General features: G+C 70.9%; 26 protein-coding genes and 1 riboswitch (1 of these 27 cut by a window edge). Of the genes, 10 read left to right on the forward strand and 16 right to left on the reverse strand.

Annotated elements, in window-relative coordinates; translation table 11 throughout:
* Positions 1-367, reverse strand: the start of a protein-coding gene (locus tag ACZ55A_RS31500; RefSeq protein ID WP_468847268.1) for a DUF2332 family protein. It extends 911 nt beyond the left edge of the window; the window shows 367 of its 1,278 coding nt (coding positions 1-367); the start codon lies at positions 365-367; the stop codon falls past the left edge of the window.
* Positions 368-657: 290 nt separating this feature from the next.
* Positions 658-803, forward strand: a riboswitch (cyclic di-AMP (ydaO/yuaA leader).
* An 11-nt stretch (positions 804-814) separates the two neighbouring features.
* Here ACZ55A_RS31500 and ACZ55A_RS31505 point away from each other — a divergent pair.
* On the forward strand, positions 815-1,957 hold the full coding sequence (locus tag ACZ55A_RS31505) for a M23 family metallopeptidase (protein WP_468847270.1): 1,143 nt from the start codon (positions 815-817) through the stop codon (positions 1,955-1,957).
* A gap of 210 nt (positions 1,958-2,167) precedes the next feature.
* Complete coding sequence (locus tag ACZ55A_RS31510) at positions 2,168-3,133, forward strand: aldo/keto reductase (RefSeq protein WP_468847273.1); 966 nt, start codon at positions 2,168-2,170, stop codon at positions 3,131-3,133.
* Positions 3,134-3,197: 64 nt separating this feature from the next.
* Here the strand turns inward: ACZ55A_RS31510 and ACZ55A_RS31515 are convergent, their stop codons facing one another.
* From ACZ55A_RS31515 to ACZ55A_RS31540, 6 genes are read right to left on the reverse strand one after another with little or no spacing between them, the layout of a single operon-like run.
* Complete coding sequence (locus tag ACZ55A_RS31515; RefSeq protein WP_468847276.1) at positions 3,198-3,500, reverse strand: hypothetical protein; 303 nt, start codon at positions 3,498-3,500, stop codon at positions 3,198-3,200.
* Positions 3,501-3,524: 24 nt separating this feature from the next.
* Positions 3,525-4,055 (reverse strand): very short patch repair endonuclease, encoded by a 531-nt coding sequence (locus tag ACZ55A_RS31520; protein WP_468847279.1) that lies wholly within the window; start codon positions 4,053-4,055, stop codon positions 3,525-3,527.
* Between the two features lie 24 nt (positions 4,056-4,079).
* Positions 4,080-5,942, reverse strand: a complete 1,863-nt coding sequence (drmB, locus tag ACZ55A_RS31525) for a DrmB family protein (protein ID WP_468847281.1) — start codon at positions 5,940-5,942, stop codon at positions 4,080-4,082.
* Position 5,943: 1 nt separating this feature from the next.
* Positions 5,944-9,201, reverse strand: coding sequence for a helicase-related protein (locus ACZ55A_RS31530; protein ID WP_468847284.1), 3,258 nt, complete (start codon positions 9,199-9,201; stop codon positions 5,944-5,946).
* Positions 9,202-9,203: 2 nt separating this feature from the next.
* Positions 9,204-11,108, reverse strand: a complete 1,905-nt coding sequence (locus tag ACZ55A_RS31535; RefSeq protein WP_468847286.1) for a UvrD-helicase domain-containing protein — start codon at positions 11,106-11,108, stop codon at positions 9,204-9,206.
* Positions 11,105-15,850, reverse strand: a complete 4,746-nt coding sequence (locus ACZ55A_RS31540) for a sacsin N-terminal ATP-binding-like domain-containing protein (RefSeq protein WP_468847288.1) — start codon at positions 15,848-15,850, stop codon at positions 11,105-11,107. The genes ACZ55A_RS31535 and ACZ55A_RS31540 overlap by 4 nt, the downstream gene beginning before the upstream one ends.
* Before the next feature lie 515 nt (positions 15,851-16,365).
* On the opposite strand from ACZ55A_RS31540, the gene ACZ55A_RS31545 reads away from it, so the two are divergent.
* The 3 genes from ACZ55A_RS31545 to ACZ55A_RS31555 are packed head-to-tail and all read left to right on the forward strand — an operon-like array spanning position 16,366 to position 20,263.
* Positions 16,366-18,396, forward strand: a complete 2,031-nt coding sequence (locus tag ACZ55A_RS31545; RefSeq protein WP_468847329.1) for a helix-turn-helix domain-containing protein — start codon at positions 16,366-16,368, stop codon at positions 18,394-18,396.
* A complete protein-coding gene (locus ACZ55A_RS31550) occupies positions 18,393-19,367 on the forward strand; it encodes a hypothetical protein (protein ID WP_468847291.1) in 975 nt (324 codons plus the stop codon). The genes ACZ55A_RS31545 and ACZ55A_RS31550 overlap by 4 nt, the downstream gene beginning before the upstream one ends.
* Complete coding sequence (locus tag ACZ55A_RS31555) at positions 19,364-20,263, forward strand: DUF6339 family protein (RefSeq protein ID WP_468847294.1); 900 nt, start codon at positions 19,364-19,366, stop codon at positions 20,261-20,263. Before ACZ55A_RS31550 ends, ACZ55A_RS31555 begins: the two co-directional genes overlap by 4 nt.
* Positions 20,264-20,266: 3 nt before the next feature.
* Here ACZ55A_RS31555 and ACZ55A_RS31560 read toward each other — a convergent pair whose 3' ends face one another.
* The 6 genes from ACZ55A_RS31560 to ACZ55A_RS31585 form a co-directional block, all read right to left on the reverse strand.
* A complete protein-coding gene (locus ACZ55A_RS31560) occupies positions 20,267-21,316 on the reverse strand; it encodes a DNA cytosine methyltransferase (protein ID WP_468847296.1) in 1,050 nt (349 codons plus the stop codon).
* 125 nt (positions 21,317-21,441) lie between these two features.
* Positions 21,442-22,437, reverse strand: coding sequence for a DNA cytosine methyltransferase (locus tag ACZ55A_RS31565; protein ID WP_468847332.1), 996 nt, complete (start codon positions 22,435-22,437; stop codon positions 21,442-21,444).
* A 101-nt stretch (positions 22,438-22,538) separates the two neighbouring features.
* The gene (locus tag ACZ55A_RS31570) at positions 22,539-23,864 is read right to left on the reverse strand and encodes a PrsW family intramembrane metalloprotease (protein WP_468847299.1); all 1,326 of its coding nucleotides are present in this window, start codon (positions 23,862-23,864) and stop codon (positions 22,539-22,541) included.
* A 158-nt stretch (positions 23,865-24,022) separates the two neighbouring features.
* Positions 24,023-24,925 carry a tRNA (guanosine(46)-N7)-methyltransferase TrmB gene (trmB, locus tag ACZ55A_RS31575; RefSeq protein WP_468847301.1) on the reverse strand — a complete coding sequence of 301 codons (903 nt, stop codon included), beginning with the start codon at positions 24,923-24,925 and terminating at the stop codon, positions 24,023-24,025.
* 410 nt (positions 24,926-25,335) lie between these two features.
* The gene (gene lhgO / locus ACZ55A_RS31580; protein WP_468847304.1) at positions 25,336-26,556 is read right to left on the reverse strand and encodes an L-2-hydroxyglutarate oxidase; all 1,221 of its coding nucleotides are present in this window, start codon (positions 26,554-26,556) and stop codon (positions 25,336-25,338) included.
* 288 nt (positions 26,557-26,844) lie between these two features.
* Entirely contained in the window at positions 26,845-28,293 is a 1,449-nt protein-coding gene (locus tag ACZ55A_RS31585) for a hypothetical protein (RefSeq protein WP_018092687.1), read from the reverse strand.
* 753 nt (positions 28,294-29,046) lie between these two features.
* Here ACZ55A_RS31585 and ACZ55A_RS31590 point away from each other — a divergent pair.
* Both ACZ55A_RS31590 and ACZ55A_RS31595 read left to right on the forward strand, forming a co-directional pair.
* Positions 29,047-31,191, forward strand: a complete 2,145-nt coding sequence (locus ACZ55A_RS31590) for an asparagine synthase-related protein (RefSeq protein WP_468847306.1) — start codon at positions 29,047-29,049, stop codon at positions 31,189-31,191.
* 502 nt (positions 31,192-31,693) lie between these two features.
* A complete protein-coding gene (locus tag ACZ55A_RS31595) occupies positions 31,694-35,101 on the forward strand; it encodes an AfsR/SARP family transcriptional regulator (RefSeq protein WP_468847308.1) in 3,408 nt (1,135 codons plus the stop codon).
* A 61-nt stretch (positions 35,102-35,162) separates the two neighbouring features.
* On the opposite strand, the gene ACZ55A_RS31600 is transcribed toward ACZ55A_RS31595, so the two are convergent.
* Both ACZ55A_RS31600 and ACZ55A_RS31605 read right to left on the reverse strand, forming a co-directional pair.
* Positions 35,163-37,118 carry a sigma-70 family RNA polymerase sigma factor gene (locus ACZ55A_RS31600; protein WP_468847311.1) on the reverse strand — a complete coding sequence of 652 codons (1,956 nt, stop codon included), beginning with the start codon at positions 37,116-37,118 and terminating at the stop codon, positions 35,163-35,165.
* 289 nt (positions 37,119-37,407) lie between these two features.
* Positions 37,408-38,316, reverse strand: a complete 909-nt coding sequence (locus ACZ55A_RS31605) for a TetR/AcrR family transcriptional regulator (protein WP_468847314.1) — start codon at positions 38,314-38,316, stop codon at positions 37,408-37,410.
* A 445-nt stretch (positions 38,317-38,761) separates the two neighbouring features.
* On the opposite strand from ACZ55A_RS31605, the gene ACZ55A_RS31610 reads away from it, so the two are divergent.
* Complete coding sequence (locus ACZ55A_RS31610) at positions 38,762-40,141, forward strand: NAD(P)/FAD-dependent oxidoreductase (protein ID WP_468847335.1); 1,380 nt, start codon at positions 38,762-38,764, stop codon at positions 40,139-40,141.
* A gap of 312 nt (positions 40,142-40,453) precedes the next feature.
* Positions 40,454-42,271 (forward strand): SpoIIE family protein phosphatase, encoded by a 1,818-nt coding sequence (locus tag ACZ55A_RS31615; RefSeq protein WP_468847317.1) that lies wholly within the window; start codon positions 40,454-40,456, stop codon positions 42,269-42,271.
* Between the two features lie 78 nt (positions 42,272-42,349).
* On the opposite strand, the gene ACZ55A_RS31620 is transcribed toward ACZ55A_RS31615, so the two are convergent.
* Positions 42,350-43,648, reverse strand: a complete 1,299-nt coding sequence (locus tag ACZ55A_RS31620) for an MFS transporter (protein WP_468847338.1) — start codon at positions 43,646-43,648, stop codon at positions 42,350-42,352.
* A gap of 199 nt (positions 43,649-43,847) precedes the next feature.
* Here ACZ55A_RS31620 and ACZ55A_RS31625 point away from each other — a divergent pair, with 199 nt between their 5' ends.
* Positions 43,848-44,408 carry a MarR family winged helix-turn-helix transcriptional regulator gene (locus ACZ55A_RS31625; RefSeq protein WP_468847320.1) on the forward strand — a complete coding sequence of 187 codons (561 nt, stop codon included), beginning with the start codon at positions 43,848-43,850 and terminating at the stop codon, positions 44,406-44,408.
* The last annotated feature ends 182 nt before the right edge of the window (positions 44,409-44,590 follow it).

The raw sequence follows: 44,590 nt of genomic DNA on the forward strand, positions 1-44,590 counted from the left end.
CCGTGCGCACCTCGTCCCAGTGCCGGATCGTCCACTCGCGCCAGCGGCCGTACGCCGCCTCGCCGCGCGGGCCCTGTTCCGCGTGCGGGCCGTCGAGATGGCGGACGGCGGCGAGCAGGAGGTTCGGCTGCTGCTTGTTGCCGGCCGGCAGGGACCCGGACAACAGGTCGCAGAGTTCCGGGTCGTGACCGATCCGTGCGCTCAACTCCTCATGGGCGTCGGACCGTCCGCGGGCTTCCTGCCACGAGAACTCGCGGTACCGCAGTGCCACCTCCTGTGCACTGCTGCGAGGGACGCCGCGTGCGGTGCGGTGCCCGGCGTTCGCGAGGCTCTCGACATTTCCGGTGCGCTCGACGTTGACGGCCATGATCCGACGTTACGCTCTCACGTTCCGTAATCGGCGGGCACCCCTCCGCATAACAACTGACGCACAATCAAGCCGAGATCGTTTAGCGTTGAGCGGTCAACTCGCCCGTTTTGTGGTCATGGTGGCGGAAAAATTCCACACCCTTGTTGTGCGCGGCGCATAAGGATTCCCGGGAAGGCTTGGAAAATGGCCACGACCTCTATTACTGTCCGATAACGCAGCGCGGTCGTCCCAGCCGTCGCAAGTGGCGGCACCGCGCGCCGACGCCGAATCCCGTACGCGCTTTTCACGCACCTCCAGCACCTCGAACTGCACCAAGGGAACCGGGGAACCACCACCTTGGGGTGAATCGGACGCCTCCGCCAGAGGGTGCCCGTAGGAGACCTTCCTGCTCCGAACCCGTCAGCTAACCCGGTAGGCGAGAAGGAAGGAAAGGAGTGCGCCCCCGTGGCGTCCAACAGGCCTGCCCCCGAGGCTCCGTCCGCGTACGAACTCGACGACCGAGGAGCCTTCCAGGGCCACGGTTACGCGGGCGGTGGTGCGGACATCGACAGCGACGGCCCGTGGGAGGAGTGGAACCCCACCGAGGACTCCGTCCGGCCCGTACGCGGTAAGCACCGGGTGGCCAGGCAGCGCGGCGGCGGCTTCGCCCGCGGCGGCACGGTGCTGGGCGTCGGCGTCATCGCGGCGGTCGGCGCGGGCGGTATGGCCACCGCCGAGGATCGCCCGCCGGTCCCCATCTCGATGCCGGACATCGGCGGGATGGCCCACGACCTCTCCGAGAACCTGCCGGACGCCTCCTCGCTGCCCGGCGTCGGCGATCTCATATCCGACGGCGGTTCCGACGCGCAGGCGGGCGCGGACTCCGCCGTCGAGGCCTCGGGCGCCGGCGGGTCCGGACCGCTCACCCAGGCCGTCCAGACGGGCGGCTCCGGTACGGGTACGAACGCCGGCGAGGCGCTGCGCAGCCGCATCCTCCAGCAGGCCGACGCCCAGCAGGGCGCCGCCGAGGAGGAGGCCCGCGAGGCCGCGGAGAGCGCCGCCCTCAAGCGGGCCGCCACGGACGCGTCCGAAGCCCAGAAGACCGCCGAGCAGGCCGCGGCCGCCAAGAAGGCGGCGGAGCTGGAGGCCAAGCGGAAGGCCGAGGAGGAGGCCCGCCGGAAGGCGGAGGCCGAACGCCTCGCCCAACTGGCGAAGAGCTTCATCACCCCGGTGTCCTCCTACACGCTCACCGCCAGCTTCGGCCAGGCCGGCGACCGCTGGGCCGCCGACCACACCGGACAGGACTTCGCCGCACCGACCGGCACGCCCGTCAAGGCGGTGCACTCCGGCACCATCACCCAGGCCGGCTGGGCCGGTTCGTACGGCTACCGCATCGTCCTCACCCTCGACGACGGCACCGAACTCTGGTTCTGCCATCTGTCCTCGATGGTGAAGACCTCCGGCAAGGTCAACACCGGCGACGTCATCGGCCGCGTCGGCGCCACCGGCAACGTCACCGGCCCGCACCTCCACCTGGAGGTCCGCCCGGACGCCGGCGACCCGATCGACCCGATGCCGTGGCTGCGCGAGCACGGCGTCAACGTCTGAGGCGTCCGAGGACGACGGCGGCGGTCGTCGGGGGAGCCGGGTTGTTCCCAGGGGCATGAACGCCCTTGGGAACAACGGGAATCCCGCCGGAGGCGCTGGAGGGCCCGGAGGCCTTGGCGGCCCTGGAGGCCCGGGGAATCCCTACCGATGCACCGGACACCTCCGGAACCACCGGGAATAACTCCCCTCCCCCCAACGCTGCACCTACGCATGACCGCGACACACTCCTCCCACCCCCCTCGTCACCGCCGGCCCCTCGGCTCGCTCTCCGTCTCGCCGCTCTGCCTCGGGGGCAACGTCTTCGGCTGGACGGCCGACGAAGCCGAGTCCTTCGCCGTGCTCGATGCGTACGTGGCGGGCGGCGGCAACTTCATCGACACCGCCGACGTCTACTCGGCCTGGGTGCCGGGCAACGAGGGCGGCGAATCCGAGACCCTCATCGGCAACTGGCTGGCCGCCCGCGGCAATCGCTCCGACGTCGTCATCGCCACCAAGGTCGGCGCCCACCCCGACCACAAGGGCCTGCGCGCCGCCACCATCAAGTCCGCGGTCGACGCCTCCCTCACCCGCCTCCGCACGGACTACATCGACCTCTACTACACCCACTACGACGACGAATCGGTCGAGATCGCGGAGTTTCTGACCGCCCTCGACGACCTCGTCAAGGCCGGCAAGGTCCGCGAGATCGCCGCCTCCAACATCTCCGCGCGGCGCCTGGAGGAGTCCCTGGCCTTCTCCGACCGCGAGGGCCTGGCCCGCTACGTCGCCCTCCAGCCGCACTACAACCTGGTCTCCCGCGACACCTACGAGGGCGAACTCGCCGATGTCGCCGCCCGCCACGGCGTCGCCGCGGTCCCGTACTACGCACTCGCCTCCGGCTTCCTGACCGGCAAGTACCGCCCGGACAGCACGGTCGACAGCGCCCGCTCGGAGAAGGCCGCCAAGCACCTGGCCACCGACCGCGGACGCCGCGTCCTCCAGGCGCTCGACACGGTCGCCACCGCCCACGAGGCCGAGCCCGCCACCGTCGCCCTCGCCTGGCTGGCCGCGCAGCCCACCGTCGCCGCCCCCATCGCCAGCGCCCGCACACTGGACCAGCTCCCGGCCCTCCTGGCCCTCACCGAGCTGACCCTCACGGAGCCCGAACTCAACCTCCTGACCGAGGCGTCGGCCTGACACAGCAGAGGGCGGTCGCGCACACCACTCCGCGACCGCCCTCCGCAACTCACCGCCCGACCCGCTACGCCTTCCGGTCGGCCAGGGCCCACGACGCCAGCGCCACCCCACCCGCCACCGCGAACACCGAAGGCCAGGCCCCGATCTTCTTCGCCAACGGGTGCGACCCCACAAACGCCGCCACATACGCCCCGCTCAAGGCCGCCGCCGTCTTCGCCCCTGCCTTCTCCTGCCACCCCTTGGCCGCCACGGCCCCCGCCGCCGCAAGCGCCACCCCACCCAACGGCCTCTTCTTGGTCCAGCGAGCTACGCCGTAACCGCCGAGCAGCCCACTCGCCGCCACCACACTTGTCGGTACGCCGGCCATCACGGGAACCTCCTCCTGCCGCACTTATCGTTCGGTCTTTTCGACCCTACTTGCGGGCTTGGGCTTCTCGGCCGCCGCTCCTGATCTCCGTGCCAGGTCACGGTGACGCGGACCGAGAGTGACGGTGGGCCGTTGCCGGGCCGTTCGTACCGCTCGGGCCACTTGCTCGGCCACATTCTCCGGGGCCTCGTGCTCCCAGAAACGCAGGACCGTCCAGCCCGCCGATTCGAGGTGGGCGTTGGTTTCGGCATCGCGGGCGACGTTGCCGTCGAGTTTCGCGCGCCACCACTGCGCATTGGCTCTGGGGCTGGTGGCGTGCTGAGGGCATCCGTGCCAGAAACAGCCGTCGACGAACACGGCGATCCGTGGGCCGGGGAAGGCGATGTCGATCGTACGCCGAGCCATCCCCGGCACGCGGTGTTGCAGGCGGTAGCGCAGGCCGTCGGCGTACAGCAGCCGTCGAACAGCCAGCTCCGGCTCGGTGTCCCGTCTGCCCTGTCGACTCATGCGCGAGGAGACGCCGGCCGAGGACGGGAAGACAGGTGGGCGTGTCATGAGCCCAGGATGGCCCATCAGCGATCAGGAGAAGAAGCCGATCACTTTCTCGTTGGGGGTACCCACGAGGAGGGCTCGGTCGAGGAACGTGTTGTTCATCTCGCAACTTGTTTCCGGGAGGAGTATGCACGCGTGACAAGCGGCAAGGTTGAGACCGTGCGCGCCGGAGGATTCGGATTCCATGCACAGCGGGTCCGCCGAGCACCACGAGATCCGGTTGAGTGCCGACTGCAAGGACTCCGCCAGGCGGCTCGGATCGCCCTGGGCGACGATGCCGCCGAGACTGCCCGCCGAATCGCTGGTGGCTGTGTAGAGGAGGACACCTGCCATCTCGTCGTTGACGTAGAGACGCTCACGGAGGGCGGAGGCGGGGTAGCCGCAATCCAGGCTCCACTCATTGATCAAGGCGTGGGCGAGGGTGTGGAGGAGGACGAAGCGAGCCGTCACGGGCGACCGGGTCGGAGCCGCCCCACCCTCGGCTCGTTCACGCAGCCGGCGCTCGTGGTTGCGGCGCAGGACGTCTGTACGTGCGGCGGGGGTATCGGTGCCGTCGAGAGCTTCCCAGGCGGCCAGCTTCTCGTGGTCGAGGGTGAGGAAGACGCCCTCGCCCATGACCTCGATCGCGGGCAGCCAGTCGATGTCCTCGCTCAAGGCGGGTGCGACCGCCCGCTGCCGATCGGCCTCCGTGGGCATGAGTGGTTCGATGCGGGTGAAACTCTGCAGAGCCCGGACCTCGCGCAGACGCTTCACGAGCATGGTGCGCTCGACACCGGGCACCTCCGTTCCCACCGATGTTCCGCCGCGCGGCTCGACGCAGACGAAGTGCTCGTTCTCCGGTGCCTCCTCCGTGACCGTGCACAGCTGCCGGTACTCCTCACGGCGGAGGGCGGAGGCTGCCTCGAAGCCTGTGGTCCCCTCGGCGTCCTCGATGCCTTCCGTTGCTGCGTCCTCCAACGCCCGCACGGCCTTGACCACCTCCTCGACGGTGTAGCGCCCCCCGTCCAGCCATCCCTCGTCCTCGGCGAACTCGCGGATCCGCTCCTCGCTCTTGCCGACCAAGTGGCGCTGTTTGCGCTCCACGAGCTGGATCAGCTTGTTGTGCCACGGAGGGATGGAGAGCGCAGATGCCACTGTGGGGAACCAGGCGGCGGAGGAGCCACGCTGTAGCACCCGCAATAGGCTGCTGCAGTTGTCCTCACGGGCATCCCGGCCGAACCAGGGCCGCCCTCCGCCGCAGGCGATCCCCAAGGCAGCCATGGCATCCCGGCTGAACGCCCCTTCCAGCGAACCGCTCTCGCCGCAGCCGCATTCGATCACGATGCCCTGCAGGCTCGCCGTGCGCCCCTCGCTGCGCAGCTTCAGCTCGGCGGCGCGCGGGTCGCACCGATGGCGCGACCTGCGCTCCTCGCTGCGGCGGGAGTGCAGCCAGCGCCAGTACGGAAACTCGTCCAGGTGCCCGTGAGGGCAGGCGACGATGAAGCGGGAGGGCGTGAGAGGGGCCTTGCAGTCGCCGCAGGTGTTGTCGGTGCGGCTGTTACCGAAGTCGCGGAAGGGCTTCAGCGCATGGCAGGCCGGACAGACGTACGTCTCCGGGAAGCGACGCACCTTTACACCGTTGCCCGTGGGGGCAGGGGCGGCGGGGGGCAGGCGGAAGCCGTTCACGCCGAGGCGCTGCTGGAGGCGCGGCTCGTAGATCGCGTCCTCGTCCCGTACCCCCCAAGTGTCAAGGCCGCTGACGACGTACGACTGATCGCCGATGGCAATCAGCGAGCCCACGCCGTACGTGGTGATCTGTTGGGCGCGGCGGACCGAGCCGAGCGGGGTGCTGCGCGCGTTGCCGCGACGGGCAGCGGTACCGGTGTTGCCGGCCGAGGAGCGGCGTGCCATGTCACTTCTCCAGGTAGAGGTCGGACTCGACATCGACGTCACGGAGGCTCCACAGCGTGTCGTGGGCGTCCAGCAGGTCGAGGTCGGAGTGGGTGCGAAGCAGTGCGGTGTCGGGGTCGCGGTCCGGGTTCGGGCTGAAGGTGAAGGGCGCTTCGTAGACGAGCTTGTTGTTGTCGTCGGCAAGCCGGAGCCAGTGGTCGATGAAGGCCTGCAGTTGCGCGTCGGTGGCCTCGGCCTCGTCCTTCGCAATGGCCCGGACGCGGATCACCAGCTCCTCACGGAGACGGTGCAGTTCCCCGACGAAGGTCGCGACCTGTGCGGCGGCGGAGTTGGGGCGGGCGAGAGGCAACGTCAGTCGGGCCAGACCCACGAAGACCGCGTGCAGCGCGCGGTCGCGGGCGCGCGCGGAGTACGGCGTGACGCTGGACGACTCCACCTGCTTGTAGAGGGCCGAGTGATAGGCGACGAAGTCCTCGTAGTGGGAGAGGTCGCGGGAACGGGTGGCGTTGAAGAGGGTGACCACCAGACCCGGGTGCTTGCGGCCGACGCGGCTGGTCGCCTGGATGTATTCGGCGGTGGTCTGGGGCTGCCCCATCACGGCCATCAGCCCCAGACGGTCGACGTCGACGCCGACCGAGATCATGTTGGTGGCGAGCACGACGTCCTGTGCGGATCCGGAGGCGAGGGTCCGTTCGAGGGCGTCGAGCCGGCCCCTGATCTCGCTGGAAGGCACCCGGCTCGTCAGCTCGCCCGGTAGCACGTTGCGAGGCGTCTCACAGGTGTCCCGTTCGGCATGAGTCTTAAGCCGCTCGTTGACGTCGGCGTGTACCTGCAGATCGGCGGCGGCGAGCAGCCGAAGGCTGTTGAAGTATCCGATCAGCGTCCAGTAGGCGTCGCGCACCGATTCGTCGCCCTCGATCTGCCGGCCGTGGTGCAGCAGCGAGGCGTATGCACGGATCAGCAGGCCGGCCTGGGAGATGCCCGGGGCAAGCAGGCCGACATAACGACGGGATGCCTTCCGCTCGGCCGGTGCCTGTACCGCGAACCAGGAGTCCCGCGAATCGAGGCCGGCCGGCGGGAACTGGGCAACCTCTCGATCGAAAAGGGCCTTCCCCTGCTGCTGCGCCCGGCGGATGGTGGCCGTCGATGCGATGATCTTCGGCTTCTCGCAGGCCAGGTCGATCGCGGCCTCGTACAGCCCCGCGAGTGTGCCGAGAGGCCCGGAGATGAGGTGCAACTCGTCCTGCACGACGAGCTCGGGCGGAGGCGTGCCGTGCGGGCCGGTGCTCCGGTTGAACAGCGCCGCCGTGTCCTCCCGCCAGGCCACCCGGGCGAACTTGTCGGCGGTGGCGATGACCAGGGTGGGGCGCACCCGGTACAGCTCGGTGTCCACCACGTGCACCGGCAGCCCCGCCCGGTAGGGGCAGGCACCGTCGGGGCAATTGATCGCCATGTGCCCGCGGTCCAGATCGACCGTGTAGTCCTTTACCTGCAGATCGGTACCGCACCACGGGCAGGCGCTGAGCTGGACCGGGTTCTGCTCCTGCAGAGTCCCGCCGTTCTGCAACTTGCGCAGGGCTGTTTTTGCGTCGTCAAGGGTGTTGGGGGTGGCTGCCTTGCCCACCCACATGCCGATGGAGATCGGCTCACGACCCAGGCGGTCGGGATCCTCGGCGCGGAGCCGATCCATGGCACACATCAACCGGGCGGCGCGCTCGAACTGCTGAAGTGTGAGCAGCCTGAGGGTGTAGCGCATCAGCACCGTGACACCCGCCCCGGCCGCGCCGTTCCCGAGCTCGTGGTGGCGCAGTCGACGATGGAAGACGGTGAAAGCGATCAGACCGAGGTACGCCTCGGTCTTGCCACCACCGGTCGGGAACCACAACAGATCGACCGTGCCGCGGTCCTTGTGCCCAGGATTCACGATGCCGTTCAGGCAGAGCAGCAGGAAGCCGATCTGGAACGGGCGCCAGGTGCCCTGCGGCCGGGGCTCACCCGTCCGACCGTCCTTGATCCACAGACTGCGGCCGAGCTGCAGGGCCATGACCTCGTTCGCCTTCTGGAAGGCTTCCAAGGCCCGTTTGTTGATCAACCCGTGGCCTGTGAGCAACTCGACGCCCGCTGCCATTCGCTCTTGCGCCTCTCGGCAGAGTTTCAGTTGCTCCTGAGCCAGACGCAGGTACTCGGTGTCGCCGTACGGTCCGCCGCGCAGGCCCTCGATGTCGGCCTCACGCGCGACGATCCACCGTCCGTAGGCATCGATCAGCTCCCGCAGAGAGGCCGCGACCTTGTCCGGAGGGGCATCGGCCAGGCTCTGCATGCCGAGGTGGCGGACGTCGATGTCCGGGTTGGAGTCCGTGAGCATGACCTCGTACGTCGGCACGGCCTCGGTCCAGATCGAGGAGACTCCGGCGGGCGCGTTCCCGGCGTCGGTACCACTGGGTGCGGGAGGCGTCCAGGACCAGTCGGCCGCGCAGCCGTGGCCGGTGGCGAAGACAGGGGCATGGCGGTGGAGCAGTCGATTCAGTCGGACCTCGTCGTCCAGACCGCCCTCCGCCGGGCGTTCCACCAACGCGGGTGCCCCGTCAGGGACATCGACCCGCAGGCCGATCTGGAAGAAGCAGTGAGTGTCCTTGATGTCCCGCGCTCCTACGCGGTGTGTGTTCACCAGGGTCGCGGTGACGGCCACCGAGCCCCTGGACCCGCTCGGCCTCCGTACCCGTATACGCAGCTCCAGGCCGTCGGCCAATGGGATCGGGGCCTGGTCGAGCAGGGTGACGTCGACGACCGCGGTCGGCAGTTCGAGCGGGCGACGCCGCCAACGCAAGTCCTGAGTCCCGGTGCTTCGGCGTTCGGCACGCTGTGGCACGGTCGGCCGTCCCTGGCGGTCCACCGGGTCGTACACGGCCGCGGCGGCGCTGATCAGCACGGTGTGGCTACGTGAAGGGTCCACAGCGAAGGTGACGCCCGTGGCGGACGGGCGCGGAATGTTCGCCAGACTTATGCCGATGTCCGGGGTCTCGTCCAGGGCGAGCGTCGAGTCGGCGTCGTCGTGGTCCAGCTCGCCCGCCTCCTCTCGGGCGAGCTCCTCCTCGGTGCGTGGGAAGAGGATGCCGGTGGCATACGCGGTGAGGGGCCAGTCGTCCAACTCCTCGGTGGAGTCCGCCCGGACGCCGGTCGGGCCGAGCAGGTCGGCCTTGAGCCGGTCCACGAGTTCGGCACGGAAGCGGTAGTGCTCCTTGTGATCGGGCATCGTCATCCTCAGTCCTTGTCCGTACGGTCGTACTGGAAGTGCCCGAGGCCGATCGGGCGGGGGGCAAGCCACACTCCGAGGTCGCCGAGACCGGCGTGCCGGCCGGCCGTACGTTCCCCGGCGACGGTCTCGATCACTTCGACACGCAGGCCCGTGATGCGGCGCGGCCAGTTCCGGGGCCGGTAGGTGTGCGATTGCTGCAGGTGGCGGTAGAGGTCACGACGGAGTGCTTCCGAGGCGACGCCGATCTCCCTCGGTCCGTGGCACAGCGCGTAGCCGGGGCCGATCCGGTCGTCGTTGCTCTCGGGCACCCCGTCGAGTCGTACCAGCTCAACCGGATCACCGGGGGCCACGTCCTCTCGGAGGTACTTCTGCAGCGCGGGGGCGTCGCCCTTGCACTGATGGGTGCCGGCCGGGTGTCCGCCGTGTATGTCGCCTCCGAGGATCTCCATTCCCGGACGTTTCCAGTGCTGATAGCCGAAGCGGGCCCAGCGACGTGTCCGCTTGTCCTTGCGTACCGCCCGGAACCCGCTGCGTTCGGCCCTGGCCTCCTCGGGCGGTTCGAGGCGGTAGAGCTCCTCGCGAGGGCGGGTCATGGCCACGTACAGCGCGCGGGCGCGGTCGCCCGCATCGACGCCGAGGGTGGCATCGAGCGGGCCGGGGTCGACCACCAGGACTCGGTCGAACTCAAGTCCCTTGGACCGGTGGAAGGTGGAGATGACCAGTGAGTGTGGGCGTTGCGCGGTCAGCTCGTCGGGCAGCCTGCCGGTGGCGAGCGCGTCGCGTAGCCGGCAGAGATCCACGGACCGCCCCGCTCGGTCTCCTGCGCAGGCAAGCATCAGGCGCCACATGCGCTCGCGGTCCAACTCCTCGTCGGCACCCGACAGGAACGGATGAAGATCGTCGAAATGCTGCCGGGTGAGGGCCAAAGCCCCGTACCTGGCATGAACGAGGTCGTTCAACCAGGCAGGGGCGGCCCGGTCCTCCGCGGCGCGGCGCAGTTGGTGCGGGATGTCGACACCGTGCAACCACTCGGAGATCAGCAGCGCCTCGCCGTTCGTCCGGCAGAGTACGGCCGTGGTGATGCCGGTATCGAGCAACGAATCCCGGATGAACGAAAGGGTGATGTCGCCGAAGTCCATCCGGGCTGCCAGCTCGGTTCGCAGTTCCTCGTGGAGTCGATCCGCGTCCTCGAACGTCGCGCATTGTCGGGCCGCAGCTGCGAAGCGCAGCGCCGACCGGGCCTCGTCCGTACGGACACGGAAGTTCTGGGTGAGCGACAGCTCGACGAGGTGGTCCACGAAGGTGTTGCGCAGCCAGTCGAAGAAGCGATTGGTCTCGAGTTCCCGTGCCTCCGGGTCGGCGACCTGAAAGCCGTAGATGGCCTGTGCCGGGTCGCCGACGATCGTGAATCCACAGTCGTAGGACTCCAGGAGGACTTCCACCAACTCGCGACGGTCACCCACGAGGTCCTGCACCTCGTCGATCACGATGTGGCGAAGTTCGCCGAGCCACTCAGGGGCGGACTGCTCGTCGACGATCACTTCCGTGGCCTCGCGGATCCGCTCGTCGAAAGAGCGGGAATGCCAATCGACGTCTCCCGCGACCTCGGTGAGGATTTCCAGGGCCCAGGAATCGAAGGTCGACACACGCACATGACGGGAGCGGCCCCCATGCAGCGACAGCCGTTGCCGCAGTTCTCGGACGGCCGCACGGGAAAAGGTCAGGACCAGAATGTCGCCGGTCGCCAGCCCCTCGTCGGAGACGAGGGCCTCGATACGGCGGATCAGGGTATGTGTCTTGCCTGCGCCCGCACCGGCGGTGACCAACAGAGGTGTATCGGCAGGCCGATCCACGACCGCGCGCTGCTCCTCCGTTAGCGGTGGGTTGCCCTCGTTCGGGCCGGCGCTCATCCGTTCCCCTCCCACAGGTACTCGAACTCGGTGTAGGCCAGTTCCCGGCCGAAGTGCCGGATATTGTCGCGGACGTTGAGGATCAGACAGCTGTCCTTGCCGCCGTTGAGCGGACCGCGCAGACCACGGCCGATCATCTGGACGTAGGTGTTCGGGCTGAAGGTGGGGCGCGCCACGACGACCGCCCGCACAGCAGGGGCATCGAAGCCCTGGGTGAGCACGCTGTAGTTGGTCAGCACCTGGATCCTGCCGGCCCGGAATGCCTCGATGCGGCGGTTCCGCACACCTGCCGGGGTCTTGGCGTCGACCGAGGCCGCGGTGATGCCGCTTTCGTTGAGGAGCGCGGCCAGTACCTGGCCATGTTCGACCGAGGTGGCGAAGACCAGGACGGGCCAGTCCTGTGGCAGCCGTTCGATCTCCTCGATGATGCGCTTCGTACGGCCCACGTCGCGCGCCATGCGTGCGGTCACGGCGGCAGGCAGCTTCATGTTGTTGCTGTTCGTGACCTCTGCGATCTGCTCGTCGCTGAGGGTGTAGCTACCTCCGACGAGCTCCCGCTGTTCCACCTGCGAGAGAACGCCGAGCTCCTGGAGGTGTGGGTACGGGTCGCCGCCCTGGAAGACGCCGTGGTCCAACCGCTTGCCCCCGAACCGGGCGGCCAGCCTCCGGGTCTCTTCCTCGCTGCTGCCGCGGAACGCTGTGGCGGTCAGCCCGACGAGGTGGCGCGCGGTCCGGTGCTGGTCGATGCCGAGGGCGTCCAGGATCTTGGTGTACGTCTTGGGCACGGCGAAGTGCGCCTCGTCGACGATGACCAGGGCGGCTTCGCGCAGCCATGCGTACGGCTCGGTGCCGAGATGGCCCGAGAGAGTGGCATCGATGGCCACCACGACCTGCGGGCCGGACGTCGCCGGTTCCGCCGCCATGCCACCCCACATCCGACTGATCCGAAGGTTCTGGTCGGTTCCGGACCGTGACCAGACGAACTTCCACGTCTCGATGGCCTGCTCACACAGCTCCACGCTCTGTGCGATCCACAGGATCGGTCCCTGGAGGACACCGTCGGCAAGAGCCTGGACTGTGGCCTCGACAGCGATGCGGGTCTTGCCCGCACCGGTCGGGATCTGCAGCATGGCCCGCTTGTCCTCGTCCTGCAGCAGGTGCTGGTACATGTGGGAGACCAATCGCATCTGGTACTGGTGGAGGGGCAGCGGCCTGCGAGGGCCCGCTATGGTCTCGAACGGCTGCGGGGACTGGCTCGCCTCCTGATCCCCGGCCCAGTCGGACGGGAAGCCGTACGTTTTTACGAAGTTGCGCGCCGCGTATCCGCCTGTCCATGTCCTCGGTGCGTCGAAACCGGCCTTCACCAGAGCGGGGGCGAGAGCCCGAAGCACCTCCTCGCCATGTGTGGCGATCACCAGTTGGGCGATCCGCTGCTCGTCCGGGGCCTCGCCGTTCAACTCCTCGTCGGCCAGAAGCAGACCGGGAGGCAGTTCCTCACGAAGCCTTTCTACGCCGAGCGCGAGCAGTAGTTTGCGGGCCACGTTCAGTTCCTGACGTACTTTCAGGAAAAGCTCGCCCTCCCGGTCCTTCTGCTGCTGCGCGAGCAGTCCGCGGCAACCTGCATCCCCCAGTCTCAGCCCAAGCACCCGATCGACGGCGCAAAGGATCTCCAGCTCGTCGTCCGGGCCGCACAGCAGCACGGTGTCGCCGTTGCGCGCCTCGGTGAGAGGCTCTTCCCGCTTGCCCTCCGGTGTGCGGATGACCTTCGCGAGGTGGGAGCAGTGCGACAGCTGCCAGCTCGTCCCACGGGGAAGACGCTGCCGCAGTCTCGGGTAGAGGTCCGTGAGCTGGGCAGGGTTCCCCAGCGTGACCGCGTCCAGCTCCTCCTGAAGGAGTTCGGACGGGGCCCGAAGCGGCCATTCCAGAATCATGCGTCCTGCGTCCTCGGCGGTGGGCACCAGCATCGCCGGTACGGCCTCGCGCTGCAGAATGCGGTACTGCTCGGGATCGGCGGTGACCGCGATGTCTTCGTCGTCCCGGGTGGTCCATTCCTCGCCGACCTGGCAGCGGGTGAGGGCGTCCTCGGGCCACGGGATGTCGTCGACATCGAAACGGGTCAACAGGGCGTAGGCGCTGCCGACGAACTCGGCGTCCTCGCTTTCGAGGACGCGTTGGAAGAGCTCCCCCCACAGACTGTCGGGCACGGAGCCGAGGTCCGCCGTGAGACGCAGTGCCTGGGCCGCCTCCGTGTCGATGGTCGCCACCGGCAGCAGCCTGGGATCCACCTTCGCGGCTGGACTGAGGCAGGACTTCGGGGAGCGGTCTCCGAGCGTCGTCGGCACTACACCCTTCTGCCGAATCAGCCAAACGATTGGGGAGGGGATCTGCTGCTGACCGTTGCGGTTGGAGCCGGCCTGCAGGGTCCAGTTCTGCACCAAGCCGTGCCGCGGCAGGTGTTTGAGGAACGCGGCGCGGCCTTCCTGCGAGAGCCGGGGGAGCAGGTGCAGCGGGCCGGCAGGGTTGGCGCCGTCCACCAGCAATGTCTTTGGGGCGGGGCGGCGGGCGCTGCTCGAAAGCCCCCGGTAATAGGCACTCCGAGCCTTCTCCACGTACTCCTCGAACCAGTCGTCCCCCCTTGGGTCGCAGCCTTCGACGGGCCGGTCGACGGCGCCGAGCTCGCGCAACACCTGCGTGTCCGGGCGGTGGAACTCGGGGTCGATGAGCAGCTCGGGGTCCCGGCTGCCGTCGGACGGAACCACCGGCCCGGCGAGAAAGGCGTCGCGGAGGGGACGGAAGGCCCCGTCGGCGGTGCGGATTCGAAGAGCACGGGAGGGATCCTGGATCTTCGACCGGATCGCCACGACGGCCCGGCCGGGACCTGCCTGCCGCAGCAGCTTCCAGAAGTCCTCCCACTCGGTGCGGCCGTAACGACCGAAGCCGAGATCCAACACCGCCTTGAAGCGCCCTTCGGCGTCCGCCTCCGGGATGCCCAGTACCTCCAGCGCACGCCGGGCTTCATCGTCGGCGACGACGTCGGGATGGACGTACCTCATGTCGTCCCGAAGCCCGTGGCCGCCGACAGAGCTGCGACGGTAGATGCGACCACGGGCGCGCGCGGGAGCCACAAGATCACCGCTCTCGGTGAGCAGTACGCGAGCGTCGGCCGCCTGGGCGGCCCGGTCGAAGTGGACGCTCTCCATGTCCGCGAGGATCCGCAGCGCGAGTGCGGAGGAAGCGGGGGTACCATCCGCCACCAGAGCCTCGAGCCAGTCGGTGACAGACGCGGGGCGCACATCCGCCAGCCCCATGATGTCGCGCACCCGGGAACGTCGCTCCCGACTCTCGACGGAGTGGTGGCACCAATCGACCGGACGCCCGGGGTGCTGCGACCACAGCTCCAACCACTTCTCCCGGAGCTCCTCCGGGTGCAGTCGAAGCTCTCCGGGACTGCGCAACGTGGCGCGCTGGTCGGGCAGTGAGGGGAGGTGTGCCGCGACCTCCAACACCTTCTTGCTGAGCATCTCGTCGCCCCACTGGGATGCCTCGCGCCCGCGGGCGGTCAGCAGGGTCAGGTGCGCCCCCGGGTCGTCGGCCGCCATCAGGCGAGGCAGCGCCGTGACAATCAACTTTGCAGCTGTCTCGACGAGTTCGGCGTTGAAGTCGCTCTTGGTGAGGTTCTGTCGGTCCTCCGGGGTCTTCCAGGGCGCGTTGAGTATTCCGGTCAACGTCGTGTCGTAGTGGGTGGGGAAGAAGGCCCAGAAACTCCCGCGCTTCTTCCGAGCCTCGACCTTCTCGCCCGGAACCGCCCAAGAGAGCCGAATGCTCGAGCGTTCATGCAACTCGCCCGCCGTTTCCTGGGCTTTGAGGGAGGGTGTGTGGTCGACGTGGAAGACGTCCCACCGCTCGTTGCGTACCGGCCGTCCGTTGCTCTCCTCGTAGACACGGTGGCGGGTGTGTACGAGCGTGTGGTCGCCTTCCGCCACGCCTCGATGATCGGCGTGCTGCGTCGCCTGCCGCAACACGCGCACCAGCTTGCGGCCCTCGCGACGGTCCTCCAGCTCAACCGAGTCCATGTGGGGCGAGAACAACATGAAGTGTGCAGGGAAGTTGCGCAGGTCCTGCCCCAGGCGGTGTGTCACACCTTCGTGCAGCGGTAGCACGACCGTGGTGCTCGCCCACTTCATCAGCTCGTCGAGTACGGGGTCCGTCGCACGGTCGCCCGGCAGGTCCAAGGGCTGGGCCATGCGCAGAACGGGAGTTTCGTCGAACTCGGTGAGGCCGGGCACGACCTCCCGGATGCGCTTGGCGGACCAGCTCTTGTCGAAGCCGAAGCAGCCCGACCTGCTGTAGAAGCGCGGGGTATCGGAGATGCTCAGCACCGACTTCACGCCGACGCCGAAGCGTCCGATCTGACCACCGCGCTTGCGGGACACGGCCATGCGCAGGATGGTGTCCGCGCCAAGGGCGGACATGGCTTCACCGGTGTTGGCGCAGTAGAGGCGGGTGTCGGTGAGCAGGACGTGGATGCGGCCGCCCTCTCCCGCCTCCTGGTTTTCGTCGGCGCCGTTCTGCACCAACTCGTAGATCTGCCGCTCGCCGTATCCGCCCTGGGTGATGCGCCGTTCGTTGTTCGCGTGCTCTTGAACGTGACCGGGGTCGGCCCGGTACACGTCCAGGATGCGGCGGGACTGTTGGAGGACCGTTCCGATGACGTCAGCGGCATCGGAAATGGGGCTGTTCATGGTGTGAAGGGCTCCCTGGGCTGGGCGGTCACGTCAGACAGAGCAGGGCAACGGATGAAGCGGACGTCCCCCGAAGAAGACGTTAGGACCTACCACTGACAACGCGCCGCCGGACCCGAGAACCTCGGTCGTGAGAGCGGGGGTTGGGGCACCCTCGGCAGGGTTGAGGGGGTGAGACGGGCTGCAAGGAGAGGGGTACACGTCCACGGACACATGGACATACTTCGCCCCTGAACCGGCCCGCATATCGAACAGATGGCCGATTGTGACTCCGGGACGCTATCGGCGATCAAGGGAAGGCGCAAGGGGATTCGACAGGGGCGCGCAATCGCACGAGTGCCCCCCATAGAGGAATGGAGCGGACGGTTCGGCAAATGAAATTGTCCCTGACTCGTGGTGTCAAATGGCCTGTACTCTGGGGGTGTTGAGGCAACGAGGGAGGCCCGGTGGACACGAACGACGAGAGCGCCGAGAGCTTCGGTACATGGCTGTCACGGCAGTTGCACCGCCGGCACATGACGCAGGCCGAGCTCGCGCTGGCCCTCGGTATCACACGGGCGGGTGTCTCGGCATGGATCACCGGGCGGGCCGAGCCACGTGAGGACAAGAAACGTGCCATAGCGGAGGTCCTCGGCACTGACGAGGCGACCGTGCACCTCCGCACCACCGATGCACCTGTTGCTCGGGCAGTTGGCTGGTACCACCGACGTGCGCACTCGGACGGCGGCCGGGAGTACGGGAATGCCGCTGCCTTCGCCTTCGATGCGGACGTTTCCGTACTGGCACGAGAGGCCACACAGAACAGCCTCGATGAGCGCGAAGACGAAACCAGGCCGGTCCGGGTGCGGTATGTACTGCACGAGTTGACGGGCGAGCATCGGCAGCAGTTCCTGGATGCACTGCAGTGGAACGAGTTGCTGCCGCACTACGAAGCGGCTGCTGCACAGAGGCAGAAGGTCGGCCGGGTCATCGCTGAGGGACTGCGCGAGCTGCGCGAGACAGACACCCTGCTCCTGCTCCGCGTCGACGACTACAATGCCTCCGGCCTCACTGGTCCCGAGTACGACGACGGCCGGTTCGCGGCCGTGGTCAGACGGCAGCTGGACAGCCACAAGAGCCGTGGCAGCGCAGGTGGTTCGTACGGACTCGGCAAGGCCACCCTTTGGGCCACCAGCCGCCTCGGACTTGTACTGATCAACAGCACGCTTTCGAAGCAGTACGAAGGCCGCACCGAGCGACGCGTGATCGGTCGGCTCGATCTGCCCTGGCGCGAGGTGGACGGTGAGGCGTACGCCGGACCGGCCTGGCTGGGTGAGGAGGACACAGCTCCGGATTACCGGGGCAAGGGCGTGACCCGGTCCTGGTGGGCGGACGAGTCGACCGTCGAGCGGCTGCACCTCGCGCGTGCCGGTTCCGACCCTGGCACGTCCTTCCTCGTGGTCGGTGCCCATGATGCGGCCGGGGATGCGGAGACCGTTCAGGAGATGCACGACAAGCTCGTTCGCTCGCTGGCGGTGAACTTCTGGGCGGCCATGACCCACGGCGCTTCCGCCGCCCCACTCCTGGAGGCATCGGTCACGTCGCTGCGCAACGGCCAGGTGGTGATCAGGGAGGAGCGCGTCGATCCGCATGTGCACGAGCCCGCGCGTTCAAGGGCGCTCAAGGCGTACCTGGACGGAACGACGGTCGACCGGCTCACCGGGATCGACCAGGTGGCCCTGGCTCGTGTGCCGCTGACCGTACCGCCGTTGCGCGGCACGAAGCGCCCTCCCGTGGAGCACCGCGCCGTGGTGCTCGTGACACCGGCCGACGATGCGGACCCCACACCCAACCAGCTCGTGTGCATGCGCGGCAACCGCATGAAGGTGACCGAGCGTCGCGTCCCCGACCTGCCCATGGGTACCAACCCCTTCCAGGCCGTGCTTCTGGCCGGCAGCGCCACAGGGAGCACCTCCGACGACATCGACGCGGCAGAGGCATTCCTGCGGGCCTCCGAGCCGCCCGAACACGACGACTGGACCAAGACGGAAGAGCTGACTGCGACTTACGCCCGGGGTGCACTGGCACGTATCAAGGATTTCCGGCGCGAGATGAATGTCGGCGTCCGCCGGTTGGTCACCAGACGCGAGGAGAAGGGCGAGGGCGGACCGGCCGTACTGCGCGAATTGCTTCGACTCGACGGGGGCGGCGGAGGGGGCGGTCGCCGCATCGACGGCCACCCGAGCGTTCGCACCGTTGACGGGGTGCTGGAGCCCTCCGGTGCCTGGCGTGTCCGCGTCCAGGTGAGGCTGCCGTCACGGGAGGACTCGTGGTTGATGGCTCCTGTGGCGAAGTTCGATGTGCGTTCCGGAAGCAAACCCGCCGTACGGTGGGCGGAGCTCGTCGCCGAGGACAACTGCCAGGTCGAGAACGGCCATCTCCGCTTCGATCCCGGGGTCCGCACTGCCTCCTTCAGCGGCCTCACCGATGTCGACAGCCACCCGGTATCCGGCTCCATGGCGCGACTGATCATCGATCTTCAGAAGGCGAGGGGGACAGCCGCATGAAAACCTTGATGCCGTACGCCACACTCGCCGGCGCGGTGACCCTCAAGGTCGCCGGCGCCCAGTTGGACGGACGAGAACTCCCGCTGGCGATGATCTCGCAGCAGGATCGTGTCGTGGCCGTCCATCAGATCGAGCGTGCGGAGTGGACGGAGGCCCACCTTGAACTCCGGGCCGAACTCCCGGAGGCGGAGTTGTCCGCCGGGCGATGGGCCGACGTGAGGTGTGTGGCCGTGCTCGTCGAGGGCGCGACCAATTCCCGTACTGTGGCCCGACTGCGCCGTTCACTCGACGGGGCCTGGACAGGCAGCATCGTTCTGGCACGTGGCGCTCACCGCAGCCGGGCCGAGCTGTCGGTAAGTGTTGTCGCCACGGTCGACGGCGTCGAAGGTCGCATCATTGGTGCCTCCGACGACAACTGGATCGTCGATCTGGTCGCCCGCAAGCCGGAACGGCAACGGGAACTGCACATCAATGAGATCGACTTCCGGGACGGCGGACAGGAGTGGCTGCGCTCCTTCAAGGACGCCCCGTGGCTCGTGGAGACCTCCGGTGACATGCCCACCGTGCATCTCAACACGGGCTTCGAAGGGATCGCTGCGCTCCTCAACACCGCAGTCTCGCCCATGGAGAAAGCGCTACGGGGTGTGCTCGCGGCACAGGTCGCCACCGATGCCTGGATCGCGATGTTCCACTCGGCCGTGAGTGACCTCGAAGTGGGGGAAGACGGGACACCACAGTGGCCCACCGGTTGGAGGGACTGGGCACTGCGCAGCATGCTGCCCGATGTGCTTCCCGAACTCTCCGCCGCAGATGCGCTTTGGGAGATCCACTCCCGGCGCTCGGAGAGCGTGGGCTGGAACGAGCTCCAGCTGCGCATCCAGTACGCGGCCTCCCGCCGGTCTCGCGTCGCCAAGAATCTCGGATCCGCGATCCGCGTACTCGACCGCTCTGGTGAAGGGAACCAACCATGAGCCGCACCGTTGACGACCTCCCGGAGCAGCTCGGTCGGCTGCGCGACGCCATGGCGGCGAAGCACCTGTCCCGTGGTGTATTGACGGGACAGGAAGATCCGCCGCTGGTTGCGCTCATACGGGGCTCAGAGCCGGTTGTGGGCACCGGGGTACGCTGGAATGTCCGTCCCCTGCGGGAGCTCTTCAACGACGCCGTCCGGCTGCACGCCGAGTCGGACCGCACTCATGCGGACGCCTGGCTCGCGCCCCGGCTGCACTGCACACTGCGCCTCACCCGGTCCGAGGCTGCCGATCCCGCTCTCTGGAACTTCATCGCCATGGTCGTCGCTCCCGACTATGTGATCTGGCGCCACCTCCCCAAGAGCGGTAAGGAGCAGCCCGCGGTCACGGCGGACCGCTTCTGCGGCCCCCACTACAAGCAGGCCTTCGCCCGTCTCTGGTGGGCTGCCGAGCTCTTCCGTGACGGCGACGACTACCGGCCCGCCGTCACCGCCTGCCGTAACCAGGACGTCCTGAACACCCTGCTGCGGTTGGACGTCATCGACCACCGCCCCACCGCCCGGGCCGTGACACGACTGTTGGACGAGGGCACCGTCCGCACGGGGCGTGAGGTCAACGCCCTGGCCACCGCTGTCAATTCCGCCGGTAGCACGCTCATGTACGACGTGCTCGCTCCCGACGAAGGACCCGACCCCGAGGCCCACCGCTACTGGATCGACGAGAGTGAGCTGGCTCCGCCCGTCCGACGGGACGCCCTCCCGGACGGGCCGGACGACGGAGCAGTGCCGCGAGGAGCGGTGGACGTCATGGTCAAGCAGCTCGAGAAGCTCTTCGTCGGGGCCCCGGTGCGCGGCAGGAAGGATCTGGACGTGACCGAGGTACCGAGCGGGAGGTGACGATCAGACCTGGGCGGACTTCCCGGTCAGCTTGTCCAGGGCCTTGTCGAGCGTTCCCTCGTCGATGTCGAGCGCTGCGGCCAGGACATGTGCGGCGAGGCGTGGCGGGATCGCGTTACCGATCTGCTGTGGGATGTGGCTGCCCCGCCACGGGTAGTCGGCAGGGAAGGTCTGCAGCTGACCTGCCTCTGCGGGGGAGAAGCGATCGAGCTCGATACCGCCGCCGGGTGTCCAGACGCGGTTGCGGTCGATCTTCCCCGTGACCGTGGCTGCCGGCTCGTCGGAACGTCGTATCCCACGGGCCTTGGGATCTCCACCGGTGCCGTAGTTGGAGACCACCTCGAACGGTCCCGATCGTGCGAGTACGTCGCCCATCGCCACCCAAGGCAGCTTTTCCGACCCCGGCAGCGTGTCCTCGGCGGTACGGGAGACTCCCTTTACGTATGGGCGGTGCGTCGTGTCGGGAAGTACGGCCTTGTCTTTGTGACGCGCGATCAGGATGGCTCGGCGGCGGGTCTGTGGCACTCCGAACTCTTCGGTACGCAGCACGCGAGGTTCCGCCACCGAGTACTCGTGGCCCTCGAGAACTTCGGCGAAGGCCTGCCATACCGGAAGTACGGCCGGTACCTGCTCCAGCACGATTGCTTCATACGGGCGGCGCGCCCTTATCGCCAGAAGTGCCCATCGAAGGGGCTCCAGCACCAAGCCTGTGCGCTCGTCCTCCAACTTGGCCAACTCGGCGGTGACGTCCTCGCCGATGGCCATGCGCTTGGTGAAACGGAGCACGTCGTCCAGTGCGCGGCGTCCGGTACCGCTCCCAGCCACTGTGTACGTCTGACAGGGCGGCCCACCCGCAAGGACGGTGGCGTCCGGAAAGTCGGCGGGCTGGTACTCACGGACATCCCCTTCGACCGTGTGGAGCTTGGCTGCCCGACGTGTGGCGCAGGCGTTCGCGTCCCATTCGATGCCGGTCACGGAAAGGTTCAGCACTTCCGCAGCCAAATCGAGTCCGCCGGGGCCGGCGAACAGATCGATGATCTTGGCAGCGTGCACGTGGTCTCCCGGCTGTCGGGTTGGCGAGGTGATCAGGCGGGATGGCCCAGCGCATCCTACCGAGGGCCGCTCGAAGCATTCCAGCCGACCGGTACGGCCCCGTCAGGACCACGTTGGCGGCGTTTTCACGGAGCCGGGTGGTCTGTCGACGCAGAGCCGCCGAGAGCCGCCGAGAGCCGCTCCCCCAGTGCCCGGGCGACAGGTGGCGGGGAGGCGTGCCCCAACTGCCGGTAGCGGGCGGTCTTGCCGCCCGAGAGTTGCCATTGAGGCGGGAATCCCTGGAGGATCGCGACCTGGTCGACGGTGAGCTTCGGCATCTCTTTCACATCCCCGCCAGGAACCCAGCGATACTCCGCACCGGGAACCTCGTTGCCGATACCTCCTCCGTTGATCCCCATACGTTCCCAGGCCCGCTTGGTCCCTGTCGGTCCGAGGTCCGGCCCACCCCGCCGTTCGGATCCCCCCACGATGGCCGGTGCGGGACGCGTGGCCTGGGCCGCCCAGGCAGCGGCCTGCCGCCAACCACGCGCCGCCATGGACTTCCACAGCGCCGCACCGACGGTCGGGGCGGGGGCGTCGGAAGGCTCCGGCCACCGGAAACGTGGCGAGACCTCGGGCTGCAGTGCGACGAGCAGACCGAGTTCCCGGTCCTGGGCGAGCCCGAAGCCGCTTGCATTGAGTGTCTTCCGGTGCAACTCGTATCCGAGGTGCTCCAGTTCCAGACGCGCGAATTCACGCATGTCGTCGAAGTCGTGCTCGACGACCAGTGCGGGCACGTTCTCGATGAGCACGGCCCGCGGTCGCACCTCCGCCACCAGCCACACGGTCGCCTCGAACAACTCACGTTCGTAACGGTCCTCGGCGCGCTTGATCGTCGCAGCCGACCTCACCCGCGGGAGCCCCGCCGCGATCAGATCCACGTCGTACGCGTACCGATGCTCCTGGGCCACGAATTCCCGCAGATCCATCTCCAACACGCGCCATCCAAGGCGGTTGGCCCGCAGCGTGGCACAGGCGTGCCGGTTCCGTTCGATCAACGCGACCGGATCGAAGCCGGCGGCCTCCAGTCCCATGGCCAACCCGCCAGCGCCTGCGCAGAGTTCCAGAGAGGTGTGACGCATGGCTGCCAAAGCCCCCCTTTCGACCAGCGTTGATCGTGTCGTTCCATCATGCCGCGCCGGTGTCCGGAATATCGCGGGAGGCGAGAGATCCATAGGTTGCGCTATGGGGGGAGAGCCGACGGATGCGTCGTCAGTAATGCCTGGGTCAGCGCCGGCCGCCCCCACGGCTGGTAGTGCCGCAGGTGTTGGAGGAGATGGTGCTCCCGGGCGGTGAAGTCCGGGGTGGGGCCGGTGAGGTGGGCGCGGCGGCGGTGGAAGGAGAGGGTGGTGGCGAGGGCGGCGTATTCGGTGACGGCGCGGGCCGCGGCGGGGCCCTGGGTGCGGTGGGCGATGTCGCGGGCCAGGGCGCGGGTTTTGAGGGAGGAGAGCGCGACGGGTTCGGTGGGGGCGAGCCAGCCGGCGGTGATGTACGGGGCGAGGTAGCCGCGGAGGGAGAGGAGTTCCTGGTTGCGGGCCCAGATGGCCAGCCAGGTCAGGGTGAGCAGGACGGGGACCATGAACAGGCCGTAGACGACCAGGAAGCCGAGGTCACCGAGGGTCGAGGCGGCGTTCCAGATGGCGTGCAGGAGGACCGCGGTGAGCAGGCCGAGGAGGGCGAGCGCGATACGGGCGGGACGGCGGCGCGGGTAGCGGGTGGCGGCGATGCCGAACGCGAGGCCGGTGAGGATGGTGAAGAGCGGGTGGGCGAAGGGGGAGACGACGATGCGGACGAAGAACGTGCCGGCGGTGAGGGAGTCCAGGCCGGAGTGGCCCAGGGACCGGTCCTCGCCGAAGGCATTGCCCAGATAGAGGACGTTCTCGGTGAAGGCGAAGCCGGTGGCGGTGATACCGGCGATGACGATGCCGTCCGTGATGCCGTCGAAGTCGCGCCGGCGGAAGCGGTAGAGGAGGAGGACGGCGGCGGCCTTGCCCGTCTCCTCGACGACCGGGGCGATCACGGTTGCGCCCCAGGCTTCTGCCTCGGAGGGCGAGGTGGAGGCGATGTTGGCGGCCAGCCAGTCGGTGGCGAAGCCGTTGGCCAGGAGCGCGACCAGAGCGGCGGCGCAGGCCCCCCAGGCGAAGGCGAACGCGAGGTTGCGCCAGGGCTCGGGTTCGATGCGGTCCAGCCAGCAGAACGCCGCGATGAGCAGCGGTACCGGGAACACCGCCAGACCGAGCCCGACCAGGAACCCCTCGGTCCCGGTCTCCTGCCGCACCATGCCGATGATGATCACGCCGGAGAGCGCCAGCAGGGATATCAGGGCGACAGCGCGGATCGTTTTGCTCTGCCAGGGCGGCGTACGGCGGCGGGCGTGCAGCTGCCCGTGCGCGGCGCGGGCCTCGTCGGTGTCCGGTGAGTGGGGGCGGCGCGGGGTGTGCGGTATCTGCGGTGTGTACGGGGGAGGGGCTGGGGCGCAGGGGTGCGGTGGCGGCTGGGACGGGTACACCTTTCGACCCTAACGAGGAGGGTCGGTGGCTATGGCCCTGGTGTCCTATGGGCCCAGGCGTCCTACGAGTCGTGGCGTCCTATGAGTCGTGGCGTCCCACGGGCCGAGGCGGCCCGTGGGACGAGGCGCCGCCCGACCCACCCGCAGGCCCCGCCGCCCTACACGTCCCGGCGGCGGAAGAGAAGATCGTGAACGACGTGCCCCTTCTCCAGGCCCTGGCTCTCGAACTTGGTGAGCGGGCGGAAGTCCGGCCGCGGCGCATAGCCGGGGTAGAGGTTCTCCAGCGTCGGCTCGGCGGAAAGGACCTCGAGCATCTGCTCGGCGTACGGCTCCCAGTCGGTCGCGCAGTGGACGAGGGCGCCGGGCGCGAGCCGGGTGGTCGCCAGCGCGATGAACTCCGGCTGGATGAGGCGCCGCTTGTGGTGGCGCTTCTTGGGCCACGGGTCCGGGAAGAAGACGCGCAGGCCGGCGAGGGAGCCGGGGGCGAGCATCTCGCGCAGCAGGATGATCGCGTCGCCGTTGGCCACCCGGATGTTGGACAAGCCGTTCCGCTCCGCGAGACCGAGCAGATTGCCCTGGCCCGGGGTGTGGACGTCACAGCCGAGGATGCCGGTGGCCGGATCGGCGGCGGCCATCTGCGCCGTGGCCTCACCCATGCCGAAGCCGATCTCCAGGACGACCGGCAGGCCGTCGAAGAACGCGTCGAGATCGATCCGGGAGAGCCCGTCGATGTCCAGCCCCCACTTGGGCCACAGGCGGCGCAGCGCATCGGCCTGCGAGGGCGAGACACGGCTGCGGCGGGGCTGGAAGGAACGGATCCGCCGCTCGTGGTGCGACCCGGCAGGGTCGGCCGCGGGCCCGGTCCCGTCCGGGAACATGGGCTCGCCGCGCCGGGGGGCGGGGGTGGCGGGCCGGGGGGTGGCGGGGGCTTCGGCGGCCGGTTCGGGAGCGTTGGCCGCCGGGTCAGCGGCCGCCGGGGCGGCGGGCGCGGCAGACGTCGAGGCGTGGGCCGCCAGGACGGCGGCGTCGCCGCGGGCCGGGGCGTCGGCCTGAGCGGTCACGGATACGTGTGGGGTGGGATTCTCGGACACAGTGTGTCGATTCTACGGATGGCGGCGGGGCGGACGGGAGTCGCCGACGGAGGGGGAGCGAGGGGCGGCGGCGAGCGGCCGGCCGCAGAGGGCCGGCCGAGCAGGATTGGAGGCGGCCCGGCCATGGGCGGGACGGCTCCAGCGCTGGCTCCAGCGTCGGGCCCAGCTCCAGGCTCAGGTCAGGGTCAGGTCCATGCCCAGTGCAGCTGTCCCGGAGCCGCGCGCACGCTGGCCCCGCAAGCCCGTAAGCCCGTAAGCCCGCGAGGAGGACCTTGGCCCGCCCTGGGCCGCGCCCCCACCGCTGGTGAGCAGCGGGCGGCCGCCCCTGGCCCTCAGGAGCTGCCCCAGCCGCATCGGCTCGGGCGCCGGGCCGCTACGCGTCAGCCCCGCCGATCGCCCACTATCCCCAACACCCGCCGAGCCACCTCCCGCCCAATAGGCAGAGAAGCCGTGGCCGCGGGGGACGGGGCGTTGAGGACGTGGATCATGCCGGGGGAGTCGGCGATGAGGAAGTCGTCGACGAGGGTGCCGTCGGGGAGGACGGCCTGGGCGCGGACGCCGGCCGGGGCGGGGAGGAGGTCCTCCTCCCGGGCGGACGGGAGGAGGCGGCGGACCGCGTCGGCGAAGGCGCGGCGGGAGAGGGAGCGGTGGAGCTCGCCGGTGCCGTAGCGCCAGTGGCGGCGGGCTATCCGCCAGGAGCCGGGGTAGGTGAGGGTGCCGGCCAGTTCGGTGGGGTGGACGGTGCGCCAGTCGTAGCCCTCGCGGGCCAGGGCGGGGACGGCGTTCGGGCCGATGTGGACGGCGCCGTCGACGCCGCGGGTGAGGTGGACGCCCAGGAAGGGGAAGGCCGGGTCGGGGACCGGGTAGACCAGGCCGCGGACGAGGCCGGCGCGCTCCGGGGCGAGGGTGTAGTACTCACCGCGGAACGGGACGATCCGCATGCCGGGGGTGTCGCCGGCCAGCCGGGCGATCCGGTCGCAGTGCAGACCGGCGCAGTTGACCAGGGCGCGGGCGCGGTGGACCGTGCCGTCGGCCGTACGGACCGCGACCCGGCCGGGGCGGCGGCCGATCGTGGTGACCTCGGCGTCGTAGACGATCCGGGCGCCGGCGTCCTGCGCCAGGCGGGCGTACTCGCGGGCGACGGCGGTGAAGTCGCAGATGCCGGTCGTGCCGACATGGATGGCGGCCAGGCCGCGCACCTCGGGTTCGTACTCGGCTATCTGGGCCGGGCCCAGCTCGCGGACCGGCAGGCCGTGCTCGCGGCCGCGCTGGATCAGACCGTGCAGCCGCGGCAGCTCACTGCGGTCCGTCGCGACGATCAGCTTGCCGGTGACCTCGTGGGGAATGTCGTGTTCGGTGCAGAACTTCACCATTTCCGCCGACCCCTGGAGGGCGAAGCGGGCCTTGAGCGAGCCGGGTGGGTAGTAGATGCCGCTGTGGATCACGCCGCTGTTGCGCCCGGTCTGATGGCGGGCCGGACCGGACTCCTTCTCCAGGACCACGACGCGCGTGCCCGGCGCGGCACGCGTGAGCGCATGGGCCGTGGACAGCCCGACGATGCCGGCACCGATCACCAGCACATCGCAGTCGTACGCCGCCACTGCACCTCCCCAACCGCAAGACCGCAGGCCCGACCGTCGCCGCGGACCTGCGCATCATCCCGAATCCCGACGACGTATCCCATCATGACGGCCGGCACTGACAATCCCGCTCGGCGGCGTCGCCGGCCGCCGCATCAGGCCGCCGCATCAGGCCGTCGGATCGGGCCGCGGCGTCGGGCCGCGGCATGGGCCCTGCGGGCGGGGCGTGTCGGGGCGCGTGCCGGCCGGGCGGCGGCGTGGCGCGTGCCGGTGGGGCGGCGGGCTCGGCCCGCGTCGTGCGCCGCGGCACTACGCCGGAGCCGCCAGCAGGGGTCTCGCCCGCTCCCGTAGCTCCACGACCCGCGGCTCGTCGCCGTACGGCTCCAGGCGGTGGAGCAGGTCACGGACGTACTCCGTCGTACGGGCCGAGGAGATCCGGCCGGCCACCTCGACCGCGCGGGTGCCCGCCGCGCAGGCCGCGTCCAGATTGCCGGACTCCAGTTCGGCCACCGCGGACACCACCAGGCGCAGTCCGTGGGAGCGGACGAACTCCTCCGTGGGACGGGAGAGTGCCTGCTCGGTGAAGCGGCGGACCTGCCGCGGCAGCCGCAGATCCCGGTAGCACTCGGCGGCGTCGGCGGCGAACCTCTCGTACGAGTAGAAGTCCAGCCACGAAGGGTCCGGATCGCCGCCTCGGGAGCGCTCCAGCCAGCCCTCGGAGGCCTTCAGCGCCACCTCACAGGCACGCGCCTCCCCGGCCTTGGCCTGCGCCCTCGCCTCCACCAGGCGGAAGAAGCTCATCGTGCGAGCCGTCGCCAGACCGCGGTTGCGCTCCAGGGCGGCCTGGGCGAGGTCGACGCCCTCGTCGGCGAAGCCGCGGTAGGTCGCCTGGAGGGACATCGAGGCGAGCACGTACCCGCCCAGGGGGACATCGGCGGCCGCGCGGGCGAGCCGTAGCGCCTGGATGTAGTACCGCTGTGCGGCCTCCTGCTGGCCCGTGTCGAAGGCCATCCACCCCGCGAGGCGGGTGAGTTCGGAGGTCGCCCCGAAGAGCGCCCGGCCCACCTCGTCGCTGTACGAGGCGAGGAGCAACGGCGCCGCATCCACCCGGAGGCACTCCGGCACCATCGACGAACGCCAGTCCCCGCCGCCGTACTTGGAGTCCCAGCGGCGCGCGTCCTCCGCCGCCTCGCGCAGCTTGCTGACGTCGCTGTGCCCGACATGCTGCGGGATCCCGGCGTCGCCGGCCGCCGCGGCGTCCTTGTCGCGCGCCTCGGCCGCCTCCCGCGCCACCGAACTGTCGGCCGGGGATATCAGCCAGCGCGAGGCGGGAGTGGCGTATGCGCTGACGGCGAAGGATCCGGCCAGGCTCTGCCAGATGCCGCCCCCGCCGGCCCGCCGTCCGGCCAGATCGAGACGGTACAACTCGGTCGCGGAGCGCACTGCGGCGCCCACATCGCGGGGAAATGCCAGGCCGACCTCGGGTGCCGGGTCGGCGTCGGCCAGTCCGATCTCGTGCAGCGGCACCGGCCGGCCCAGCTTGCTGCCGATCGCGGACGCGATCAGATGGGGCGCGGCGCCCTGGGGCACCATGCCCTTGGAGACCCACCGCGCCACTGACGTCTTGTCGTAGCGAAGCGTCAGTCCGCGCTGCGCACCGAGGTCGTTGACCCGGCGTGCCAGTCCGGCATTGCTGATACCCGCGAGGGCGAGTACGGTGCCGAGCTTCTCGTTCGGCCCGCGTATATCCCTGGACATGCGCACCCCTCGACACAGCGACGGCCGCCCCGCTACCCCGGGGCATGCGTCCACCCAGAGTAGTTCGCCGGATCCCGACCGTTAAGAGTCGGTGTCCCGGATGGCGAGATTCATGTTCAAACAGGGGTGCGGGGATTGGCATGTGCTCCGGGTACGTGTGCCCGTGCGCCCGTTCGTGCGCGCTGGCCGCCCACTGTCGGGAGCGCTTCCATGTCTTCTGCGTGGGTCGGCCCGCTGCACTGGATCCAGTGGGCTGGGGGACACCGTCACCTCATTCCCCGCGGGTGACGGTCCGGTCCGGGAGGCGAAGCCCGCCTCCCGGACCGTCGCGCGGGCCGGCCGCCGGCCAGTCGCCGAGCGGTCGTGCCACCGGTTGACACCTCACCCGCATACGTCAACTGGACGTTACCGAACGGATTTTGTCTGAAAATCGACGGGTGATGCTTTCGCGCCGCTGCGCACTCGGAGCCGCCCCGGGGGCCACACGGGGGGCCTTCCGGGGTTGAGGCGAGCGCGCGCCGTGGACCGGCGGGTGGCCCCGTCGCATGCGCACCGCGCGAGTACTCCGCGGCCCGGCGGTGACCCTCGTACGGCGGCCCCGCCGCGAACTGCTCGTATACAGGCCCGCTTCGGCACCTCTCCTCCGCCGTGGTCATGGCAGCATGGTCGCCGCAACAGCTTGGCGACAGCTTGGCAATCCGCTGTACGGGCGGGCGGCGGCCCCGGCGGACGGGGAATCGGGTGGAGGCGGCGATGCGCTGGTTGGTGGGGTGGAGCAGTGCCACCACGGGGCCGTCCGCCACGAGGGTGTCCACCATGGGGTCGTCCGCCATGGGCGTGTCCACCACAGGACCGGCGGTCGGCGCGGAGCCCCGTACGGTCCTCCCCGTTGGCGCCCAGCTCCTGTGGGGCGAACCGGATCCGCTGTGGGCCGTCGGGGACTGGCGGCCGGACGAGGTCCGCGTCGTCCAGGCCGACCCCGAGACCCGGCTCGCCGTCTTCGGGGTCTGTGGGGCCACCAACGACCAGCTGCGGGTCGGCCTGTTCGCGGCGCGCGGCGGCGCACTGCGCCACCTCACCGCCTGGCCCGGCAGCTACACCGCCGTCGTCCAGGTAGGACGGCGGATCACCGTCACCGGAGACCTGGCCGGCGCCCGCCCCGTCTTCCACACCTCCTGGGCCGGCGGCACCGCCTACGCCACCGCCGCCCTCCCGCTCGCCGACCTGATCGAGGCCAGCCTCGACGTCGGCCACCTCGCCGCACTGCTGGCCTGTCCGGACGCCCCGGAGGCGCTCGGCGCCGGCACCCCGTACGAGGGGGTCAGCCGGATTCCGCCCGGCCACGCACTGGTCCTACGGGGCGGCGCCCGCGACATCACCTCCTACGAGCCGACCACCTCGCTCGCCGTCGCCGCGCCCCAACTCGCCCCGGAACAGGCCGTGGACGGCGTCCGCGACGCACTGGTCGAAGCGGTCCGGGCCCGGCTGGCCGGGCCCCGGCACGCCCCCGACCCGGACGGGCTCGACGGTCTCGACCCGGGCCCGGTGCCCGGTATGGGCCCCGCCGAGCGGCGCGCCGCACGGGGCGGCCCGGCCCCCGGCGTCGGTGCCGACCTCTCCGGAGGCAGCGCCTCGGGAACCCTTGCCCTCCTGGCCGCCGGCCTCCCCGGCCAGCCCGGAAGGCTGGGCGGCCACGGCGAGCGCCTGCTGGCCGTCACCTTCAACGACCGTGCCACCAAGGGCGTGCAGGCCCATCGGGACGCCGAACTGGAGCGCGCCCGCAGCATCGCCGACAACCCGCGGCTGCACCATGTCGTCGTCGCGGCCGGTGAAGAGGCCCTTCCTTACGCCGACCTCGAAAGCGGCCCGCTCACGGACGAGCCGGGTCCCTCGCTCACCACCGCGAGCCGCCACCGCCGCCGGCTGCTGGCCGGCAGCGCGGACCACTTCGTCGGGCACGGCGCCCGCCAGGTACTCGACGCCCACCCGGCCCGGCTCGCCGACCTGCTGATGGACCGCCGCCGGCGCCATCTGCTGCGTCCGGTCACCGCGCTGGCCAAGGCCGACGGCCCGTCTGCCCACTCCGTTCTGGTGCCCTTCACCGTGTACCGCGCGGCGCGCAGGCTCGCCCGTACGCCGTACCCGGCCGGTGTCGCCGATACGGCACGGCGCCTGCTGGAGCGGGAGTTCGCCGACGAGCCGGCGGCCGGCGGGGCCGTGGACGCCTCGCTGGCCGCGCTCGCCTGGTGCCGGCCGGGGCCCGCGGCGCGCTGGCTCACGGGCGAGGCACTGGCCGAAGTATCGGTTCGCCTGAGCGAGGCGGCGAACCGTTCGCCCGCCGTGGGCCGCCCCGGGGAGCGGCGTGCCCGTGCCGCGCTGGCCCGTCAGGCCGCCGACCACCGCGTGTTCGAGCAGGCCGCCGAGGTCCGCAACCAGCGGTTGCACGCGCCGTTCCTCGACAACCAGGTGGTGCTCGCCTGCCGCGCCCTGCCGGACACCCTGCGGGTGCAGCCGGGGGCGCGGGCCTCCGTCCTGCGCTCCGTACTGGCCGGAGCCGGCGTACGGGACCTGCCGCCCGGCTGGGGCGCCACCTCGCACCTCACCCACGCCGCAGCGGTACGCGCGGGGCTGCGCGGCGCCGTCGGCGACCTGGTGCAGCTCTTCGACGCACCGCTGCTCGCGGACGCGGGGCTGATCGAGGCCCGGGTGGTCCGCAAGGCGCTGCGCGCGGCGGCGGAGGGCGCCCCGCTGCCCCTGGACGGGCTGGCGGAACTGGTCTCCACGGAGCTGTGGCTACGGCGGCTGGTGGCACGCCGGGGCACCTGCTGGACGGGAGCGGAGGCACCACGCCAACGGGCCGTCGCGGGGGGAGTCGTGCCCCGGGCGCGGTTGTCTTGAGGGGGCTTCGGAGCCTGAGCCTTCCTGGGCCGTTCTGCTGGGGTGGGGGCGCGGCAAAAGCTGGCCGCCTCCCCCCACCCCCGAACCCACCCCCGCCCCCTCCCCCGAAGGGGGAGGAGGGGGAGGGGGCGGGGGAAGCGCTCGAAGCGTCGCGGGGCAGAAGGGACCGGGAGGTTGACGCCGCGGACCGCAACGGCCGGGAGGTTGACGCCGCGGAGCGGAAGGGCTGGGCAGTTGGTGGCGCGGAGGGGAAGAGGCCCGGCGGGCGAAGTACCCGGCAGGCGGCGCCCCGAAGCCGAGGAAGCCAGGAGCGTCGCGCCGCCAGGCCCTCAGCCCCCGAAGCAGCAGAAGCCAACACCGCCGCCCCGCCGAGCAGTAAGGCAGACCGTTGTCCCCACGGACCAGAAGAAGCCACGCACGTCCTGTGGACAACGAACGGGCTGCCGTTGAGCCGGTCTGTGGATAACCGGCAGGCGGAGCCGGGGGACTGGACAATGGCCGGGTGAAGTTTCGGATTCTGGGTTCGACGGAGGTCCTGGGCGAGCAGGGCCAGCCGGTGCCGCTCGGCGGGGCGCGGGTGCGGGCGCTGGTCGTCGCGCTGGCGCTGCGCGGCGGGCGGCCGGTGGCCGTGGAGTCGCTGATCGATGAGGTGTGGGCGGTGGACACGCCGCCGCAGGATGCACCGGCGGCGTTGCAGGCGCTGGTGGGGCGGCTGCGGCGGGCGCTGGGCAAGGGGGCGGTGGAGTCGTTGCCGGGTGCGTACCGGCTGGCCGTCGAGCCGGACGAGGTGGATCTGCACCGGTTCGAGCGGCTGGTCGCCATGGGGACACGGCAGTTGCGGGACGGGGACGCGACGGGCGCGGCCGAGACCTTGCGGGAGGGGCTTGCGCTGTGGCGGGGGCCGGCGCTGGCGGATCTGCCCGATGCGGCGGGTGCCGCCCATGGCCCGGAGGCGCTGCGGCTGGCCGCGCTCCACCGTCGGATCGACGCGGACCTGACGCTCGGCCGTACCGAGGAACTGCTGCCCGAGCTGCGCCAGTTGACCGCGGACCACCCCTTGGACGAGCCGTTCCGGGCCCAGCTGATGCGGGCGCTGGAGGGGGCAGGCCGGGGCGCCGATGCCCTGGCCGCCTACGAGGAGGCCCGGCAGCTGCTCGCGGAGCGGCTGGGCGTGGACCCGGGAGCCGAACTGCGTTCCCTGCACGCCCGGTTGCTCGCCAGGAGCGTCGCCCCGACGGAGCGGCCCGCACCACCCGAGCGGCCCGCACCGCCCCGCGGATCCGCACCGCCCGATCGGTCCGCGTCGTCCGGAGCCCCGGCGAAGCCCCCTGGGCGCCGCGGCAATCTCCGGGCGCGTCTCAATTCGTTCGTCGGCCGGGAATCCGAACTGGCCGCTCTTCAACGGGAGGTGACCGAGCGCCACGTACGGCTGATCACACTCACCGGACCAGGTGGTTCCGGCAAGACCCGGCTGTCCGAGGAACTGGCCGCCTCGCTGGCGGAAGAGCACCCCGATGGCGTGTGGATCGCCGAACTGGCGCCGCTGGAGGCACCGGAGGCGGTGCCCGGGGCCGTGCTGTCCGCGCTCGGACGCCGGGACACCGCCGTGTTCTCGCCTGCCATGGAGGCGCGTACGACCGTCGAGCACCACGACCCGGCGGCCCGGATCGTCGACCACTGCGCGCCCCGCAGGCTGCTGCTTGTCCTCGACAACTGTGAGCACGTAGTGGGCGCCGCCGCCGAGCTGGCCGATCTGCTGCTGCGGCACTGTCCGGGGCTGACGGTGGTGGCCACGAGCCGGGAGCCGCTCGGCGTGCCCGGCGAGGTCGTGCGGCCGTTGGAGCCGCTGAGGCCGGCGCCCGCACACCGGCTGTTCACCGAGCGGGCGGCCGCGGTCCGCCCGGATTTCCGGGAAGCCGACGACCCGGCGGCGGTGGACGAGATATGCCGCCGGCTGGACGGGCTGCCGCTCGCCATCGAGCTGGCCGCGGCCCGGCTGCGGCTGCTCTCCCCGCGCCAGATCGCCGGCCGGCTCGACGACCGCTTCCGCCTGCTGACCAGCGGCAGCCGCACCGCATTGCCGCGCCAGCAGACGCTGCGGGCGGTCGTCGACTGGTCCTGGGAGCTGCTGGACGAGCCCGAGCGCGCACTGCTGCGCCGACTGTCGGTGTTCGCCGGCGGCTGCACCCTCGCGGCGGCCGAGGCGGTCTGCGGCGAGGACGCCGAGGACGACGTGCTCGGCCTGCTCGGTGCGCTGGTGGACAAGTCATTGCTGGTGGTCGACCACCGGGGCGCCGAGCCCCGCTACCGGATGCTGGAGACCATCCACGCCTACGCCCGTGAGCGCGCCGGAGACCGCCCCGAGGAGCGGGCGCGCACCTTCGCCCGGCATACGGAGCACTTCCTGCGCTTCGCGGAGGACGCCGACCCGCGGATCCGCTCCGCCGAGCAGCTGCCGTGGCTGGCCCGGCTTGAGGCGGAGCTGGACAACGTACGGGCGGTGTTGCAACGGGCGGTCGCCGACCGTGAGTCGGCGACCGCACAGCGGCTCACCCTGGCCATGGGCTGGTTCTGGTGGCTGCGCAACTACCGCGAAGAGGGCGCCTCATGGGCGGAGCGGGTCGCGGCCCTCGGCCCCTCCCCGCAGGACGTCTCCGACACCCATCCGGCGTTCTGGGCGCAGATGGACCTGCGGCTGCTGATCTTCTTCCTGCTCCAGGACCAGCGGCTCGTCCGGCGCTTCGACACCCCGGAGAACCGCGCCCTGATCAACCGGCTGCTCACCGCCTACCGCCGTCCGCATCCGCGCAGCGCCCGCTTCCCCGGGCTGCTGTGGCCGTTCACCGCCTTCTTCCTCGGCGGCTACGACCAGGTGCTGCCCCTCATGGACGGGGCCCTCGCCACCGCCCGTGAGCTGGGCGGCAGCTGGGAGCTGGGCGTCTCGCTGATGTTCCGTACGCATATCGCGATCGATCTGCCCGGCGGCCTGGAGTCGGCCGAGGCGGACGAGCGCGAACTGACCGAGCTGGCCCGGCGGGTCGGCGACCGCTGGATGCTCGCCCAGGTCGCGGCCGCCACCGCCGAGCTGCGGCAGATCCGCGGCCGTTACGACGAGGCGCGTACGGCCTACGAGGAGGCGCTGGCCCTGACCTGTGAGCTGGGGGCGTACACGGAGGGCCCGTTCGTCCTGTCCCGGCTGGCCGAACTCCACTTCGCCGGCGGCGATGTGGAAGCCACCGAGAAGGCGCTGATACGGGCGGACGAGCAGGCCGCCGAGTGGGGCGTACAGGACCCGCTGGCCTTCAACCACGCGCTGCGCGCCCGGATCGCGCTCTGCCGGGGGATACCGGAGGCCGCGCACGAGGCGTGCGAGGCGGCCCGTGAGTCGGTGGCGCTGGGGACCCCGCCGCCCCAGTTCGTGGTCGTCCTGGACGCCTTGGCGGGCCGGATAGCCGCGGCGGCGGGCGATGCGACGGGCGCGCTGAGCCGGTGCCATCAGGCACTGAGCTCGGGGCTGGCGCTCTACTGCACCGATTCCGCGCTGGCGTTCGTCGCCGAATGCGCGGCCCCGGCGCTGCGGCTGGTCGGCCGTCCCCGTGACGCGGCCCGGCTGCTGGGCGCCGCGGACGCCTGGCGCGGCGAACTGCCCCGGATCGTCCCCGACGAGGAGGACGTACGGCGCATGGCGGACGAGCTGCGCACCGAACTGAACGGCGCATCCGACGGCGCATCCGACGGCGGCTACGAAGCGCTACACGCTGAGGGCACACACCTCACACCCGCCGAGGCCGTCGCGATCCTCGCACCGCGCCCGGAAGAGCCCACTCCCGCATGCCCGCGCCCGGAAGAGCCACGCCCGGTAGCGCCCAGCCCCGCAGCAGCCCCGAGCCCGGAAGCGCCGGGCCCCTGAGCACCCCACCCCACACACCCCAGCCCACCCCGCGCCCGCAGCCCCGAGCCCATAACGCCCCTCAACGACAGCTGATCTCCGACTGCGCCCAGTCCGCCACCGCGACCGCATCGAACGGCGAGGCGGGCTCGACCACCAGCCGGAGCGTGCTGCGGCCCGTCAGCGGGACGTGCACCGGTACCGCCGGCTTCCCGGCCCGCACCACCGCCGAACGCCACAGCCGCTCCCCGTCCCCGTAGACGGAGAAGCGCAGCGCCCCCAGCCCCAGGCTGAGGTCGTCGACGCCCGCTTCGGCGTCGAACGCGGTGCACGTCCGGTTGAGATCGATGGTCACCGAGGACGGGGCGTGCACGCTGACGCCGTGCGCATACGTCCTCCCGGCGATCTCCGGCGACTGCCGCTGCCACAGCCAGCCGCTCCCGAAGGTGCGCACCTCCGGTTTGCTGCCGTCGCCCATGAAGTCGTGGTCGAGGGTGTTGAGCTGATACGTGGCCGTGGCGGGGAGCGGCGGCTTCGGCGAGGGCTTGGGCGGCGTGGGTGTGGGCGTAGGCGTAGGCGTGTGCGTCGGGGGCGGCGTCGAGCTGGGCGTCGGTGTCGCGGGCCGGGCCGGCTCCGAGGTCGGCGTCGGAGTTGGCGTCGGCGTTGGCGTCTGTCGGGGGCCGGCGGTCTGCCGCGGTCCGGGCGTGTGCGCCGGGGCGGGTGTCGGGGCCGGCGCGGCACCGGTCGCCGGCGGAAGGGGCCTGGACGGCGCGGGCGACGGCTTCTGCGCCACCGGAGGCGCCGATTGAGGCGCCCTGGCCTGCGGCTTCGACGAAACCGGGTGCGGCTTGGCGGTGAGCGCCAGCGCGAGCGCCGCGCCCGCCACCGCCGCCGCCCCGACGCCGAGACCGACCTTCACCGACGCACCGATGCCCTTGCTCACGGCGGACCCCGTGGCACCACCGCTCCCGCCCGCCGCGCCCGAACCACTGCCTCCGGCCGCCGCACCGGCACCGGCCGCCGCACCCGCCCCGGCGGCCCCCACCGCCGCCTTGACCGCGTACCCGGCCGCGAGCCAGCCGATGACCGCGATCGGCAGCAGCGCACCGATCCGCTGATTGACGTCCTCGACCTCCAGCGCGGCCAGCCGGCACCGGGCGCACTCGTCCAGATGCTTGCGCAGCCCCCGCTCGGCCCGCATCCGCAGCCCGCCCCGGGCGTAGGCGCCGAGCCGGTCGGCGTAGCGGGCGCAGTCTCCCCCCGCGGTCAGCGACTGGCTGACATGTGCCTGGAGATAGGCCTGCTTGAGGCCCTCCCGCGCACGGTGCGCCAGGACGGCGGTGGCGTTCGCGGTCAGCCCGAGCAGCGGGGCGACCTGGCTCGGCGGCTCGTCCTCGACGGTCGTGTGCCACAGCACCGCCTGATAGCGCTCCGGCAGGCTGCGAAAGGCCCGCACGGCCATCGACTGGTCGGCCTCGTGCATGGCGCGCACATCGGCGCCCAGATCCAGGGTGTCGTCGTCCGCGGACGAACCGGCCGCGGTCAGTGCGAACAGTGCGAAGTCCTCGACCAGCTGCTCGCGCCGCGCGGTCTTCGCCCAGGAGGCGGCGACCCGGCGCACGGTCGTCAGCAGATAGGCGCGCACCGCGCTCTCCGGGCCCGCGCCCCCGCGCACCGCCTGGAGCGTACGGGCGAAGACCTCGCCGGTCAGGTCCTCCGCGGTGTGCACATCCCGGCAGCAGTGCCGGGCGTACCGGCGGACCGCCGCGGCGTGCCGGCGGTACATCTCCTCGTACGCGCTGTCGTCGCCGGCCCGCAGGGCGGCGATCAACTGTGCGTCGGACGGCGGCAGTTCACGGTCCTCGGGGGCGGCGACCGGGATCGTACGGCCCTCGGGCACACGCTGCGCCGGCACACTGTGACCCTCGTCCGCCGAAGGTGCGCGCCCCGACGGCCCGCCCGGGCCGGGGATTCCCTGCGGCGCCTTGCGCGCGCCGGCCCCGCCGTCGTGGCCCTCGTCCCGCCCGTCAACACCCATCACAGAGGCTCCCGAAGCCGCCGTCACACCGGAACATCGCGCAAGCGTGCCACACCGGGCCACGGCGTCTCAGGGACTGGACGGTCAACCACTCGTCCGAGGCCGGATCGTGGACGACCGCACGGCCGTTCACCCGTACGGGCCATGGCGCACAAATGGGCCATACCGCGCGCGAAACCCGTACGGGCCACACCAGGCTCGCCCGGCGGACCCGGCGTACGGGCCACACCGGACCCGCCCGGGCGGACCCGGCGTACGGGCCCGCCCGGACGCGTCCGGCCGGCGGAGATCACCGGGTGGGGCGCGAGCGCAGCCCCTCCAGCAGGATCTCCAGCAGCCGCGCGGAGGCGGCCTGCTGATGCGCGGGATCGGGCAGCGCGGGCGCGCCCGTGGCGATCACCAACAGCACGTCGGAGACCGTCACATCGGCCCGCAGCTCACCGGCCGCCCTGGCGCGCTCCACGAGCCGCCCGACGACCTCCAGCAGCGCCTCGGCGCCGGCGGCCTCCTCGCCCTGTCCAGGCGTGCCCTCGGCGACGGCCGGCTCCTCGCGCCGCGCGGCCGGCCGGAGATCGGCGGGACCGCCGTCCGCCCCGGCCGCCGTCCGCTGCTGCGGGACCCGGGCCTCGCCCAGGCCCTCCGGTATCCGGGACGCCTCAGGCCCGTCCGCCGCGGGCTGTGCGGGCCGGTCGGTGCCCGCGCTCACCCGCAGAATGCCCGGCGGCAGCAGCCGTCCGGCGCCCGAGGCGACCGACGTCCGCAGAAAGCGGGACAGCGCCGACCACGGGTCGTCCTCCTGGCCCAGCGCCGTACGCGCCTGGTCCGTCAGCCGCGCGGTCTCTTCCTCGGCTATCCGGCGGACCAGGATGTCCTTGCTCGGGAAGCGGCGGTAGACCGTGCCGACCCCGACCCTGGCCCGGCGGGCCACGTCCTCCATCGGCGCGCCGTACCCCAGCTCGCCGAACACCTCGCGCGCGGCACGCAGCACATGCTCCAGATTGCGCTGCGCGTCGACCCGCAGCGGTGCGCTCCGGCGCCCCGCGCCCGTACCGGCACCGGTGGTGGTGCCGCTCCCGTTACTGCCCCCGTTGCTGCCCCCATGGGTGGTGCCGAGACTGCCGTTGTTGCCGTCGCCGCCACCGTCGGAGACGTGTGCCATAGCGACGGTGGTCGGCCATTGAGAGCCCTGAATATGCATATAGATCCCCCGGTAATGACGTCTCCCCCCGGAGACTCCCCGCCCTGACTGCCGGGGCGTACCGACGAGAGGGTGCACCCCAACGAAGTACGAACATAGTTGAGCCCGCGTCAAGATTGAAGGGGGCGTTCCGTGCACTGCGCCCCCCGATCGGCCTAACGGCCCTGATCCGCCCGGATTTCGCCCCCGTCCGCGCCCCGCTTCCCACGCCCTGACCAGCGCACCTCGTACGGCCTACGCGGAATATGCCGTTCCGTCCCCAGGGCGGCGCCCGGTCACACATTTCGACGAGCCTGTGGACAAAGGCGCCGCGGGGGTGCGTCATGGAAGGGTGCTGTGCTTTCCCGGGGGTGCAGCGCCCGAGGGTGGCCGCGCCGCCGGCCGGCTGACGGATCGGTGCCGCCCCGGGCTGGTCGACACCGCGAGGAGAACCTCTGTGAAGGCTGTGTCTTCGAACAACGTGGCGCGCATTCTCGTCGTCGGCGGTGGCTACGTGGGGATGTACACCGCCCTGCGGTTGCAGCGGAAGCTGAAGCAGGAGCTGCGGGCGGGCACCGTCGAGGTCATCGTCGTCGACCCCGAGCCGTACATGACGTACCAGCCGTTCCTGCCCGAGGCCGCGGCCGGCTCCATCTCCCCGCGCCATGTCGTCGTCCCGCTGCGCCGCGTCCTGCCGCAGTGCAAGGTCGTCGTCGGCGAGGTCACCGCCCTCGACCACACCGCACGCCGGGCGACGATCACCACTCTGGCCGCCGAGGAGACCGGCAACGGCGCCATCGAGGTGGCCTACGACGAACTGGTCCTCGCCCCGGGCTCGGTCTCCCGCACCCTGCCCGTCCCGGGCCTGGCCGACGTCGGCATCGGCTTCAAGACCGTCGAAGAGGCCATCGGCCTGCGCAACCACGTCCTCGAACAGCTCGACATCGCCTCCTCCACCCGCGACCCCGCGGTCCGCGACGCCGCGCTGACCTTCGTCTTCGTCGGCGGCGGCTACGCGGGGGTGGAGGCGCTGGCCGAACTGGAGGACATGGCCCGCTACGCCGTCCGCTACTACCACAACGTCAAGCCCGAGGACATGAAGTGGATCCTGGTCGAGGCGACCGACCGGATCCTGCCCGAAGTGGGCCCGGACATGGGCCGCTACGCCGTACGGGAGCTGCGCGGCCGCAATATCGACGTACGGCTGGAGACCAGGCTGGAGTCCTGCGAGAAGCGCATCGCGGTGCTGAGCGACGGCTCCCGCTTCCCCACCAGAACCCTGGTGTGGACGGCCGGCGTCAAACCGCACCCCATCCTGGCCGCGACCGGACTGCCGCTGAACGGACGCGGCCGCCTGAAGTGCACCGCCGCGCTCCAGGTGGACGGCGTCGAACACGCCTGGTCCGCGGGCGACGCGGCCGCGGTGCCCGACCTGACGGCCGAGCCGCCCGCCAAGCCCGACGAGCCCCCCGTCCTGTGCGCGCCCAATGCGCAGCATGCGCTGCGCCAGGCCAAGGTGCTCGCCGAGAACGTCGCGGCGGCGGTGCGCGGCGGCCCGGTCGTGGACTACGCGCACAAGTACGCCGGTTCGGTGGCCTCACTCGGCCTGCACAAGGGCGTCGCGCACGTCTACGGACGCAAGCTGCGCGGCTACCCGGCGTGGCTGATGCACCGCGCCTACCACCTCGGCCGGGTGCCGACGTTCAACCGCAAGGCCCGGGTGCTGGCCGAATGGACCCTCGCCGGCCTGTTCAAACGGGAGATCGTCTCGCTCGGCTCGCTGGAGAACCCGCGCGCCGAGTTCGAACTCGCCGCGGGCACCGGCCGGCACAACGAAGCCACTTGACGCGCCGTATCCGCCATCGGAGTTGACCTGCCGTCATCCCTGTGGGGGCAGGAGTCCGCGGAGTGCGGAACTCCCCGCCGGCTCCCGGGCGTCTGACGGATGTCCGTCCGGTCGGCCACACTGGACGTGTGACCATGGGTGGGCTCGTATCTGCAAAGAGTGACAACCACGAGGATTCTGGACGTTTGCTGCATTCCGCAAAAGGGCGCCGAAGGTGGCCCCAGCCGACCCTCCCCCGGCCGACGGCCGGGCGGCCCCGCCATGCCGACGGCCCGATCCCGCGCGACGACGCGAAGTAAGAGGTACCCCTCCGTGATCTTCACGCGCTGGAGCGCCAAATTCCCCGGCACACAGCGGCGCGCCGCCGCGCGGTCCGACCGCGCCGCACCCCGCCCCGCCACCGGCACGCCGGCCGCCCCGTCCGCCGCGGCCCCGGCGCCCTCCGCCGTGCCCACCGCGGCGGACGGCCCGCCGAGCGCCCCGACGGCCGCCACCACCGGCTCCGTCCCCGCGGCCCGCGCCGAGCACACCGAACCGGCCCCCTCCCAGGAGCCCGCCCCGCCGGCCCTGCCGCCCACCGTCGATGCCCTCTCCGTCCACGGCATCCTCGGCAGCATCCCGGCGCTGGTCGCCGTCGTCTACGGCCCCGAGCACCGCCTCGCCTACGTCAACGGCGCCTACGCCTCCGTCTTCGGCCCCCGCCCGGCCGGCCGGACCGCCCGCGAGGCCCTTCCCGAACTCGACGCGCTGGGTCTGCTCCCCCTGATGGACCAGGTCCTGCGCAGCGGCAAGCCCCGTACGGTCAAGTCCCGCAAGGTGCCCGGCGGCACCGGCGCCGACCGGACCCGCGACGGCTACTACACCTTCACCTGCACCCCGATCGAGGTCGCGGCCAGCGGCCCGGCCCCCGACCCCGAGGTCGCGTGCATCGCGCCCCACAAGGGCGTCCTGGTCTTCGGCGCCGAGGTCACCGACCAGATCGAGTCCGCCGAGCGGCTGCGGGTCAGCGAGGCCCGCCAGCGCGAGGCCGCCGTCACCCTCCAGCGCTCCCTGCTTCCCCAGGAGTTGGAGCAGCCCGACGACCTCCGGGTGGCCGCCACGTACCAGCCCGGCGGTACGGACGCCGCGGTCGGCGGCGACTGGTACGACGTCATCACCCTCGGCGCCGGCCGTACGGCCCTGGTCATCGGCGACGTCATGGGCCGCGGGGTGCGCGCCGCCGCCGTCATGGGCCAGCTGCGCACCGCCGTCCGCGCCTACGCCCGCCTCGACCTCCCGCCCCACGAGGTCCTTCAGCTGCTGGACGGCCTGGCCGCCGAGATCGACGCCAGCCAGATCGCCACCTGCGTCTACGCCGTCCACGACCCCAACGAGGGCCGGCTGGTCTACGCCTCGGCCGGCCATCTGCCCATCCTCGTACGCGACCCGGACGGCACGGTCCGCCGCGCCGCCGAGCCCACCGGACCGCCCCTGGGGACCGGCGGCTGGCTGCACACCTCCGGTTCCGTCCCGCTCGGTCCTGGCAGCAGCGCCGTCCTCTACACCGACGGCCTCGTCGAGCGCCGCGACAAGGACATCGACGACGGCGTGGAGGCCCTGGAGCGCGCCTTCGCCGGTGCGGCCGGCGCCCCGGACATCGTCTGCGACCGCCTGCTGCGTTCCCTGGGCATCACCGCCGCGCACGACGACGATGTCGCCATCCTCGTCCTCCAGCACCCCGAGCGCACCGGCCATGACGCCGAGCTCTTCCACAACGCCGCCCTCGAACTCCACGGCGGCACCGAAGCGGCCCCGCGCGCCCGCGCCTTCGCCTCCGGCGTCCTCGCCTCCTGGCGTTTCTCGCCCGAGCTGCACGACCTCGGCGTCCTGGCCGCCAGCGAACTGGTCGCCAACTCCCTCCAGCACGGCCATCCGCCGATGCGTCTCCGGCTGCGCCGTACCGACCGCCGGCTGATCATCGAGGTCACCGACGGCGATGACCACCTCCCGCGCCGCCGGCGCGCCGAACCGGCCGACGAGGCCGGCCGGGGCATCTCCATCGTCGCCACCATCGCCTCCTCCTGGGGCTCCCGCCGTACGCCCGGGGGAGGAAAGGCGGTCTGGTGCGAGTTCGCCCTCCCCAAGGGATGACGCGCGGACAACTGCACGCAGGGGGCCCGGCACACCGCGCCGGACCCCCTTACCTGACCGCATCCGCGGCCCGTCGGCTCAGGCGCCGCAGATCACCGTCTCGGCCTCGGCCGGTACCCGCGCCGCGGGCACGGCCACCGCGGCCCGGTGCGGATTGTCCTGCCCGGGGCGCAGCATCCGCCCCAGCCACAGCGACAGCGCCGTGATCCCGATCGCGCAGACCACGAGCATCCCGATGTACGCCACGTACATCCCATGGCCCACCATCAACGCCCCCACCGCCGGTCCTACCGCCAGCGCCAACTGCTTGACCAGCGCGAACGCCGAGTTGTACTGACCGATCAGCGAGGCCGGCGCCAGATCGGCCACCAAAGGGGCCAGCGTCGGCGACAGCATCGACTCACCTATCCCGAACAGCGCGTACGTCGAGATCAGCAGGGCCGTCGCGACCGCCTGCGCACCGTGGACCAGCCCGGAGAGCCCGGCGGCCAGCCATGCCACCGTCCAGACCATCCCGACCAGGGCCATCACCCGGCTGCGCCGCCGCCGCTCGACCAGCTTCAGCACCACGAACTGCGCCGCCACGATCGCCGCCGTGTTGGCGGCAAGCGCGATGCCCAGGCTCGCCGGCGGGATCCGCGTGACCTCGGTGGCGTACGCGGCCAGACCCGACTCGAACTGCCCGTAGCAGGCGAAGAACAGCACAAACCCCAGGACACACAGCCACACCATCCGCCGGTCCGCGAACAGCGCCCGCCAGGCCCCCTTGGCGTGCTCCTCGGTCGGCACCGCATCCTCGACCTTCGGCGTCCGCGGCAGCCGTACGGTCGCCACCGCCGCGCCGAGAACCAGGAACATCACGGCCTCGATGGCGAACAGCCGCACAAAGCTCGTCGGATGCGACTCATCGACCAGCAGCCCGCCGACCAGTCCACCGACGCCCAGCCCCAGGTTGTTGAGGAAGAACTGGGTGGCGAACGCGCGCGACCTGGTCAGCGTCGTCGAGCACCACACGATCATCGTCGCCAGGGCCGGCTGGATGACCGCTATACCGGCGCCGAGCGCCGCGGCCGACGCGATGACCAGCGGTTCGGTGGCAGAGAGCCCGAGCCCCAGCGCGCCGATGGCGGCGGAGACCGTACCGACGATGGCCACCGGCAGCGGGCCGCGCCGGTCGATGGCCCGGCCGGTCAGCGGCAGGACGACCAGTGCGGCCACCGCCAGCATCGCCAGCACCACACCGGCCGTATTCGCGCCGAGATCCCGCACCTTCGCCACGTAGACGTACAGATACGGAACTGTGAAGCCGTTCCCGAACGCGCTCAGCGCGTTCCCGAGCTGGATCCGGCGCAACGCGGCGCCCATCGCGGTGGTCACACTCACCTACCTAGGTCAGGTCATCGGATGAAGAAGGAGGACGAACCGACGAGCTGGGCAGAGACCAGGGCGAGACCGTGCGACGGACGGTTGCCGTCCGGACAGTCTCACCCTGAAGACTTCAACTCTAAAGTTCGAAGCTAAAGACTACACGGAGAAGAACTTCAACGCCAATCACTTTCATGTCATACTGCGCCGCATGCCTGAGCCCTCCGATGCGTCCGCCGACGCGGCCGAGCCGAGCCTCGAGGAACAGATCGCGGCCTACCAGCGCGAATTTCAGGGCCTCGACCCCCAGGTGGAGCAGGTCGTCTCCGCGCTTCAGCGCCTCAACCGGCGGATGAACGTCGCCTACGGACGGCAGACCGCCACCCTCGGCATGAGCAACGCCGAATGGGAGGTCCTCAAGGCCCTCGTGGTCTCCGGCGCCCCCTACCGCCTGGGCCCCGGCGAACTCGCCAAGCGCCTCGGCCTCACCCCGGCCGCCATGACCCACCGCATCGACCGCATGGCGAACGAGGGACTGGTCACCCGCGAGCGCGACGAGACCAACCGGGTCCGCGTCATCGTCGAACTGACCCACGAGGGCCGCGAGAAGTGGCTCGAGGCGATGCGCATGGCATCGGTCTTCGAAGAGGACCTGCTCCAGGACCTCTCCAGTGAAGAGCGTCAACTCCTCGGCCAGGTGCTGACCCGTCTGCTGCGCCGAGTGGAGGACGCCCAGCCGGACGCCGGCGGACGTCTGAGTGACCTGGACTGACGCAAGTTGACACTGCACCGACCGATCTGTAGTGTCCTCCGAGTTGCCACAGCGCCGGAACGGTTCTGCGGCAGCCATCCCGCCGCTTCGCGGCACACCACTACTGCACGGCCCCTCACCGGGAAGAATTTCGGCATGCCGGAATTCGGACCACGGCGCGATTATGTGCCAACGAGGAATAC

This window comes from Streptomyces sp. NPDC034111 (assembly GCF_055575375.1).

Coding starts and splice junctions, on each gene's coding strand:
- ACZ55A_RS31510 (WP_468847273.1), top strand. CDS start 2,168: ATGACCGCGACACACTCCTCCCACCCCCCTCGTCACCGCCGGCCCCTC.
- ACZ55A_RS31515 (WP_468847276.1), bottom strand. CDS start 3,500: ATGGCCGGCGTACCGACAAGTGTGGTGGCGGCGAGTGGGCTGCTCGGC.
- ACZ55A_RS31520 (WP_468847279.1), bottom strand. CDS start 4,055: ATGACACGCCCACCTGTCTTCCCGTCCTCGGCCGGCGTCTCCTCGCGC.
- drmB (WP_468847281.1), bottom strand. CDS start 5,942: ATGGCACGCCGCTCCTCGGCCGGCAACACCGGTACCGCTGCCCGTCGC.
- ACZ55A_RS31530 (WP_468847284.1), bottom strand. CDS start 9,201: ATGACGATGCCCGATCACAAGGAGCACTACCGCTTCCGTGCCGAACTC.
- ACZ55A_RS31535 (WP_468847286.1), bottom strand. CDS start 11,108: ATGAGCGCCGGCCCGAACGAGGGCAACCCACCGCTAACGGAGGAGCAG.
- ACZ55A_RS31540 (WP_468847288.1), bottom strand. CDS start 15,850: ATGAACAGCCCCATTTCCGATGCCGCTGACGTCATCGGAACGGTCCTC.
- ACZ55A_RS31545 (WP_468847329.1), top strand. CDS start 16,366: ATGACGCAGGCCGAGCTCGCGCTGGCCCTCGGTATCACACGGGCGGGT.
- ACZ55A_RS31550 (WP_468847291.1), top strand. CDS start 18,393: ATGAAAACCTTGATGCCGTACGCCACACTCGCCGGCGCGGTGACCCTC.
- ACZ55A_RS31555 (WP_468847294.1), top strand. CDS start 19,364: ATGAGCCGCACCGTTGACGACCTCCCGGAGCAGCTCGGTCGGCTGCGC.
- ACZ55A_RS31565 (WP_468847332.1), bottom strand. CDS start 22,437: ATGCGTCACACCTCTCTGGAACTCTGCGCAGGCGCTGGCGGGTTGGCC.
- ACZ55A_RS31585 (WP_018092687.1), bottom strand. CDS start 28,293: ATGTCCAGGGATATACGCGGGCCGAACGAGAAGCTCGGCACCGTACTC.
- ACZ55A_RS31590 (WP_468847306.1), top strand. CDS start 29,047: ATGCGCTGGTTGGTGGGGTGGAGCAGTGCCACCACGGGGCCGTCCGCC.
- ACZ55A_RS31600 (WP_468847311.1), bottom strand. CDS start 37,118: ATGGGTGTTGACGGGCGGGACGAGGGCCACGACGGCGGGGCCGGCGCG.
- ACZ55A_RS31605 (WP_468847314.1), bottom strand. CDS start 38,316: ATGCATATTCAGGGCTCTCAATGGCCGACCACCGTCGCTATGGCACAC.
- ACZ55A_RS31625 (WP_468847320.1), top strand. CDS start 43,848: ATGCCTGAGCCCTCCGATGCGTCCGCCGACGCGGCCGAGCCGAGCCTC.